Genomic DNA, 55,136 nt, shown 5'->3' with positions numbered 1-55,136 from the left:
AGGCGACACCCGGGACCGAATTGCGCACCGTGTCGTTCGATTCGCTCGGCGCGCTGCGCGTGACGGTCGGGTTGCAGAACGAAGGCCAGATCCTCGACTTGCGCCGCCGGATCGACGCCGCCGGATTCGAGGCGACGACGCCGGGGCAACTGGTGTCGACCGGCGGGCGGTTGACGGGGGAACTGATGGTGAAGCCGCGATGACCGACCGCCTGCTCCTGTGGTATCGCGCTCGCACGCAACGCGAACAGCGGCTCGTGCTTGGCGGCGCCGTCATCGCGATCCTCGCGGTCGCGTATCTGCTGATCGTTCCGCTCAACGATATCCTCGAATCCGAACGGGGCCGCCACGCGACTGACGTGATCGCGCTCGGCGAGACGCAAGTCCGGGTCGACGCGGTCAAGGCCGCGCAGGCCGACCGGATCGCACCGCTTCAGGAGCCAATCGAGTCGGTGATCCGCGCGCGCGCGAACGACGCCGGGTTCGCGCTGGCGACGGTGACGCCGCAGGGCAGCGACCGAGTCGCGATCGCGATCGCCTCCGCGCGACCGGGGGCGCTGACCGGCTGGGTCGCGGATCTGGAGGCATCCGGCATCCTCGTCGAGCAACTGACCACGACCGATAATGGCGACCGCACCGTCGCCGCGCAGCTCACGCTCCGGGCCCGCGGACAATGAGCCGGTTCCGCCTCCGCACCCCGCCGGTCGCGCTGTTCGGCGCGGTGTTCGTCCTGGCGCTGCTCGTGCTGCTGCCATTGCGGCTGGTGCTCGGCTGGTTCGATCTCGATCAGTCGCATTTCGCCGCGCGCGAGGCGACCGGGAGCGTGTGGTTCGGCGGTCTGCGCGAGGCACGAGTCGGGCCGATCGCGCTGGGCGATCTCAGCGCGCGCGTGTCGCCCTGGCCGCTGGCGGTCGGGCGCGCGCGAATCGACGTCGCTGGGCAATCCACGACCGATTCGTCCACCGCGGCGCGGGCGATTCGCGGGGCGATCAGCGTGTCGCGCCATGCCGTCGGGATCGACGACATGACCGCGGGCCTTCCCGCCGGAAACGTGTTCGCGCCGTTGCCGGTAACCGGGATCGACCTGGACGACGTCAGCGTTCGCTACCGCGACGGGAATTGCGAGACCGCGGAGGGCCGGGTGAAGGCCGTCCTGAGCGGCGATATTGCGGGAATCGCCTTGGGGCAGGGGCTTTCGGGCACCGCACGGTGCGACGCCGGAGCCGTGCTGCTCCCGCTCGTCAGCCAGGCGGGAACCGAGCGGATCGACCTTCGGCTGTGGCAGAACGGGCGGTTCTCCGCGCAGCTTACCGTTCGCCCGACCGACCCGACGGTCGCGCAGAACCTCGAGCTGGGCGGCTTCCGCCCGACCGCGAAGGGGCATTTGCTCACGATTGACGGGAATTTGTGAACGAGCATTCTTGACGCTGGGCCCCCAGTCCCGCTAGGGGCGCTCACTCTGCGGCGATCGTAGTTCAATTGGTTAGAGCGTCGGCTTGTGATGCCGGATGTTGCGGGTTCAAGTCCCGTCGGTCGCCCCATTCTTTCTAGCAGCCAGGAATTCGCTTTGACCACCGGCTGGGGCTTCCCCGATTTCGACGACCATGAAGGCGTCCATCTCTTCACCGATCCGGCCAGCGGCCTTCGGGCGGTCATCGCGGTCCACTCCACTGCTCTCGGGCCAGCCGCCGGCGGCGTCCGGTTCTGGCATTACGCCGATCATGAGCGCGCCATTACCGATGCGTTGCGCCTGTCGCGCGGGATGAGCTTCAAGAACGCCATGGCCGATCTCCCGATGGGCGGCGGCAAGGGCGTCGTCCTCGCGGCGAACCCGGGCGACACGATCACCCAGGCGCAGCTCGAGGCGTTCGGTCGCGCGGTCGAATCGCTCGGCGGTCGCTATGTGACGGCGGAAGACGTCGGCATGTCCGAAGCAAGCATGAAGACGATCGCAACGATGACCAAGCACGTCTCGGGGCTTCCCGTGGCGGCGGGCAGCGCAGGCGGCGATCCCGGGCCGTATACGGCGATGGGCGTGTACCTTGGCGTCAAGGCAGCGGCGAAGCGCGGCCTCGGTGCGGACGACATGCGCGGCGTCCACGTGGCGATCCAGGGTGTCGGCAGCGTCGGCGGCGGTCTCGCGCGGTTGCTGGCCAAGGACGGTGCGCGGTTGACCTTGTCGGACGTCAATGCCGGGCGCGCGCAGGCGCTCGCCGAGGAACTCGGTAGCACCACCGTCCCGGCAAACGCGATCCTGTCGACCGAAGCCGATATCGTCAGCCCGAACGCGCTCGGCGCGATCCTGACGCCCGAGTCGATCGACGCGCTCAAGACCAAGATCATCGCAGGCGGCGCGAACAACCAGCTCGCGACGCAGGCCGAAGGCACGACGTTGCAGGAGCGCGGGATCCTCTACGCCCCGGATTACGTCATCAACGCGGGCGGGATCATCAACGTCGGGCTCGAATATCTCGGGCACGGCGATCAGGCCGAGGTCGAATCGCGCATCACGCGCATTCCGGACCGGCTCGTCGCGATCTGGGACGAGAGCGAGCGGTCGGGCGCACCGGCATCCGACGTCGCCGATGCGATGGCCCGCAAGCTGATCGGGCGCGCGTAAAGGTTTGGTTCGCTCCCCGGTGAACGCCGGGGAAGCGGACCGTTCAATAGCTTCTACTTCAGGCAGGCGATGATCGCGCGCACGGCCGTCATCGTGTCTTCCACGTCCCGCACCGCGATCGTGTCCATCCCCGCCGCGCGCACCGCATCGTCATTGCCGCCGGGGTAGATCGCGTCGCCGAGAAACAGCATGTCTTCGGTGGCAATCCCGGACTCTTCGGCCAGACGGCGCATCGCATAGGCCTTGTCGATGTCCTTGTGCGTGATGTCGAGCGAGGTCGATCCGCCAATGTTCACCGACAGGTCCGGCAAGGCCTTGCGCAGGGTGACTTGCATCGCCTTGCGCTTGGCGAAATCGGGATCCCACGCCTTCTTCGCATCGAGCGGCGCCTGCTGGCCGAGCCCGGAAAAGGTGATCTGGCTCCCGCGATCCTCGACTCGCTCGCCCCAGGTCCGCTCATCGGCTGAGCCCGCGTCGCGCACGGCCGTGTCGAGCGCTTCCAGGATATGGTCACGCTCCTCGGGCGCGAAGACGTCGGCATAGACCTTGGTCCACGTGTCCTGGTCGAAGCGGTACAGCTTGGTCCCGGTCGTCGGCATGATGAACAGGTGTTCGCGGCGTGTCCCCGCCGGAAGCGCGTCCACCACCTGCGTTTCGAATTGCGGCCAATCGCCCCCGGAGATGACCGCCACCCGCGCGACCGCGAGCAGATCCTTCAGCAGCGCCGCCATCGGCGCACCAATCCGCTGCTTGCTTTCGGCGAGGGTGCCATCGAGGTCGAACGCAATGAGTTTCTTCATGAAAATATCCTGAGAGGAGAGCGAAGCGGCAACGCGCAGCGGGCGCTTGCGGTTGCCCATAGCATGGATCGCGCGCATGGTCGGGGGATGGGTACAGGTTCGGAAGCACGCGCGTGAGCGGTTGGGTCATGTTGGTGCTGTGCGGGGTCGCGATCTTCGGCGCGCTGTGGGTCGCGGGCGTCGCGCGGACGTTGTGGACCACGGTCGGCGCGGCGTTGATGCTGGGCGCGACGGGCTATGCGCTGCAGGAGCATGCCGGCTTGTCCGGGCATCCGGTGGAGCGCGACGTCGAGCCGGTCGTGGTCTATCCGCAAGTCACTGAGTTGCGCGACCAGATGCTCGGGCGGTTCAGCGGAGACGGCGCGTATCTCATCGCATCGGACGCGCTGATGCGCGGCGGCAGCCGGGATAGTGGCGCGCGCGTGGTGTTGATGGGGGCGAACGCCTATCCGCGCAGCCTGACGCTGTGGACCGGGCTCGGCACGGCGATCGCGCAGCATGACGGGGGCGCGGTGTCGCCAGCGGCGAAACTCGCGTTCGACCAGGCGACGCGGCTTGCGCCCGAGCATCCGGCGCCGCCCTTCTTCGAAGGGCTGGCGTATGTGCAGTCGGGCGATTTCCGCCAGGGTCGCCGCTATTGGGCGCGGGCGCTTGCGCTGACCCCAGCGGAAGCACCGTATCGTGCAGGGATCGCGCTGCGGCTCGCTGCGCTCGACGCGATGATCGCGCGCATTCCAGCAGGATAGGTTTAGACGGGCACTGCGCCCCGCCGCCAATCATGCTGCAGTGCGAACACGAAAAAGGGCGCCACCGCGATGCGGTAGCGCCCTTCTCGAAGCGTCCGAGCAACGGCCCGGCGCCAACGTTCTTACTGAACGTTGTCGGCCTTGGCGTCGCCCTCGGCGCGGATGTTGTCCGCCTGGTCCTTCATCGCATCGGCCTTGTTGTCCAAGACTGCCGAAGCCGTAGCGTTCGACGTGTTGGCAGCCATGTCGTCGATCATCGCTGCGTTGTTGTCGACTGCGTCGGCAACCATGTCAGCATTGTTCTCGATCGCAGCAGCTTCTGGGTTCTTGTTGCAGGCGGCGAGCGAAACCAGGCCGGCGGCGACGAGAACAAGGGCGGTCTTCTTCATGCAATTGCTCCCAAGCAAATAAGGCATTTCACGGTGACAGGTGCCGCCGCGAAGACCCGTGGCATAACGGGTCGCTGCGGTGCGTCAATCCGCAATCCCGCGTTTTGATACGAAGCTGCCACGTTTCAGCCATATTTGCGACGAGTGGAGATCACTTCGTCGCACCGACCGGTCCGATCGTCTCTGGCGCATTGGCGACGACCGCCAGCATCGTCGCCCAGGCCGCGACGTTCTGCCGCAACTGCGCTGGGTCGATCAGGTCGAGCGTGTCTTCGGGCGTATGGTGGTAATCGAAATACCGCAGCCCCGACTGGTTGAGGTCGATCCCGCCGCCGCCGAGCGCCAGCGTCGCCTCCACATCGGTCCCGCCGTGCGCCGTGTCCGCGCCGCGCACCACGCCGATTGGTGCAAGCGCTACTGCGAGGCGGTCGGCCACCGGCTTGGCGCTGGCGGGCAGGTTGGTTTCGAAACGCCAGACGCGATCCGCGCCGAAATCGGATTCGGCGGCGATCGTATGCTGCTCGGTCGCATGCGCCTTGGCATAAGCGGCGCCGCCGAAGCCGCCGGTTTCCTCGTCGCCGAACCAGACGACGCGGATCGTGCGACGCGGCGTGCCTGCCGTCATGAGGTGCTTCGCGGCGGCGGCTGTGATCGCGACGCCTGCGCCATCATCGATCGCGCCGGTGCCCAGATCCCAACTGTCGAGATGCCCGCCGATCAGGACGATCCCCGCAGATGGATCGGAGCCGGGGACTTCGGCGATGACGTTACCCGAGGTCCGGCTGGGCACGACGGTCGGCGTCAGCGTGAGGTGCAGCGACACCGGCTTGCCAGTCTTGAACATGCGTTCGAGATTTTCCGCATCCGCGACCGACAACGCGGCAGCGGGGATCGGGGTGACGCCGGGTGCGAAGTTGGTCGTCCCCGCATGCGGCCCGCGGCCATGATCGGTCCCGATCGAGCGGATCACGATCGCGGCGGCACCCTTGGTCGCGGCGACATTCGGCCCGAGGAAGCGTGCGCCGCCCTGGCTGCCGTAGCTTGAGCCGTCCTGCGTCGGCTGCATGCTGTTCGATACGAACGCGATCTTGCCCTTCAGGCTACCCGCGGGCGCGAGGAGCAGATCGTTAAAGCTGGGGAAATAGACCACCGGCAGCGTCAGTCCCTTGGCCGGAGTCGCGCCCGAGTTGCCAAGCGCGGTCAGCCGCAGTGGCTGCGGGAAGGGGGCGACGACTTCGGCGGTCTCGATGCCGCGAATCCACACGTTCTTCAGTTCATAGGGTTCGATCCGCACGTTCTGAAAGCCGAGCGCCCTCAACTTGACCACCGCCCATTGCCGCGCGCGTTCCTCGGCGGGGGAGCCATCCGGACGCGGGCCGATCTCGGTCGTCAGCCCGCAGACGATGTCATAGGCGACGTCGTCCTGCAGCGCCTTGTCGCGGATCGAAGCAACGGCGGCATCGGGCGCGACCGCCGTGGGCATGGCGCGCTGCGCGATCGCGGGAGAGGAAAGGGTGGCCAGCAACGTCGACGCGAGAAACAGCGAACGGATGGTCATGCAGAGACACTCCTTGGAAGGCTGGCCTTGGAAGGCTGGGATTGGCCGGGCCGACAGCGCCGGCGGCTAGGGTGCGTGCAGGAGACAGGACGCGCGCGGATCTTCCGTCCGGTTCGTGACGCCCCCCGCGTCGTGACGCCACCGTATCCACGGGCGGCCACGTTGCCAATCCGCCGCATGCTCGCTACATGCAATCCATCAATTTCAGCCTCATGTGAACGGAGCATCATCGGCTATGGCCGTGCAGTACAGCTATGTGATGAAGGGCCTGACCAAGACCTTCCCCGGTGCCCCAAAGCCCGTGCTCAACAACATCCACCTGCAGTTCCTGCCCGACGCGAAGATCGCGATCATCGGGCCGAACGGTTCGGGCAAGTCCACGCTGATGAAGATCATGGGCGGGATCGACCCGGACTTCACCGGCGAGGCGTGGGCCGCGGACGGGATCAAGGTCGGTTATCTGCCGCAGGAGCCGCAGCTCGACCCGACCAAGACCGTCATGGAAAACGTCAAGTTGGGCGCAGGTCCCGTCGCGCAGATGGTCGAGCGCTTCAACGCGATTTCGGCCGAAATGGGTGATCCGCAGGACGACACCGATTTCGACGCGCTGATGGAGGAAATGGGCGATCTCCAGACCAAGATCGACGCCGCCGACGGCTGGGCGCTCGACAGCCAGCTCGAGCAGGCGATGGAAGCGCTCCGCTGCCCGCCGGGCGACAGCGCGGTCACCAACCTGTCGGGTGGTGAGAAGCGTCGCGTCGCGTTGTGCAAGCTGCTGCTGGAGAAGCCAGGCATCCTGCTTCTCGACGAGCCGACCAACCATCTCGACGCCGAGAGCGTCGCGTGGCTAGAAAATTACCTCAAGGAATATACCGGCAACGTCATTCTCGTGACGCACGACCGCTACTTCCTCGACAACGTCGTCAACTGGGTGCTCGAGCTCGATCGCGGGCGTTACTACACCTACGAATCCAACTATTCCGGCTATCTGGAAAAGAAGGTCAAGCGGCTCGAGCAGGAAGAGCGCGAGGAGCAGGGCAAGGCCAAGGCGATCTCGGACGAGCTGGCGTGGATGCGGCAGACCCCCAAGGCGCGCCAGACCAAGTCCAAGGCGCGTATCCGTGCATTCGACGAGCTGATGGAGAAGCAGGAGAACCGTTCGATCGGCAAGGCGCAGATCCTGATCCAGCTGCCCGAGCGTCTCGGCGGCAAGGTGATCGAGGCGAAGGGCCTGACCAAGTCTTACGGCGACAAGCTGCTGTTCGAGAACCTCGACTTCGTGCTGCCGCCGGGCGGGATCGTCGGCGTGATCGGGCCGAACGGCGCGGGCAAGTCGACGCTGTTCAAGCTGATCACGGGCCAGGAAACCCCGGACGTCGGCTCGATCGAAGTCGGCCAGACGGTCAAGCTCGGCTATGTCGACCAGTCGCGCGACGACCTCGATCCTAACAACAACGTCTGGGAAGAAATCTCGGACAAGCTCGAGATCTTCCGGTTCGGCAAGCAGGAGCTGGGCACGCGGGCGTATGTCGGCGCGTTCAACTTCAAGGGCCAGGACCAGCAGAAGAAGGTCGGCCAGCTGTCGGGTGGTGAGCGCAACCGCGTCCACCTCGCCAAGATGCTCAAGGAGGGTGGCAACGTCCTCCTGCTCGACGAGCCGACCAACGATCTCGACGTCGAGACGCTGCGCGCTTTGGAAGAGGCTTTGGAGTCGTTCGCAGGCTGTGCGGTGGTGATCAGCCACGATCGCTTCTTCCTCGATCGTCTGGCGACTCACATCCTCGCGTTCGAGGGCGACAGCCATGTCGAGTGGTTCGAGGGGAACTTCGAATCGTACGAGGAGGACAAGCGGCGTCGCCTGGGCGATGCGGCGGATCGTCCGACTCGCCTCGCGTACAAAAAGCTGACCCGCTGATCGGCCAAGAGAGCGCGGCATCGTGCCGCGCTCTCCTGCGCACAGCCTTACGCCGTAAAGCGCTTGGTAAAGCCCTTGGGCGGCCGTTCGTCCGCCACTTCGACCGCGACATGATCGACGCGCGCGGTCGGCGGGCCTTCATGGCACAGCGCCACCAGTTGCGCCGCGGTCGCGTCGTCCCCGACGACCAGGATCTCGACCCGGCCATCGGTGCGATTGCGAACCCAACCGGTCAGGTCGAGCTCACTCGCCCGACGCACGGTCCAGTCGCGGAACCCCACGTTCTGGACCCTGCCGCTCACGAATACGCGTTGCATCGCCATCATTACTCACTCGATTCGAACACGTCACTCGGGATCGAAATCGTTAACCGCTGCGGGTAAGCGGCGCATCTCGTACTTTGGCACGACATCGCGCCACTACCCAACCCTTATCCGTCGGCGACGGAAGGCGCGCGGGCGGCGGGGTAGGCGATCGTCATGACCTCATACTCTCGCTCCCCGGCGGGCAAGGCCACGCGCCGGACGTCGCCGACCGCCGCCCCGCGCAAGGCGCGCGCGATCGGCGCGTTCCAGCCGATCCGGCCCGCCGTGGCGTCGGTTTCGTCGTCGCCGACCAGCGTCAGCACGCGGTGTTCGTCCTCCTCGTCGGCGATCGTCACGGTCGCGCCAAACCACACGCGCGTCCGGTCGGGCTGCGCGGCCGGATCGACCACCTTGGCCGCCTTCATCCGCCGCGCGAGGAAGCCGAGCCGCCGGTCGATCTCGCGTAAGCGCTTGCGCCCGTAGATATAGTCGCCGTTCTCAGAGCGATCGCCATTCCCCGCCGCCCAGGAAATGACGTCGACGAGCTTGGGCCGCTCCTCGCCGAGCAACTGCCGATATTCCGCGCTAAGCACGGCATAGCCCGCCGGGGTGATGTAATTGGGACGATCCATCGCGTGTCAGCCCGGCGTGCGTTTGCCCAGATACCAGCTGATCCGGTTCGGACCGGACGAGCGCGCGCGCGAGGGATTCATCAGGTCATAGACCACCGCATTCTCGAGCACGCGCTGAACGTAATTCTTGGTCTCGTAGATCGGGATCGCCTCGATCCAGTCGATCATGTCGGGGCCACCCGCCATCCGCGGATCCCCATTCGCGCGGAGCCATTTGTTCACGTTGCCCGGCCCGGCGTTATAGGCGGCAACCGCGAGCGGATAACTGCCGAACAGGCCAAAGATCTTCCGGAAATAGCTCGACCCGACCATGATGTTGTAATCGGTGTCGGTGGTCAGTGCGGACGGATCGTAGGACAGGCCGATCTTGCCCGCGGTTTCGCGCGCGGTGCCGGGCATCAACTGCATCAGCCCGCGCGCACCCGCGTGGCTGACCGCGGCGCGATCGAACTGGCTTTCCTGCCGCGCGATCGCGTGGATCATCGTCCAGTCGTCCTGGCTCGACACGGGCACCTTGACGCTCGGGAAGCCGACGGTCGAATATTCGCTGAGACCGTTCTGCAACGCACTCCGCCCGACCATCACGCCCAGGTCCGGACGGCCGAGCGTGCGCGAGATTTCGGACGCGAGGACATGGTCGCTGTCGGTCGTGGCATCGGCGGCGATCTGGCGAATGAACGCGGTCTGGTCCGCCCAGGCGCCGGTCGTGCCGAGATATTGCGCGGCCCGCACCGTTTCGCGGGCATAGAATTTCGCGCGGGTCGCGGCATCGACCGGGCGCAGCGTCGCGGTGCCGGGCGCGGTCAGCGTCTGGCCGAGCCGTTCGATCGCAAGCTGGCCGTAGAACAAGTCGCGAAACCCGGCGGCGCGCGTGTAATATCCATTGGCTTCGGCGCGGCGTCCCGCGGCTTCGGCCGCGCGGCCTGCCCAATAGAAGCCCTTGGACTGCGTCGTCGAGGTGCGCGACGCGTTGGCATAGCGCAGGAACAGCCCGGTCGCATCGGCCGGGCGGTTCATCTGCTTCATCACCGCCTGTCCGGCGAGCCAGACGAGACTGGTATAGTCGTCGCGCTCGCCATAGGGGCGCGTGCTGACGTCGGTTCCCGCAGGATACGCATCGTCGACCCGACGCGCGATGTCATAGGCGACCGCGATCTGTCCGTCGTTGGCGGCAGCGCGGGCGTTGGTCAGCAGCGTCTCGAACCATTGTTCGGGGCTCGCCGGAACGGTCGCCAGCGGCAGGCGCTGCGCCAGTGTGGCCCGCGCACTGTTCGAGGCGCCGCTGAAGCGGAACCAGCTCGCGCGATCCGCGATCCAGCCGGGGTCCGCGCCGCCGATCGCCTGCGTCGCGGCGGCCCGATCGGACGCATCGGGCGCGTTGGTACGGAAGGCGAGCCGGGCCTCGAAGATCGGGCGACGCGCCGGGCTGGTGAGGCCGATCTGGCGCTGCGCGGCGAGCGTCGAGTTGAGCCACAGCAGCATGTCCATCCGGGCGTCCTGATCCGCCTGGCTCAGCGCCCCGGGATAGAACGCCTGGATCCGCGCCTCGTCGACCGGCGAGATCGTTCCGGAAATCCAGGCTGCGCGCGCGGCGGCATTGGCTTCGGCGCGCGCGCCGGTGGCGGCCAGCGCATCGGCATAGCGCGTGCGGCTCGTCCCGCTGAGCGGCGGGAAGCGGCGGAAGAAGGCGACGGCGTTCGCCGGGGACCAGCCCGGAGTCTCGAGTGCGCGCTCCGCCAGGCGGCGCAACGCCATTTCGTTGGGCCAGCCGGGATGCGCCACGAGGAAGGTCGCGTAGCGATCGAAGCCGTATCCCGGGCTTTGCAACGCCTTCCACTCCGCGATCGATGTCGCGATCGCGACATTCGACGCATTGGTGCCGGTCAGGATTTGCGTCGCGCGCCCCCAGCCGAGCTGTTCCTGCACCGCATCCGCGGGCACCGCCAGACTGGATACGCTGGCCAACAAGAACGCCGATTTGAACACCGTTGTAATCATGTGGACAGACTATGCTTCCTGTCCGTATTTGTCCCGGGGAAAAACACCTAAAGCCGACGGATCATCCCGCGCGCAGGAGCACAACACTATGTTTTCGGGATCAATCCCGGCGCTTGTCACGCCGTTTGCTGCGGACGGCGCTTTCGATGAGCCGGCGTATCGTGATTTCATCGAGTGGCAGATTACCGAAGGTTCCGCCGGGCTCGTCCCGTGCGGGACGACCGGCGAAGCGGCGACGCTGACCGCCGACGAGCATTTTCACATCGTCGCGGTCTGCGTCGATCAGGTGCGGGGGCGCGTTCCCGTCCTGGCGGGCGCCGGGTCGAACGATACGCGGGTCGCGATCCACAACATTGCTGCGGCGAAGGCTGCTGGTGCAGATGCCGCGCTGATGGTGCCACCCTATTACAATCGCCCCAATCAGGAAGGGATCTTCCGGCATTTCGAGGCGGTTGCGAACAGCAGCAGCTTGCCGATCGTGCTGTACAACGTGCCCGGCCGGACCGTGACCGACATCGCGGTCGAGACTGTCGGTCGGATCGCGCACGCGCTGCCGAGCGTGATCGGAATCAAGGATGCGACCGGCGTGATCCAGCGTGTCTCGGCGCAGCGGGCGGTGTGCCCGGAGGGGTTCGTCCAGCTGTCCGGAAACGACGACATGGCGCTCGCGTTCAACGCGACGGGCGGGGTGGGGTGCATTTCAGTGACTGCAAACGTCGCGCCCCGTTTGTGCGCCGATTTCCAGGCGGCATGCGCTGCGGGCGACTATGCCGCCGCTTTGGCTCTGCACGATCGGTTGTTCGCGCTTCACGGGTCACTTTTCACGGATGCGTCGCCGGGGCCGGTTAAATATGCCGTGAACCGCGTGCGCTCGACCTTTCCCAAGGCCCTCCGCTTGCCGATGACCTGGCCAAGCGAGGCAAGTCAGCGCGCCGTCGACGCCGGGCTGGCGGCGGCGGGACTGGTTTGAACGGGGCTAACCGCTGACGCCCGGATCGACCGGGCGCTGCGGCGCCCGGATCAATCCTTGGCGAAGAACCGGTCGATCACGCTTTGCCCGAGTCGGGCAGGGCGCTTGGTTTCGATGTCGAGGCAGCACCAGCTCGATTTCACCTCGGCCAGAACCTCCTCGCCCCGCTTGATGATCGTTTCGTAGAACGCGCGCGCGCCCTGTACCTTCTCGAGCAAGACCGTTGCGATCACCTCGTCGTCGAGGAACGTCGGCTTGCGATAGGTGATCTCGTGCTTGAGCGCGACCCACGCGTGCGTCGCCAGCGCGTCGGCAGGGGCGAAGCGTTGCCAGTGGCTGATCACCGCCGCCTGTACCCACTTGAGATACGACGCGTTATTGACGTGACCCATGAAATCGATGTCCGCCGCGTCGATATCGATCGGGAATTGGTGCGTTGCGAACTGGACCATATTCTATCCTACCCCAGATGCGGCTGCGTTGCGAGAGCCTAGCGCCCAGGTCTTTACAAATCTGTCAGTACCGATGGCCTTACGACTGTAACGATGGACCGGTCGGTTCGATCCCCGTTATCCCCGGTTTCGGCGCCGCCATCCATCGCCGGGCTGTGTCCCGTCATTGCAGGGCTTTCGTTCGGGGGTGGGACGTCCTACATCGCCCAGCCTATGGCGCGTCCCAAACCTGTAACCTTCGAGAAAACCAAGATCGTCGCGGAAAACCGACGCGCGCGGTATGACTATTCCATCGAGACCGTGTTCGAGGCTGGCATCGCGCTGACCGGGACCGAAGTGAAATCGCTGCGCAGCGGGCAGGGGTCGATCGTCGAAAGCTATGCTGAGGCCAAGGACGGCGCGGTGTGGCTGGTCAATTCGAACATCCCCGAATTCAGCCACGGCAACCGCTTCAATCACGAACCGAAGCGCCCGCGAAAGCTGCTGCTGCATGCGCGGGAAATCAACAAGATGCACGGCGCGGTCAATCGCGACGGGATGACGCTCATCCCGCTGATGATCTATTTCAACTCGACCGGCCGGGCGAAGGTCGAGCTGGCGCTCGCGAAGGGCAAGAAGGCGCACGACAAGCGCGATTCGATCAAGGAGCGCGACTGGAAGCGCGAGCAGGGTCGATTGATGCGCGACCGTGGGTGACACATCCCGCGCGCGGGGGATGGGGTCGCGGATCTGGAACTTCGCCCTCGGGCATATCCCCACGCGCGACAAGATCGAGCGCAACCGTTTCCTACGCCCGGTGGCGCATCGCATCTTGCACCCTGCTTTGTGGCGTTTCACCCGCCGCTCGGTCCCGCGCGGCGTCGCGCTGGGGGTGGTGAGCGGCATCCTGTTCCCGTTCGTCCATGCGCCCGTTGCGGCATTGGCGGCCTTGCCGGTGCGGGCAAACGTGCCGGTCGCGGTGGCGACGACGTTGCTGCACAACCCGCTGACCAGCGTGCCGATCTATTTCTCGGCCTATCATATCGGCCTGTGGGTCCTGCGGCTGGATCGCACGGTGCCGGGTCGCCCGATCGCGAGCAACGTCGCGGCGCATGTCGACTGGCTCCATACGCTGGTCGCGCAAGTCGGCCCGGCGACGATCGTCGGGCTGGCGGTTCTGTCCGCGGTGCTCGCCATCATCGGCTATGTCGTCGCGGGTTTGGTGTGGCGGGTCCGGATCGGGCGCAAATGGCGGAAACGTTCGATCGAACGGAATTTCGCGATCGCGTTTGACTAGGCGTGTCGGCTGGATAGAACACGCGGGCTTTCGTTATGATTTGAAGGGCTTTAAATGCGTGGTTCGCATCTTCTCCTATCGTTGACCGCCTCCGTCGCGCTTGCCGGGGCGACCTATGCGCAGACCGGCGCGACACCGCCCAAGCCGAGCGTTCCGACCGCGGCGCTTCCCGACAAACCAACCTATGGCGCATTCGGCCTCGATCTCGCGGGCATGGACAAGACCGTGAAGCCGGGCGACAATTTCGCGGAATATGCCGGCGGAACGTGGGCGCGCAACATCGCGATCCCGGATGACCGGGCCGCATTCGGCATGTTCAACGTGTTGCAGGATTTGTCGACCGAGCGGACTCGCGGCATTCTTGAAACCGCGATGAAGACGCCGGGCAACAAGAGCGGCGACATGTACGCCAGCTACATGGACGAAGCCGCGATCGAAGCGAAGGGCGCCAAGCCGATCCAGCCGTGGATCGCCGCGATCAAGGGTGCAAAGGACAAGACCGCGCTCGCGGTGGAAATGGCCAAGCTCCAGCGGCTCGGCGTGGGCGGCCTGTTCGGGGTCGGCGTGAGCGTCGATGCGAAAACGCCGACCAGCTACATCGTCAGCACCGGCCAGTCGGGCCTCGGGCTGCCCGACCGCGATTATTACCTCAAGACCGATCCCAAGCTGGTCGAAACCAAGGCCGCCTATCAGGCGTATCTCGCCAAGATGCTCGGCCTGATCGGCGAACCCGATGCCGAAGCGCGCGCCGCCGCGATCGTCGCGTTCGAGACACGGATCGCGACCGGACACTGGACGCGGATCGAATCGCGCGATGCCGACAAGCGCTACAACAAGTGGACCGCCGCCGATTTCGCCGCGAAGGCGCCGGGCTTCCCCTGGAGCGACTATCAGTCCGCCCTCGGCGTCGCGCAGCAGCCCGCCTATATCGTCGGCCAGCCGAGCGCGGTCGCGGCCGAGGCGCAGTTGTTCCAGCAGACGCCTTTGCCGGTGCTGAAGGATTATCTGACGCTCAAGGTGTTGCGCAGCTACGCGCCGTATCTGTCGAAGGCGTTCGACCAGGCGAATTTCGCCTTTTACGGCACGGTCTTGTCGGGTGCGCCGCAACAACAGCCACGCTGGAAGCGCGGGGTCGCGGTCGTCGGCGGGGCGCTGGGCGAGGACGTCGGCCAGCAATATGTCGCGCAATATTTCCCGCCGGAATCGAAGAGCGCGGCGGATCAGCTCGTCAAGAACGTGATCGCGGCAATGGGGCAGCGGCTCGACAAGCTCGAATGGATGGCGCCCGAGACCAAGGTCAAGGCGCACCAGAAGCTCGCGTCCTTCACCCCCAAGATCGGCTATCCGTCCAAGTGGCGCGACTATAGCGCGCTCACCGTCTCCCGCGGCGATCTCGTCGCCAACGTCGCGGCGGCCAATGCGTTCGAATATCAGCGCGATCTCAACAAGCTCGGCGGGCCGATCGACCGGACCGAATGGGGCATGACGCCCATGACGATCAACGCCTATGCCAACCCGACGATGAACGAGATCGTCTTCCCCGCCGCGATCCTCCAGCCGCCGTTCTTCGATGCGAAGGCGGATCCGGCGGTCAATTACGGCGGGATCGGCGTGGTGATCGGGCATGAGCTCAGCCACCATTTCGACGATCAGGGCCGCAAGTTCGATGCGACCGGCAAGCTGACCGAATGGTGGACCCCCGAGGACGTCAAGCGCTTCACCGCGCTCACCGACAGACTGGTCAAGCAGTATGACGCCTATGAGCCGATCCCCGGGCAGCATATCCAGGGTGGCCTGACGCTCGGTGAGAACATGGCCGATCTGGCGGGGCTCGCGGTGGCGTATGATGCGTATCACCGCTCGCTGAACGGCAAGCCTGCGCCCGTGCTCGGGGGCCTGACCGGCGACCAGCGTTTCTATCTCGGCTATGCGCAGGTGTGGCGGATCAAGTTCCGCGAGCCTGCGCTGCGGTCGCAATTGTTGAGCGACCCGCATTCGCCGGGTCCCTTCCGGACCGCGGAAGTGCGCAACGTCGATGCGTGGTACAAGGCGTTCGGCGCGAAGCCCGGCGACACGATGTACCTGGCGCCCGCCGACCGTGTTCGCGTGTGGTAACAAATCCAGAATTGGGGAAGCATGATGAAACATATCTATAGTCTTGCGCTGGCCTCGGTCGGCGCGCTGGCGGTGGCCGTCGCCACCGGCGGCATCGCCCAGACCGCGCCCGCACCCGCACCCGCCAAGGCGGACCCGGCATCGGCCGCCGCGGCCAAGGGCAAGCCGCAATTCGGCAGCTTCGGGTTCGACGAACCCGGGATGGACCGCTCGGTCGCGCCGGGTGACAATTTCTACGCTTATGCCAACGGCACCTGGGCGCGGACGACGCAGATCCCGGCGGACAAGTCGAACTACGGCGCGTTCAACCTGCTCGCCGATCTCTCGGAAGCCCGCACACGCACGATCCTCGATGGCGTCGCGCGGGACCGGAACTCGAAGATCGGCACGGCCTATGCGACCTTCCTCGATCGCCCCGCGATCGACGCGAAAGGCCTTGCCCCGATCCAGCCATGGCTCGGCAAGATCAAGGCGATGAAGACCAACGCGGCCTATCCCGCATTGCTCGCGGAAGCGACCAAGGCTGGGATCGCCGGGCCGTTCGGTTCCTATGTCGGTCAGGACGACAAGCGGCCCGAAATCTATGCCTTGTCGGTCGCACAGTCGGGCCTCGGCATGCCCGACCGGGATTATTACCTCGAACAGAGTTTCTCGGACAAGAAGGCGGCCTATCAGGCGCATGTCGCCAAGATGCTGACGCTGGCGGGCGAGCCCAATGCCGCAGCGCGCGCGGCGGCGCTTGTCGCATTCGAGACCGAGATCGCCAAGGTCCACTGGACCCGGATCGACAGTCGCGATGCGACCAAGACCTACAACAAGATGACCGTCGCGGACCTTACCAAGGCAGCGCCGGGGTTTGCGTTCCCGACATACTTCCAGGGCATCGGCGCCAACGTCTCGAGCGTGATCGTCGCGCAGCCGACCGCGGTCGCGGGGATCGCCAAGCTCGTCGCGGCGGCGCCGGTCGGCGTTTTGCAGGATCAGTTGATCCTGCGCTCGCTCGACAGCTACGCCGATGTGCTCCCGAAGACGTTCGACGACGAGCATTTCGCGTTCTTCGGCACGCAATTGTCAGGCACGCCCGAGCAGGAAGCGCGGTGGAAGCGCGCGGTCCAGTTCACCACGGGCGCACTCGATGACGAAGTCAGCAAGCTCTACGTCGCCAAATATTTCCCGCCCGAAACCAAGGCGGCGGCGGACACGCTCGTCAAGAACGTGATCGCGGCGATGGACCGGCGGATCGACAAGCTCGACTGGATGGCTCCGGAAACCAAGGTCAAGGCGCACGCCAAGCTCGCGGCGTTCACCCCCAAGATCGGCTATCCGTCGCAGTGGAAGGATTATGCCGGCCTGAAGATCGCGGCGGGCGATGCCTATGGAAACAGCTGGCGCGCGAACCAGTGGCAGCAGGCGTACAACGTCTCGCATCTCGGCAAGCCGCTCCAGCGCTGGGAATGGGGCATGACCCCGATGGAAGTGAACGCCTATGCCAATTTCGGCATGGTCGAGATCGTCTTCCCGGCGGCGATCCTGCAACCGCCGTTCTTCGATCCCAACGCCGACCCCGCGGTCAATTACGGCGGGATCGGTGCGGTGATCGGGCACGAGCTCAGCCACCATTTCGACGACCAGGGTGCCAAGTACAACGCCAAGGGCGAACTCACCGATTGGTGGACGCCTGCCGACGTCGCCGCGTTCAAGGGCCGCACCGATGCGCTGGTCAAGGAATATGACGCGTATGAACCGCTCCCCGGCGTCCATGTGAAGGGCGCGCTGACGCTCGGCGAGAACGTCGCCGATCTCGCGGGGCTGACGGTGGCGTATGACGCTTATCATCATGCGCTGGGCAACCGCCCCGCACCGACGCTGGACGGGTTTACCGGCGATCAGCGGTTCTATCTCGGCTGGGCGCAGGTGTGGCGGCGCAACTACCGCGAGGCGAACCTCAAGCAGCGGCTCGTCACCGATCCGCACAGCCCGTCCGAGCAGCGCGCGTGGGTCGTCCGCAATCTCGATCCGTGGTACGCCGCCTTCGATCCGAAAGCAGGACAAAAACTGTACCTGACGCCGGAACAGCGCGTGCGTATCTGGTAAAGACGGTGTTACCCTCGTCCCTCCGACACGCGTGCGGATGGACGAGGGGGCAGCGCCGGTTGAACGACCGGTGGTGCGTCCTGCTCCAGTCCTGACGCTTCGACACGAGGTCCCATGGCACGCGTACCCAGATCGACCACCGATATGCCCGCCCGTTCCGCGCTGCTGATCGCGGGCGGGTTCGGTCTGGCCGCGGCGTTGGTCATTCTGGGCGTCGTCGGCAGCATCCCGCTCGCCGGGACGTTCCTTGCGACCACGCTCGTCCTCGGGGGGGCGCTGGTGGTGTACCGGCAGCTGTTCCGGTCACCGACCGTCGTCGCAAGCGAACCCGACTGGAGCATTGCCCGCGCGCTGGCTGAGAGCAGTTCCGACGCGATTGCGGTGACCGACCGGGCAGGCCGACTGGTCTGCGCGAACGATCGCTATGAAGCGATCTTCCTGGGGTTTCCAACCCCGCCCGGCTTGCCGTTCGATGCGAGCGGGGTCGAACGGCTGAGCGCTGCCGGCCGCGCCGCATGGCGCGACGGGTCGGCGGGGACCGACCGCCTCGTCGTCCACGGCACGGTCCTGACCGCGGACGTGGCGCGCGCGGGGGAGGACGGCAATCTGCTGGTCTGGCGGTTCCGCGGAAACGAGGGGCTGGACCTCGCGCGGACGATGGAGACGCTGCTGTCGGGACCGACTGGCGACCGGCTCGGCAGCGCGGGGATCATGGCGGCGTTGATCAACCCGGACGGTCGCATCCGCTCCGCCAACCGCGTGCTGCGCGTGCGGGCGATGGGCGAGGGTGAGGGCGACATTCTGGGGCGGGACTTCGCGCGCTTCCTGATTACCGACGCGCACGGCATGGCGCGGTTCGAACGCGAGGGGATGACGAGCAATCCGCTGCGCGTGCTGCAGATTCCGTTCCTGGACGGGGAGGACGCCCCGATGCTCGTCGCCTTGATCGACGAGGAGGACGGCAGCCATCCCGCGATCGGCGAAAGCGCCGGCGCGCACATCAAGAGCCTGGTCGCGCTGATGCCGTTCGGCGTGGCGCTGATCGGCGCGGACGGGCGTTTCCTCCAGATGAACGATGCGTTTGCGCGTGCCGCCGCCGTCGATTCGCTCAGCCCGCCGTTATATCCGGGGGACTTGTTGGTCCGCGAGGACAAGGGTGTCGTCGCGGATGCGATCCGCCGCTTCGCCGGGGGTGCGACGCACTCGACCGATCTTGCGGTCCGCTTGAAGGATCATCCCGACGAGCCGGTCGCGCTGTCGATCGCAGGGGCGCGCGGACTGGGCGATGCCGCGGTGTTGCTGAGCCTGAAGGACAATAGCGAGGAAACCCGGTTGAAGCGCGAGGTCGCGCAAGCGACCAAGATGCAGGCCGTGGGGCAGCTCGCCGGCGGCGTCGCGCACGACTTCAACAATATCCTGACCGCGATCATCGGGCATTGTGACCTGATGCTGATGCGCCATTCGCCGGGCGACAGTGATTATGACGACATCCAGCAGATCCGCGCCAACTCGAACCGCGCGGCCAGCTTGACGCGCCAGTTGCTCGCCTTCTCGCGCCAGCAGACGCTGCGCCCGCAGGTGCTGCAATTGCCCGACGTCATTTCCGAAGTGTCGAACCTGCTCAAGCGCCTGTTGGGCGAAACGGTGACGCTGACGGTCAAGCACGGGCGCAATCTGAGCCCGGTTCGCGCCGATCCCGGCCAGCTCGAACAGGTGGTGGTGAACCTCGCGGTCAACGCACGTGATGCTATGATGACGCACGATCCACGCGGCGCGGGCACCTTGTCGATCCAGACCTATGCGGTGACCGCGGCGGACGTGCGCAAGCTCGGGTCGGACATTCTGCCGCCCGCCGACTATTCGGTGCTGGAAATCGGCGATACCGGCGGGGGGATCCCGCCCGAAATCCTGCCCAAGATCTTCGAGCCGTTCTTCACCACCAAGGAAGTCGGCAAGGGCACCGGGCTCGGGCTGTCGACGGTGTACGGCATCGTCAAGCAGTCGGGCGGTTATATCTTCGCGGACAATCGCAAGGATGCCGGTCCGATGACTCCCGGCCGGGCCGCGCATGGGGCGATCTTCACGATCTATTTGCCGGTCTATACCGAAGGCGCGCTGAACGAGCCGGTCCCGCAACGCGTCCTCCCGCGCGAGAAGCCGGTCGACCTGTGGGGAACGGGCACGATCCTGCTGGTCGAGGACGAGGACATGGTCCGCGCGGTCGCTGAACGCGCGCTCAGCCGACAGGGCTATACCGTGCTGACCGCAGAGAATGGCGAAGCCGCGCTCGAGCTGCTTGCGGACAATCCGCGGCCCGATCTGTTGATCTCGGATGTGATGATGCCGCTGATGGACGGCCCGACGATGGTCCGGCATGCCCGCGCGCAATATCCCGACCTGCCGATTCTCTTCATGTCGGGCTACGCCGAGGAGACGCTGCGCAAGTCGATTAATTTGGATAACGTTTCGTTTCTCGCAAAACCCTTTTCCGTACAGGAGCTTGCGGAGGCGACGCGCGCGGTGTTAGGAACAAAATGAGATAGCGCGGCTCCTCGCGCTGCACTAGAGGCGATGGGATGAGTTCTCCACAGTCCATTCTCGTCGTCGAGGACGAGCCCCTGATCGCCATGATGATCGAGGATTTCCTCGACGTTCTGGGCAAATCGCTCGCCGGCAGCGCAGACAGCGTCGGATCGGCACTGCAGCTGGTCGACGCGGGCGGGATCGATGCTGCGATCCTCGATGTCAATCTACGGGGCGGCGAGAAGAGCTTCCCGATCGCTGAAGCGCTGGCGGCGCGCAACATTCCGTTCGTCTTCGCGACCGGCGGATCGCACGACAGCGTCGGCGACGCCTGGGCGGACCGTCCGACACTCTCGAAGCCGTTCACGATGGACGGAGTCGCCAAGGCGCTCGACGCGCTCGCCTGACACCTTCTTAAAACGCGACGTTTGCCGACGGACCTTCGAGCGGTCCGGGCAGCGGCGTATTTTCAGCGTGAAAGCGACAACCAGTCCGCCATAACCGTCGGTGATCGAGCGTCCTTGTGCGCAATGTCAGACCATAACCAGCGCCGATCTGCGTCAATTGGTGTTCGCCCCTTGTTCTATGTGAACAAACATAGTACATAGCCACCATGCATTGAACGCGATGGGCGTTCGGTCTAGCGGGAGGCTCCAATGGCGGTTTCGTTGAAAGTGATCGACAGCAAAATGGCGGCATCCACGGATAAGGCGAGCGCAGAGCGCGCCAAGGCACTCGAAGCTGCGCTGGCGCAGATCGATCGCGCGTTCGGCAAGGGCTCGGCGATGAAGCTCGGGTCGAAGCAGACGATGCAGGTCGAGGTCATCTCGACTGGCTCGCTCGGTCTCGACATCGCGCTCGGCGTGGGCGGATTGCCGCGCGGCCGCGTGATCGAGATCTACGGCCCGGAAAGCTCGGGCAAAACCACGCTCGCGCTCCATGTCATCGCAGAAGCGCAGAAGACGGGCGGCACCGCCGCATTCGTCGATGCCGAGCACGCACTCGATCCCGTCTATGCCAAGAAGCTGGGCGTCAACATCGACGAGCTGATCGTGTCGCAGCCCGATACGGGTGAGCAGGCGCTCGAGATCGTCGACACGCTGGTGCGGTCGAACGCGATCGACGTACTCGTCGTCGACTCGGTTGCGGCCCTTGTGCCGCGCGCCGAGATCGAGGGCGAGATGGGCGACAGCCACGTTGGCTTGCAGGCGCGTCTGATGTCGCAGTCGCTGCGCAAGCTGACCGGTTCGATCAGCCGGTCGCGCTGCATGGTGATCTTCATCAACCAGCTCCGCATGAAGATCGGCGTCATGTACGGCAACCCCGAGACGACGACGGGCGGCAACGCGCTGAAATTCTACGCCTCGGTCCGCCTCGACATCCGTCGCACCGGGCAGATCAAGGATCGCGAGGAGATCATCGGCAACGCCACGCGCGTCAAGGTCGTCAAGAACAAGGTCGCGCCACCGTTCAAGCAGGTCGAATTCGACATCATGTACGGTCAGGGCGTTTCCAAGATCGGGGAAATTCTCGACCTTGGCGTCAAGGCTGGGCTGGTCGAAAAATCAGGTGCGTGGTTCTCCTACGACAGCGTCAGGATCGGCCAGGGACGTGAGAACGCCAAGACCTTCCTGAAGAACAATGTCGAGATGAGCGATCGCCTCGAAAAGGCGATCCGATCGCGGACCGACAAGGTTGCCGAGGAAATGATGGCGGGCCCCGAACCCGAGGACATGGACGGCGACGAAGAGATGTGAGGGTATTCCCCGGCCGTGCGGTGATGGCCGGGGGCTGGAGCGCGACGTGCGCGTCGCGCTCCCTTTTACGGGACGGCTGATCTTGCCGTCGAACACCTTGGGAAGGCCCGCCTGTAAGGGCGGGCTTTTCATGGTTTTGGGATCAATGGTCCGGCGCGTCCGGTCCCGACCGCAGCGCTCGCCACCAGAATCGCCGACCGACCTGAAATTGCGTAAGATCGCGGGACCCTTGTAGTTGTCCGGGGCATTTCACTCGTATCGTGCCGGTTGAAGGCCGACAGGAGAAGCCAATGTCGCTCATCGTCCATCATCTCGAGAATTCCCGTTCGCAGCGCATCCTTTGGCTGCTCGAGGAACTCGGCTTGCCGTATGACATCGTTCGCTACGAGCGGGACAAGACCACGATGCTTGCCCCGCCGGAACTCAAGAAGATCCATCCGCTCGGCAAGTCCCCCGTACTGCAGGATACCGCCGCTGGTCAGGTGGTGATCGAGACGGGGGCAATCGTCGATTATATCGTCGAGCTGGCGGACGGAAGAATGGGGCCGCCCGCGCACCGCGACGCGACGCTGCGGTATCGGCAATATCTACACTATGCCGAAGGATCGATGATGCCGCCGCTGCTGCTGTTGCTGGTGATGAACCGGATCCCGGTGGTTGGAAAAACGGCGGCAAAGCGCGTCCAGCCGATGATCGACGTTCACCTCGATTATGTCGAGAGCGAGCTTGCCAGCCGCCCGTGGTTCACGGGGGACACGTTCACCGCGGCTGACGTCATGATGAGCTTCCCGCTCGAGGCGGCGCGCAGCCGCGCGGGGCTGGACGAGTCGCGCCCGGCGACGATCGCCTGGCTCGACCGCATTCATGCGCGACCGGCCTATCAGGCGGCGCTCGCCAAGGGCGGGCCATACGCTTACGCCTGATACCACTCGCCTTCCCCGCGCGATCGCGGGGAAGGCGGAAGACGTCAGCGGATCGGCGAGTTCGGGTCGAGCCGCATGTCGAGATACTTGTCCACCGACCCCATCAGCTGCGGCATTTCGTGTTCGAAGAAATGGTTGGCCTTGGGAATCGTGTCGTGGTGGATCGTGATGTGCTTCTGCGTCCGCAGCTTGTCGACCAGCTTCTGGGTCGCCGCCGGAGTCGCCACTTCATCCGCTTCGCCCTGGATGATGATTCCGCTCGCCGGGCAGGGGGCCAGGAAGGTGAAATCATACATGTTCGCGGGCGGCGCAACCGAGATGAAACCGCGGATTTCAGGACGGCGCATCAGCAGCTGCATTCCGATCCAGGCGCCGAAGCTGACCCCGGCGATCCAGGTCGTTTGCGCCTCGGGGTGAAAGCTCTGGACCCAGTCGAGCGCGCTCGCCGCGTCGGACAATTCGCCGACGCCGTTGTCGAAAGTGCCCTGGCTCTTGCCGACGCCGCGGAAATTGAAGCGCAGGGTCGCGAAGCCGCGGCGCTGGAAGGTCTTGTAGAGCTCCATCACGATGTGGTTGTTCATCGTGCCACCCGCCTGCGGATGGGGGTGAAGGATCATCGCAACGGGCGCGCGGGGGCGCGATGCGGGAGCGAAACGGCCTTCGAGACGACCGTCTGGGCCGGGAAAAATGACTTCTGGCATCGGACCTGCTGACAAGGAAGAGCGGGGAAGCGCGCCCCGATGGGCCGCGCGAAGAGTTGTGCGCTATACAATGATGGCGCACGTCTGCGCAATGATTGCAGCGAGTCCCGAATCCCGATGCCAATGACGCCCGATCGCCTCTATCTCGACCATGCCGCGACGACCCCGATTCTCGCGGTGGCGCGCGACGCGATGGCGCACGCGATGGAGGCCTGGGCCAACCCGTCGTCGCCACATGCCGAGGGCCGCGCGGCGCGCGCCATGCTCGAACAGGCCCGCCGCGACGTCGCGAAAGCCTATCGCTGGGACGGCGAGCTGCTGTTCACCAGCGGCGCGAGCGAAGCCTTGGCAATCGCGCTCCACCGCGCGACGGTGCCGCGACGGCTGATGTCTTCGGTCGAGCATGACGCCGTGATTCGTGCGGCACCGGGTGCAAAGGTCGTCGCGGTCGACTCGCTGGGACGGATCGATCTGGCGGCGCTTGCGGCGGCGCTGGATGGCGACCCCGCACTGGTCTGTGTTCAATACGCCAATAGCGAGACCGGCGTCCGACAGCCGCTCGGCGCGATCGCGGAGATCGTCCGGCGGGCAGGGGGCCTGCTGCTGGTCGATGCCGCGCAAATGCCGCCCGGGGCGGATCCGGACGGGATCGCGCAGGCGAATTTCGTCGCGCTGTCCGCGCATAAGCGCGGTAGTCCGCCGGGGATCGGAGCGTTGCTCGTGCGCGATCTCGCAAGCCTTGCGCCGACCGGCGGACAGGAACGCGGGTATCGCGGCGGGACCGAGAACGTACCCGCGGCCGTCGGCTATGCCGCCGCGCTGGCGGAACCTGAAGACCTTGCGGCGATGGCGGCGTTGCGGGTCCGGCTCGACGATGCGATCACACGATCGGGTGGCGAGGTCGTCGCGATCGGCGCTGACCGGCATCCCGCGATCGGATCGTACCGGATGCCGGGGCTGGCCGCCGCGACGCAGTTGATCCGGTTCGACATGGCGGGCATCGCGGTGTCCGCCGGAAGCGCGTGTTCGTCGGGGAGCATGAAACCGAGCCACGTGCTCGGCGCGATGGGGTGGGACGCAGAAGCCGCGCGCGAAGTCGTTCGCGTCAGTTTCGGGCGCACCACCACTGCGTCCGACATCGACCGCTTCGTGCGTGAATGGCGTACAATCATGCGGTCGATTCGTGGCAACGACCTGTTGGGGGCGGCATGACCTATCTCGATTATCAGGCGACGACGCCGCTCGCGCCGGAAGCATTTGACGCGATGCTGCCTTGGCTGCGCGACCATCACGCCAATCCGCATTCGCCGCACGTAGCGGGCCGCAAGGCCAAAGCAGCCGTCGAGGTCGCGCGGGATCACGTGGCTTCCCTGTTCGGTACGGGTGGACACGTCGCCTTCACCAGCGGTGCGACCGAGGCGCTCAACTGGGCGATCCAGCGAACCGATGGGCCGATCGTGACGCTCGCGACCGAACATGCTGCGGTGCTCGATACCTGCGCCGCGATGGCAGCGCAGGGGCGGAGCGTGACGGTCTTGCCGGTCGGACCGGACGGGCTGATGGATCTGGAGACCGCGCGCGCAGCGATCGAGCCGGGAACCGGGCTGGTTGCGGCGATGCTGGTCAACAACGAGATCGGCGTGATCCAGCCGATCGCCGCACTTGCCGAAATTGCAAAAGCAGCTGGGGCGCTTTTCCTGTGCGATGCGGTCCAGGGGTACGGTCGTGTGCAGATCCCGCCGCACTGCGATCTGATCGCGGTCTCGGCACACAAGATCCACGGGCCGAAGGGGATCGGTGCGTTATGGGTCCGCGATGGCGTCTATCTCGCGCCGCTGCTCTACGGCGGGGGGCAGGAAACGCTTGGCCGATCGGGGACTTTGTCGCCGGCGCTCTGCGCTGGTTTCGGCACGGCGGCACGGCTGATGGCGGAACGGCGCGTCGCCGATGCGGCCCACGTCGCCGACCTGTCGCGGCGCGCGCTTGATCGCCTGGAAGGATGGATCGTGAACGGTGCCCAGGAACCACGCTACCACGGCAATCTCAACGTCCGCCGGGACGGACTGGACGTTGCGCGGCTGATGTCGTCGCTCCGCGATGTCGCGTTCTCCGCGGGGTCGGCTTGCGCCAGCGGATCGGGCCGGTCGAGCCATGTGCTCCGTGCGATCGGGTTGCGCGATGCCCAGGCGCGGTCGAGCATCCGGATCGGATTCGGTCGCTACACCCAGGCCGACGAACTGTGTGCAGCGATCGACCGGATCGCCGCAATGGCCGAATCGCAAAGGATCGCGGCATGATCCGAGTACGGTTCGTCGAGCGCGACGGTAAGGTCTGCGAAGTCGCGGGAGCGGCAGGCGACCGCCTGCTCGAAGTCGCGCAAGCGGCAGGGCAACCGCTCGAGGGGACGTGCGAAGGGCAGATGGCGTGCTCGACCTGCCACGTCATCGTCGCGGCCGCCGACTTCGCGCGTCTGCCGCCTGCCAGCGCGGAAGAGGAAGACATGCTCGATCTTGCGACGGGCGCGACACGGACCAGCCGGCTGGCCTGCCAGATCGTGCTGGACGCCGACATGGCCGCTCTCACCGTCGCAATCCCGCCCGAGTCACGGAACATGCAGCGGCGCTGATCATTTCGCTTCCGTGCCATTCAGGCTGCACGAAGGAGATACCCCATGAAATTCATCGCTTTGCTGTCGGCTGGCCTCATCGCCGCAAGCGCGCTCGCGCCGACCGCCGCGGGTGCCCAGATGCGCCAGGACCGGCACGATCGGCATGACCGGGTCGTGACCCGGACCGTCCATACCGAGCGCCATCGTCCGGCCTATCGCACGCGCCGGGTGTGCCGCATGGAATATCGCAACCATCGCCGTGTTCGCATTTGCCGGACGGTTCGCCGCTAAGCACTCTTGATCCCGCCGCCCGACCCCGCCATATGCACCGCGGGAGTCGGGCGGACGTGGTCGTCGCCAACTTGGTCAGGGCCGGAAGGCAGCAGCCACAACGATTTCGCCGCGGGTCGTTCCGGCTCCCACCGCGCCAGCGCGATCGCAGCGCGCCAGACCTTCAGAGCATCCGCTGCCGCTGCCCCCAAAGCTGGCTCTTACATCGCGCGCGATGCCGCTCTAGATAGACGGCAATGTCCGACTCCATCGATCTTCCTGGCTTCGACCTGGGTGCGCCGCCCCAAGCAGCGTCCAAGGACGCGTATCGGGTGCTTGCCCGCAAATACCGTCCGCAAACCTTCGGCGAACTGATCGGTCAGGACGCGATGGTGACCACGCTCGGCAATGCGATCCGTCGGCAGCGTCTCGCGCATGCGTTTCTCCTCACCGGGGTCCGCGGCGTCGGCAAGACGTCGACCGCACGCTTGCTGGCGAAGGCGCTTAACTGCATCGGGCCGGACGGGAAGGGTGGCCCGACGATCGACCCGTGCGGGGTCTGCGAACCGTGCGTCGGGATTGCCGAGGGGCGTCACATCGACGTGATCGAGATGGACGCCGCGAGCCATACCGGCGTGGACGACATGCGCGCGGTGATCGACGCGTCGCGGATGACCGCGTTCGTCGCGCGCTACAAGATCTACATCATCGACGAAGTCCACATGCTCTCGAAGAACGCGTTCAACGCGTTGCTCAAGACGCTGGAGGAGCCCGCCGAGGGCGTGAAGTTCGTGCTCGCGACCACCGAGGTCAACAAGGTCCCGGTCACGGTGCTGTCGCGCTGCCAACGGTTTGACCTGCGCCGGATCCCCGCCGAAAAGCTTGCCGACCATTTTGCGCGCGTCGTCGAGGCGGAGGGCGTTTCGGCGGAACCCGAGGCGCTCGGGCTGATCGCGCGGGCTGCCGAAGGGTCGGCGCGCGACGGACTGTCGATCCTAGACCAGGCGATCGCCCACGCCGACATGGAGGGGGGGCAGGTCAACGCCGCGGCGGTGCGCGACATGCTCGGCCTGTCGGACCGCGGCGCGATCCGCGACATGATGGCGTTGCTGCTCGCGGGCGATGCGCTTGGCGCGCTGGCGGCGCTGCGGCGGCAATATGACCTCGGCGTCGATCCGCTGGGCGTGCTGCGCGGATTGCTCGAGACCGTCCATGCGACGACGCTGGTGAAGCTGGGTGCCGCCGTGGAACCGGGGCAGGCGACGGAAGAACGCGGGGCGTTAGAGACATGGGCCGCAAGCCTGTCATTCGCCGCTTTGCATCGCTTGTGGCAGTTGCTGCTCAAGGGGCATGAGGAAGTCGGTCGCGCTGCGCTTCCGATCGAGGCGTGCGAGATGGCGTTGCTGCGGCTCGTCCATGCCTCGACGCTGCCTGATCCCGGCGAGCTTGCGCGGATGATCCAGAACGGCGCGCCGCCGGTCGCCGTGGCGCCTGTGGCACCTCCGCCCGCGGCGAGCGAACCTGTGGCGGCGGCGATCCCGCAGTCGATCGCCGCGATCGTCACCGTGCTGGAAAATGCCGGCGAGCTCGCGTTGGCGTCGCGCGTCGTGCATCACGTCAGCCTGATCAGCATCGTCGACGTCGAAATGGTAGTGAGTTCCTCGCGGCCGTTGCCAAGCGACCTGCTCGCCGAGCTCGGGGCCACGCTCAAGCAGATCACCGGGCGCATGTGGCGGATCTCGTCAGCACCGACCGTAGGTGCGCCGACGCTGCGTGAAGCCGAAGCCGCACGCCGCGAGGCGTTCAAGGCCGAAATTCTGGCGACCCCGGTGATCGTTGCGGCACTTGAAGCGTTCCCCGACGCAAGCCTTCCCGAAAGCGAAATCGACCGCCTGCTGGCGGCCCAACGGAGCAAGAGTGCATGAACAGTATCGAAGACATCATGGCGATGGCGCAGAACGTCCAGAACGAACTGGCGAAGGCGCAGGACGGGCTCGACAAGATCGAGGTCGAGGGCGCTGCCGGCGGCGGTCTGGTCAAGGTCCAGGCATCGGCCAAGGGTCGGATCATCGGGATCACGATCGATGAGTCGCTGTTGCAGCCAAGCGAGAAGCAGATGCTCGAGGATCTGGTGGTTGCCGCGTTCAACGACGCCAAGGCGAAGGCCGACGCGGCATCGGGCGCCGAGATGGCGAAAATGACCAGCGGCATTCCGCTTCCCCCGGGCTTCAAGCTGCCGTTCTGATTGGATCCGGGCGGGCTTGAACCCGCCCGGTTTACGCCGCGCTACCGCAGGCAGGAATCCAGTCCGTCGTTGCGGACCACGCCCACCCGGCGCGTGATCGCATTTCCATGGCGCCGGGTGAAACCGCTCGGTGCGATCGCTGCGCGTTTCTTGGGCTGCGGGAACACCGCCGCCATCCGACCGGCCTCGCCGGGCGTCAAATGCGATGCGTCATGCCCAAAATAGCGTTGCGCGCCAGCGTTGACGCCGTAAGTGCCGATCCCCGTCTCGGCGACGTTGAGATAGACTTCCATGATCCGGCGCTTGCCCCAGATCGTCTCGATCAGCAGCGTGAAATATGCTTCGAGCGCCTTGCGCGCATAGCCACCGCCCTGGATCAGAAACACGTTCTTCGCGGTCTGCTGGCTGATCGTCGACCCGCCGCGGATCCGCCCGCCCCGCGCATTGCGGGCGTAGGCTGTTTCGATCGCGCGCATGTCGAAGCCATTGTGCGAACAGAAGCGCGAATCTTCACCGGCAATTGCGGCGCGCGCCATGTTGGGGTCGATCCGCGACAGCGGCATCCAGGATTTGTCGATCCCATGCCCGGCCAGCGCATCACCGACCATCGTCAGCGTGATCGGCGGAGGGACGAACCGGTACAGGCCAACCACGACGAGCGAAAGCACGACGAAGGCGAGGACGCCCTTGATCACCCAGCCGAAAATGCGGCGGATCGCGCCACCGCCGGAGCCGTGCGACCGCCGTGCGGGCGCGCGACGGCTGCCGCCGCGTGTGTTGGAAGAAGTCGTCGTCTTTCGGCGGGCCATACCACCGCTCTAGGAGGATCGGATCGGCGCTGTCCAGCGCGCCGATCCGATCCCGCAATTACGCCGCGACGAGCATCCGCTTGTCGCCCGCAATCCGCATCATTGCCTTTTGCAGTTTTTCGAACGCGCGAACCTCAATCTGGCGGACGCGTTCGCGCGACACGCCATAAACCTGGCTGAGTTCTTCGAGCGTCTTGGGCTCGTCGGTCAGGCGGCGTTCGGTCAGGATGAACTTCTCGCGTTCGTTCAAGTCATCCATCGCGGCGGTCAGCATGTCGTGGCGGACGTCGGCTTCCTGTGCCTCTGCCACGACCGTGTCCTGCAAGGGGGAATCGTCCTGCAGCCAGTCCTGCCACTGGCCTTCGCCGTCTTCGCGCATCGGCACGTTGAGCGACGTGTCGCCGCCCATCGCCATGCGACGGTTCATGCTGGTGACTTCGGCCTCGGTGACGCCCAAGTCCTTGGCGATCTTGGCGAGATGCTCCGGCGAAAGATCGCCATCCTCGAACGCGTCGAGCTTGGACTTCATCCGCCGCAGGTTGAAGAACAGCTTCTTCTGCGCCGCCGTGGTGCCCATCTTGACGAGGCTCCACGAGCGCAAGATGAATTCCTGGATCGATGCGCGGATCCACCACATCGCATAGGTCGCGAGACGGAAGCCACGATCGGCCTCAAACTTCTTCACGCCCTGCATCAGGCCGATATTGCCCTCCGAGATCAGCTCGCTGACCGGCAGGCCATAACCGCGATAGCCCATCGCGATCTTCGCCACGAGGCGGAGATGCGAGGTCACCAGCTGCGCGGCGGCATCGGTGTCGCCATGTTCCTCGAACCGTTTGGCGAGCATATATTCCTGCTCGGGCGCGAGGATCGGGAATTTCTTGATCTCGGACAGGTAGCGGTTCAGGCTCGCCTCTCCGCCAAGGGCGGGGATCGTCGCGGGGACGTTGCTGCGGGCTGCCATGGTCGTATCTCCCTTGTCACAGGCCGGTTGCGCGCACGGCGCGGCGGCCTACACCTATACTAGCAATGTATCGAACAGTTCCTGCATGTCGGCAGGCATTTCGCTATCAAACGCCAAAGCGATACATTTGATCGGATGAATGAACCCCAAACGGGCGGCGTGCAACGCCTGTCGGCGGAAACCCAAGGTTTCCAGATCCCGCTTGTGAGCTTGCTTTGTTCTACCGTAAACCGGGTCGCCTAGCAAGGGATGCCCCAGCGACGCCATATGAACGCGCACCTGGTGCGTTCGGCCTGTCTCCAGCCGGCACTCGACCAGCGCCGCTTCGCGCAAGCGTTCGAGCGTGCTGTAATGCGTCACGGCGCGCTTGCCGCCTTGGACGATCGCAATCTTCTTGCGGTTCTGCGGCGACCGCGCGAGCGGCGCATCGACTGATCCGGCGGGCGGGGCGGGGCGCCCCGAGACGATCGCCTTGTAGCGACGATCGATCGAATGCGCCGCAAACTGCTTGGCGAGGCCGACGTGCGCGCGATCCGTCTTCGCCGCGACAATCAGCCCGGACGTGTCCTTGTCGATCCTGTGCACGATCCCCGGCCGCGCGACCCCGCCGATCCCGGAAAGGCTCCCACCGCAATGATGAAGCAACGCGTTGACCAGCGTCCCGTCAAGATTGCCCGCAGCGGGATGCACGACCAGTCCGGCTTGCTTGTCGATGACGATCAGATGTTCGTCCTCGTACACTACCGTCAGCGCGATATCCTGCGCTTCGTTGTGCGCGGGCGTGGGGTCGGGAACGAGGATCCGGTACAGTCCGCCCGGCATCGCCTTGCTGGCGGGGTCGCGGCGCAGCGTGCCGGCTTCGTCGGTTACCTGACCAGTGGAGATCAACGCCTTGAGCCGTTCGCGCGAGATCGTCGGCAGCGCGTCCGCAAGCGCACGGTCGAGCCGAAGGCCAGCTTCGTCCGCGATCCGCGCTTCAATGGTGGAAACCCCCCGGTCCATGTCGTAGAATCTGGGAATGACGGTGGAAATTTCAAGCGCACTGCGGGACAGATTGTGCGTCGCGGCAAAAGCGACCCCCGATATCGAGGTGTGCGGGCTGGTTTTCGGGACGTCGGAGCGGGTCGAGGACATAGCGTTCTGCGCGAACGTCGCTCCCGAGCCGCGGCGGACGTTCGAAATCGATCCCGTGGCGCTGTTCGCGGCATTGCGCGCGGAGCGCAACGGTGGACCCGCGGTGATCGGCTATTGGCATTCGCATCCGAGCGGCGACGTCAGACCGTCGGCAACCGACGCAGCACGTGCGGCGGCCGACGGGAAGATCTGGCTGATCGTCGCTGGCGATATCCTTGGCGGCTGGCGCGCGCTGCCAGGGAAGGGCGGCGCTACGGCGTTCGACGCGGTGACGCTGAACGTCGTCTGACCCGCCCAAACCCGACGGAGGATGACGATCGACCGCGGTGGCACCTCATGCGGCATTGATCGAGACAGCATCGGATGGGGGCGACATTCGTGCACAATCTGGTTAAGGCGCCGCCGATGTGCTGCTTGCAGCCGCGCGCGTGCTGCGCCAAACACTGCGTAAAGTTGGAGCCCAAGCGTTGACCATTAGCCCGACCGATTTCGCCAGCCTGCTCTGTTCGCGGCTGTGCCACGATCTGCTCAGCCCCGTGGGCGCGCTCAACAACGGGCTGGAGCTGCTCGCCGACGAACATGACCCGGAAATGCGCGCACGCTGCCTGGAGTTGCTAGCGGACAGCGCGAAGGCATCCGCGAACAAGCTGAAGTTCTTCCGGCTCGCGTTCGGCGCGGCGGGCGGCTTCGGCGAATCGGTCGATTCGCGCGAAGCCCGCGCGGCGATCGAGGGGCTGTTCGGCGAAGGGCATAAGGTAAAGCTCGGCTGGCTGGTCGAGGACGCGACCCTCCCCAAGCCCGCGATCAAGGTGCTGCTTAACCTCGCGCTGATCGCCGGCGATGCGCTGGTGCGCGGCGGGCAGCTCGACGTCGGGGCGGAAAGCACCGACGGTCAGGTCGAGATCGTCGTGCGCGCGGCGGGCCAGCGGATCGTGCTGGATGCCGAAATGCGCGCTGCGTTGACGGGGACGAGCGGCGACGCGACGCTTACCCCGCGCGCTGCCGCAGCGCATCTCGTTCATGCGCTCGTCGCCGAGGGCGGGGGCATCGTGCAGATCTCGCCGCCGGACGACGCCATCCTCGTCTTCGGCGTCGCTTTCAAGGCTGCTTAAACCGTGCCTTAACCAATGGGACGCCATGCAGGCCCGTGCCGTAACGGTGGGGACCCATGGACGATCTGTTACAGGAATTCATTGCCGAGACCCGCGAGACGCTCGAAGCGCTGTCGGGGGAGATCGTGGCGTGGGAATCCGCCCCTGCCGACCGTGAGCGGCTCGATGCGATCTTCCGCTTCGTCCATACGGTAAAGGGGAGCTGCGGCTTCCTAGACCTGCCGCGCCTTGCGCGGTTGAGCCATGCTGCAGAAGACGTGCTGGCGGCGGTCCGGTCGGGCGAACGCACGCCGGATACGCGGCTGGTCAACGCCGTCCTTGCGATCGTCGACCGCGTCGGCGAGATCGTCGAGGCGATCGATGCGGGCCACGCGCTCGACGACACGGGCGAGGACCTGTTGATCTCGGCGCTCGACGCCGGGTCGGAAGCGATCGTCACCAGCGTCGCCCCCGTCATGCGCGCGCCGACGCGCAGCGTCCGGCTGAACGTCGACCTGCTCGATCGGATGATGAGCGGCATGTCGGACATGGTGCTCGCGCGCAACGAACTGGCGCGACGGTTGCGCGATGAAGGCGTCGACCCGACGATCGAGGCTGCGCTGGAGCGACTGTCGCTGACCGTCGCCGAAATGCGCGACACCGTTACGCGGACGCGCATGCAGAAGATCGAGGCACTCTTCTCGGCGCTGCCGCGGATGGTGCGCGATACGGCGGCGGAGCTGGGCAAGTCGGTGACGCTGCACATCGAGGGCAGCGACGTCGAGCTCGATCGCGAGATGATCGAGATGATGCGCGATCCCTTGGTGCACCTCATCCGCAATTCGATCGATCACGGTCTCGAAGGCCCCGCCGGGCGGCGCAGTGCGGGCAAGCGCGACTCCGGTTGGCTGAGCGTCTCGGCGCGCCAGTCCGGGAACCAGATCGTGATCGAGATCGCCGATGACGGGCGCGGGATCGATACCGGTCGCCTGCGCGAAAAGGTCCTTGCCGTGGGCTTGCGCAGCGAAAGCGCTTTGCGCGCGATGAGCGAGCAAGCGCTGCTCAACATGGTGTTCGAGCCCGGACTGTCGACCAAGGAAGTCGTCACCGGAATTTCCGGGCGCGGAGTCGGCATGGACGTCGTGCGGGCCAACGTCGAACAGATCGGCGGCCGGATCGAACTGGCCAACACCCCCGGCAAGGGGCTGCGCATTTCAATCCACGTGCCGCTCACGTTGTCGATCATGGCGACGATCGGCGTCGGAGTGCGCGATCAGCGCTTCGCGATTTCGCGGCAGACGATCGAGGAAATCGTCCGGGTCGGCGCAGGCTCGATCCGGATCGATCAGCTTGGCGATACGCTGATGGCGACCGTGCGGGATCGCCGGATGCCGCTGGTGGATCTCGGGGATCTGCTCGGCTTCGGGCGGCGCGAACCGGCGATGCTGGTGATCGTCGGCGCATCGGGCGGATCGTATGCGCTCGCGGTCGATACCGTGCTGGATCACGAGGAACTGGTCATCAAGCCAGCGGCCCCATTGGTGATGGCGACCAACATCTATGCCGGCCAGACGCTGCCCGACAGCGGCCTGCCGATGCTGATGCTCGATTGCGCGGGGATCGCCCAGCTTGCCGGGCTGGTGTTCACGCGCGAAATCGTCCCGGAGGACGACGCCGAGCCATCCGCGCCCGGCGTGCAGGCGTTGCTGTTCGACGATCTCGACGGCGTGCGCAGGATCGTCCCGCTGTCGGTGATCGACCGGGTCGAACCCGTGCCCGTCGGCGCGATCCGGCATGCCGCGGGACGATTGCGCCTTTCGGTCGATGGCGCGATCATTCCGCTGGTGGCCCTCGGCATGTGGGAGGGCAAAGCGAGCGTGTCGGTGCTGCGGCTCCGCGACGGTTCGGTCGAGTTGGGATATGCGATCGGCGAGGCCCTCGACATCGTGGAGTTGCCCGACACGCTGGTCCCCGCGCACGACAGCGGCCCGATCGCAGGCGTCGTGTCGATCGATGGCGAGCAGATCGAGGTCATCGACCTGCACTGGCTGTTCTCCACCCATGCCGATCCCAACGCGGCAGCGGATGCCCCGCTGTGCCTGCTCGAAGGCGCGGATACCGCGTGGCTGACGACGTTCCTCCGCCCCGTGCTGGAAGCCGCCGGCTACCGCGTGACGACGGCGCTTCGACCCGGCGAAGTGGCGGGCGTGATCGTCACGATGGATGGCGACGCCGCGTCGCCCGCGCACGCCGCCCCGGTGGTTCGCCTGCGCCGCGATGCGGAAGGCAGTGCCGTCGACGGCAGTATTTTCCGGTACGATCGCCCTGGCTTGCTGGCCGCGCTCGCCAAATCGGCAGGAGGGCGCTGATGCCTTTGTTCCTCATCGCACAGATCGCCGGCCGGACGGTCGCGATCGAATCCTCGCACGTCGAGTCGGTCGTCGACATCGGGGCAATCGTTCCGGTCCCGCGCAGCGAACGCCACGTTCGTGGCCTCGCCGCGTTGCGTAGCCGGGTCGTCACCGTGATCGAAACCAAGACCGCACTGGGATTGCCCGAGGGCGACGGTACCGCGATGCGCGCGGTGATCACCATCGTCGACGGGCATCATTACGCCATGCTGGTCGACGCGCTCGAGGATGTCGCCGCGTTCGACCTGTCCCCGCTGTCCGCCGGGATCATGCTCGACAACGGATGGCATCGCGTCGGGCGCGGGATCATCGAGCGGGACGGTGAACCGATCCTCGTCATCGAACTTGGCGCGCTGATCCCCGCGGTCGCCGCTGCCGCGTAAGATCGCTTTCGAAAGCCAGTATTAACGAGACGCTTACGCATATCGGGCAAGATCCGATCAAGCATTCCAATGGGAAGACTTCATGAAGACCTGCCTCGTCGTTGATGATTCGAAAGTGATCCGGAAGGTCGCACGCCATATCTTGGAGACCCTGAACTTTCAGGTAAGCGAGGCGGGGGACGGACGTGAAGCGCTGACGGCGTGTCTTGCCTCCGCCCCGGACGTGATCCTGCTCGACTGGAACATGCCGGTGATGAGCGGGATGGATTTCCTGCGGGCACTGCGCGACAGCAGCATTCCGTCGCGCCCCAAGGTCGTGTTCTGCACGACCGAGAATGGGATGGCGCATATCCGCGCCGCGATCGAGGCTGGTGCCGACGAATATGTCATGAAGCCGTTCGACCGCGAAACGCTGGAAAGCAAATTGCAGATCGTCGGCATGGCGTGATCCCCACCGATGCAGCGAGTCCCGCCTAGCGTATTCCGGGCAGGCCCGATGCATCTCCCGCCAGTAGACGTCCGCCCAACTGGCGGCGCCTCGTTTCCTTGCGCCCTTGCGAGTTTCAGCATGTCCGAAGGCGACCCTTCCGCGACCGTCCTGATCGTCGATGACTCGGTCGTCGCACGCGCCATGATCTCGCGTGCGATCGAGGCGAGCGGGCGGTTTGCGGTCGCGGGTGCCGTGCCGAATGCACCAGCGGCGTTGCGTTTCCTGCGGGAGTCGCGAGTCGACGTCATCGTCCTCGACATCGAGATGCCCGGCGTCACCGGTCTGGTCGCGCTTCCCGATCTGATCGTCGCTGGGCGGGGGGCGAAAGTGCTGATCGTCTCGTCGGTCGCAAGCGATGGCGCGGCCGCGACGATCGAGGCGCTCGCGCAAGGGGCTGCGGACACGCTGGTCAAACCCGACATCGGGGACTTCGCCGGAAAGTTCTCGGTCGCACTGGTCGACAAGCTCGATCGCCTGATCGCGCGCGACGAGCAGGTCGCGGAGGAGGTGCGCGTTCCCGTCCCGCCGCCGGAACCGCCCGTGGCGGCCGCTAGAGACGTCGGCAAAGGGTTCGAAATCGTCGCAATCGGCGCGTCGACCGGTGGCATTCATGCGCTCAATCAGGTGCTGACCGGTTTGCCGTCGAGCTTTTCGGTGCCGATCCTGGTGACGCAGCATCTCCCCGCATCGTTCATGCCCTATTTCGCTGCGCAACTCGCGACGATGGCGGGGCGTCCGTGCGACGTTGCGACCGGCCACATGCGGATCCGGCCGGGGCGGATCATCGTCGCGCCGGGCGATGCGCATATGCGGGTGGTGCGGACCTCCGACGGTGCCGCGATCCGGTTGAATGGTGATCCCGTACGGAGCGGCTGCATGCCCTCGGTCGACCCGATGTTCGCCAGCATCGCCGAGGTGTTTGGTGCCCGCGCGCTGGGCATCGTGCTCAGCGGCATGGGGCGCGACGGATCCGACGGCGCCCGCACGATCGTCGCGCGCGGCGGCAGCATCGTCGTGCAGGATCGGGAGAGCTCGGTCGTCTGGGGGATGCCCGGGTCGATCGCCAAGTCGGGCGATGCCAGCGCGGTGATGACGCCCGCCGAAATCGGCCAGTTGATCGCCAATCGTCGTCATATCGCGTGATGTTTGCGCGTGCCAGAAAGTACCCAGACCCGAATGCCTTTCGTGCAATCCCATAGTATCGGCGTGATGGCAGCGCTCAACACGCTGCTCGAACTACGTACTGGTCAGCAGTTGGCCGCCTCGCGCGAATGGCGGATCGAGACCGCGCTGACGCCGCTGCTGCGCGACTTGAAGCTGGCGACACTCGATGACCTGGTCAATGCGGTCCAGCGATCGCCCGAGATCGCCGATCAGGCCGTCGATGCGCTGCTCAATCAGGAAAGTTCGTTCTTCCGCGATGCGGCCGTGATCGAACTGGTCGCCGAGGCGGTGGGCGTGCTTCGGGCCGAAGAGGGCCAGCGGCGCGTCCGGATCTGGTCGGCGGGCTGTTCCGTCGGGCAGGAGCCGCTGTCGCTCGCAATGCTGTTCGCGGAGCAGGAAGTGCCGGGCGAGACGGTGCCCCCCGACATCCTCGCCACCGATGTGTCCGAAGCCGCGCTGAACCGCGCGCGCGCGGGGCGCTACTCGCATTTCGAGATCCAGCGCGGCTTGCCGATCCGGCGGATGATGCGCTGGTTCGATCAACAGGGCGAAGACTGGGTCGCCAAGCCCGAGCTGGTACGGCGCATCGCGTTCCGGCGAATCAACCTTGTCGGCGATCCGTTGCCGGCCGGAAAGTTCGACGTGATCCTGTGCCGCAACGTGTTGCTGTACCTTTCCCCGGAACGCCGCCGCTATGTGCTGGACCAATTCGCGACGGTGGTCCGGCCCGGCGGGCTGCTGGTGTTGGGTGCAGGCGAAACGGTGATCGGCCAAACCGAGGCGTTTCGGCCAAGTCCCCGGTATCGTGGGCTGTATGAAGCGGTCCGTCCCGGCACCTGACGGGGTTTCGCCGCGCCGCTTCCCGTGCTTAAGCTGAAATTGGGCTCGGAGGGGACAGGCGCCATGAACATCATCGAGACACCATCGCCGAACTTCGACATGCGCTCATTGCCCGTGTCGTTGATCGTGCTTCATTACACCGGGATGCAGACCGCGCAGGAAGCGATCGACCGGCTGCGCGATCCCGAAGCCAAGGTGTCGGCGCATTATCTCGTCGCCGAGGACGGTCAGGTCCTGCGGATGGTCGCCGAGGACATGCGGGCGTGGCACGCCGGAAAGTCGCGCTGGCGCGGGATCGAGGACGTCAACAGCGCCAGCATCGGGATCGAGATCGTCAATCCGGGCCATTCCTTCGGCTATCGTCCGTTCATGGAGGAGCAGATCGATGCGGTGGTCGAGCTGGTCGGCGACATCACCGCGCGGCACGGCATTACCCGCGGCAACGTCGTCGGCCATTCGGACATCGCGCCCGCGCGCAAGCAGGATCCGGGCGAGCTGTTCCCATGGAGCAGGCTGGCCAAGCTGCGGCTCGCGCTGCCGCGCCCGACCAAGGGGTTGATGGACCCGATGTGGACCGACGCGGGGTTCCTCGTCGCGCTCGAACGCTTTGGCTACGATGTCGGTGACAAGCTTGCCGCAGTCGTCGCCTTCCAGCGCCGGTTCCGTCCGGAACTGATCGACGGCGAGATCGACGGCGAATGTCGCAGCATCCTGCTCGCGCTGCTGTTGCCAAAACCCACCGGGGATGCCTAAGACGCGCGGGCCAGAGGGTCGGGCGGCCGCGGGTACTTTCGAGTACGCGAGGAAAGTCCGGGCTCCGCGAAACGACGGTGCCGGGTAACGCCCGGCGGGGGTGACCCCAGGGAAAGTGCCACAGAGAGCAGACCGCCGATGTCCTCCCCGATGCAAATCGGACGGGGAACAGGCAAGGGTGAAAGGGTGCGGCAAGAGCGCACCGCGCGCCTGGTAACAGGGGCGGCATGGCAAACCCCACCGGGAGCAAGATCGAATAGGGGCGGCACATGGGCTTCGTTTCAGCTCGTCGCCCGGGTTGATTGCTTGAGGCGGCGCGCAAGCGTCGTCCTAGAGGAATGGTCGCCTAACCTTGCCATATGCGGCGGGGAGGACAGAACCCGGCTTATAGACCCTCTGGCGCATTTCCCGCACTGATCGCTTTAATTGACGGTGCTTTTCACAAAAGCGTCATGGCGTTGCGGTCCATTGATGCCTAAATGGCGGGCTATGGCGCGTACCTCCTCCCGATCAGCCGACTGGGGCTTTCCCCGCTGGCGCGCTTATGGCGAAGCCAGCACCGAAGCCGCGACGATCCGCTTGTGCGACCGCCACGGTTGCACGCAAAAAGGCGATTGCCCCGCACCCAAATCGCCCAACAGCCCGGAACGCTGGTATTTTTGCCAGGAGCATGCCGGCGAATACAATCGCGGCTGGAATTATTTCGAAGGCCTGAGCGCTGAAGAAGCCGCCGAACGCGAGCGCGCCGAAACGCAGACCGCCGAAGGCTACACCGAATCGCGCCACCACCAATGGGCAGGGCCAGGCGACGGCAGCCGATCGCGCGACGAGATCCGCGCGCTCGAAGTTCTCGACCTCGAGATCGACGCCGATTTCGAGACGGTCCGCGTCGCCTGGCGGCGGATGGCCAAGGCGAATCATCCGGACGTTCGTCCGGGGGACAAGGAGGCCGCCGCGCGCTTCATGGCGATTCAGGCCGCCTATGACGTGCTCAAGGCCGCCGAAGATCAACGGACGTGGAAGCCGGGCGCTTGAAGACGGTCCACGCGGCGTGGACCGACACCGTGCTGGTCTGCAAGAAATGCTCGAAGAAGCTCGACGGTGGCTTTGGTCCCAAGGGAAAGACCCCTTTGGCAAAGGCGTTGCGCCAAGAACTGGCGGTCCGGAAGGGCCGCAAGGGTGAGCTTGGCATCATCGAGGTGAAGTGCCTCGGGATCTGTCCGCGCAACGCCGTGACGGTGGTGACCGGCAAGGCACCGGGCGACTGGGCGTTGGTGGCGAACGGTGCCCCGATCTCCGACGTGGTCCGTGACCTTGGATTGCGCAGCACGACCCCATCGGCAGGGTCGGAGGGCGAAGCATAGGTCAGGCGGATCGCCTTCCATGCCGCCCCCCGCCGGATCAGCTCGTCGCGAAGAACTTGGTCCCCACAACGCCGACGATGATCAGCGCGATGAACCCCATCTGGATTCCGTTGAGCTTCTCGCCGAACAGGATCACGCCGAAGATCGTCACACCGACTGCGCCGAGCCCGGTCCAGACGGCATAAGCGGTTCCTGCCGGAAGCCCGCGCATAGCGAGCGCGAGCAGCCCCATGTTGACGAAACTGAGCGTGATCGGAACGCTGGAGGCAAGCCAGCTGCCCTGCGTTGCCGCCCATTTCAGGCTGAGCGCCCAGATGATTTCAGTTACCACGGCAACGCCGAGGATGAGCCACGCCATGGTGGATCTCCTTTTACTACGGGCTCGTCAACAAAAGCGGCTGCCGGAAACCCGAAAGAGGCACGCGCGAAGCGGGGTCCGATACGAGGTCTGCGTCCTATTGTCTACCGCACCTGCGAAAGGATGCTTCTGCGCGGCGTTGGGCGCCAACGGCCGGGTTGGCGAATATCCCGCAAGGGTGTAGCGCGCATAGCGCAACCGTCACGGAGCGGATGCGTGTTTCCGCAAGTCGCAGGGGCCCATGAAGATACCGCAAGATTGGCAGTGCCTCGACGGTGGCCTGCGCGTAATGCTGCGCGGCAAGCTGCCGGTCACGCAAATCCAGATTTTCGGGCAACGCTGCAGCGGGACCAACGTGGTCGCGCAGACGATTGCGACCAATTGCCCCGCCGCGCCTGTGACCGACGCGCTTGGACACAAGCACTGGTTCGTGCCCCACCAGACCGTGTTTCCCGAGGAGAGCCTGACGATCGTCGTCGCGCGGGACGCATTCGACTGGGCGCGCAGCCTGCACCGCCAGCCATGGCACGCGCATCCCGAGCTGAAGGCGCAACCGTTCCCGACGTTCCTGCGCAGCGAGTGGTATAGTTGCTGGGACGAGCACGTGCACCATATCGAGCCCGGGCACCCGTTGCTCGGCACCGAAATGCTGCACGAACGCGACCCGGAGACGGGCGAACGGTTCCGCAACTGCATCGCCAAGCGGACCGCCAAACTGCGGCACTGGGCGGCGCTCCCGGCACGCGCGCATAACGTCGCGCTCGTCGCCTACGATTCTTTCGTCCGCTCGCCCCAGCGGTTCATCGACTCGCTGTCTTCCGCGACCGGGCTCGAACGCGCGCCGATCTTCGAATCCGTCTCGAGCTACAAGGGGCAGGGCCATGCGCCCTATACGCCACAGCGCTACGAGGCGCTGTCCGACGCGGATGCGGACTTTATCGAATCCTGGCTCGACCCGGTGGTCGAAGACCAGTTCGGTCTCTCGGCGCGTCATGCCCGTTCGACGATCGCGGAGCGCGCCGCGGCCTGATCCGATCGGCGCTCCCTCTAGCGCGCGATCGCAAACTGCGCATAGACGCGTCCCGTCGTCTCGATCGACCGTGGCGAGACGGCGATCTCGACCGATACGCGCGGCGCTGCCGGCATCATGCCGTAATCGGCACGTTGCGAAGCGCCCGTCACCATCATGTCGTTCGCCGCGTTCTGGTCGTTCAGCGACAGCAGCGATCCCAATCGGACCCCCGCTCCGCTGGCCAGGCTCTCCGCCTTGACGCGCGCGTTGGCGATTGCGGCCGCCGTGGCGCGCCGTTGCGCATCGGCGGGATCGGCAAGCCCGAACGACTGCACCCGCGAATCGCGTGCACCGAGCCGTGCCGCCAGTCCCGCCGCGGTCCCCGCCTTGCCGACCGCCGACGTCAGGCCTCGCCGCGCAGGCTGGCGATATAGCCGGTGACCGCGCACGTCCCTTCGCTCAAGCGCGGACGGTTGTTGTAATTGCCGGGGCCGTCGCACTCGGGCGCGCGGGTCTCGATCACGCTGATCTCGCCCGAAGACACTTGGGTTTCCCGTCCGAGCAATCCCGTCAGCCCGGCCACGATCGCTTTCTGCTTGGTCGCAAGCTCGCTGCTCGCCGCGTCGGACGTCTTGCCCTCGCCGGTGATCCAATAGACCAGGGTCGCGATGTCCGGCTTGGTCGATACGGTCGCCGTTCCCACGACCTGGATCGACGGTTCCCGATCCTTGACCTGTTGAGCGACCGCCGGAGCGCCGACCATTGCAAGCAGCAAGACGATCATCGGGCGCATCCTATGTCTCCAAGTCGAGGCGAGTAGAGCGACAGCCTATTCCGCTTCCCGCGCATTGTCTTGCGGTATCGAGTCCTTGCGCTGTCCTGTCAGCCCGCGACGTAGCGCGCGGCGGTTTCGCGGATCAGCGCGATCATGTTGGGAATGCCCTGCGTGCGGTTGGAACTGAGCTGCTTGCTCAGGTCGAACGGCGCGAGTTCCTTTGGCACGTCGGTGGCGAGGATCGTCGCGGGTTGCCGATCCTGCACCGCGAGCAGCACCAGCGCGATGATCCCCTTGGTGATCGCGGCATTGCTGTCGGCGAGAAAGTGCAGCGTGCCGTCGTCGCGCACCATCGGATAGACCCACACCGATGCCGAGCACCCGCGCACGAGCGTCGCATCAGTCTTGAGCGGATCGGGCATCGGTTCCAGCTCTCGCCCGAGGTCGATCAGGAGGCGGTACCGATCGTCCGCCTCGAGGAAGCTGTATTCGGATTCGATGTCGGCGAGCGTTTGCATGGCCGCGCTATAGGCGGGGCGGGCGGGGTTCGTCACGCACGAGTTGACGTGCCGTGGTCCATCGCGCCCCCGCCGCCCCCCGGCGCTGTCTCAGGCCGTTTCCAGCGACTCACTCACCTCGAACCAGACCGCTTCCGCCGCGCCGAGCTTCTTGCTGATCTGCGCGTGCTGCTTTTGCAGTTCCGCCGCGTTCATCCGCGACAACCACGCTTCCGCCGCCGAAGGGTCGGCGATCGCACGGTCGACCGCGTTGAGCTGCTTGGTCAGCTTGGCGACCAGCGCCTCCGCTTCGTGCGCCTTCTTCTGCAACGCGACCGCGGCTGCGGAGACCTGCGGCTTGTCGTCCTTCTTGACCGCCTTGGACTTGGCGCCTTCACCGCCACCGTCGCCCGCGAGCACGAAGGCGATATAATCCTCCATGCTCCCCGCATATTCCTTTGCGGTGCCGCCATCGACCAGCACCAGCCGGTCGGCGGTCAGCTCGACCATGTGGCGATCGTGGCTGACGAGGATGACTGCACCGTCATAGGCGTTGAGCGCCTGCACCAGCGCCTCGCGCGCATCGACGTCGAGATGGTTCGTCGGTTCGTCGAGGATCAGCATGTGCGGTGCATCGCGCGTGATCAGCGCGAGCGCCAGACGCGCGCGCTCGCCGCCCGAGAGCTTGCCGACCTTCTGCGTCGCTTTGACCCCCGAGAAGCCGAACCGCCCGAGTTGCGCGCGGACTGCGCCGGGCGTCTTGCCCGACATCATCCGCGTCATATGTTCGAGCGGGGTGTCGTCGCCGTCGAGTTCCTCGACCTGATATTGGGTGAAATAGCCGACGCGCATCTTGCCGCTGGCGTTCATCTCGCCGTCCATCGTCGGCAATTGCGCGGCGAGCAGGCGGGCGAGGGTGGTCTTGCCGTTGCCGTTGCGGCCGAGCAGCGCGACGCGGTCATCCGGATCGAGCCGCAGGTTGAGCCGCTGGAGGATCGGCTTTTCCGCATAGCCGACGGCGGCCATGTCGAGCGTGATCAGCGGCGGGCGCAATTCCTCGGGGCTCGGGAATTCGAACGACAGCGTCGGATCCTCCGCCATCGACGCGATCGGCTGCATCTTGGCAAGCATCTTCTGACGGCTCTGCGCCTGTTTCGCGGTCGAGGCGCGCGCGCTGTTCTTGGCGATATATTCGCTGAGCTTCGCCCGCTGCGTATCCTGCGCGGCCTTGGCGGCGGCGAGCTGGGCGACGCGTTCGGCACGCTGACGCTCGAAGCTATCGTAGCCGCCGGTGTAGAGGTGGACCTTGCCGCCCTCGAGATGGAGGATCGTGTCGACCACGTTGTTGAGCAGATCGCGCTCGTGGCTGATGACGACCATCATCGCGGGGTAGCTCTTGAGGAAATTCTCGAGCCACAGCGTCGCTTCGAGATCGAGATGGTTCGAGGGCTCGTCGAGCAGCAGCAGATCGGGTTCGGAGAACAGCAGCGAGGCGAGCGCGACGCGCATCTTCCAGCCGCCCGAATAGCTGTCGAGCGGACGGCCCTGCATTTCCTCGTCGAAACCGAGGCCGACGAGAATGCGTGCGGCGCGGGCCGGGGCGGTATAGGCGTCGATCGCGATCAGCCGCTCGTGGATTTCGCCGACGCGGTTGGGGTCCTGGCTCGTCTCGGCCTCGACCAGCAACTCTGCGCGTTCGGTATCGGCGGCGAGCACCTGCTCGATCGGGGTGGTCGTGCCCGAGGGCGCTTCCTGCGCGATATAACCGATGCGGGTGCCGCGCGGCATCTCGATCTCGCCGAGGTCGGGTTCGAGCTGGCCAATCATGACCTTCATCAGCGTGGACTTGCCCGCGCCGTTGCGTCCGATCAGACCGACGCGACTCTTCGGCGGCAAGGCCGCGCTCGCGCCGTCGAGAATGGCGCGCCCGCCGAGGCGCACCGTGATACCGTTGATGTTCAGCATGCGCGACCGCGTAGCAGAATGTTGCGTCGCACCCAAGGGGCTGATCTTGCCGTCGGTGCGTTGCTGGACATTCCCGGTCGTTGGCCGGATGATACAGCCATGAGGACGACCCGATGAGCGTAGCGTTTCGCCGTGAAAGCGACGAGGAACATCTCGAACCCAAGTTCGAACGACCGATCGCGCCGGGGCCGAATCTCGTCACGGCGCGCGGACTGGCGCTGATCGACGCGGAGGTCGCGCGTCTGGAAGCGGCGCTGGAGCAAGCCTCCGACGAGGACCGTCCCGCCTTGCTGCGCGAGCAACGCTATTGGCATACGCGGCAGACCACCGCCGAAGTGGTCGCGGCCCCCGCGGCGGGGGAGATCGGGATTGGCAGCCGCGTGACCTTCACGATGGGCGGCGAGCAACGCGTGGTCGAGATCGTCGGCGGGGACGAGGCGGATCCGACGGAAGGGCGGATCGGCTATCAGGCGCCACTCGCCCGCGCGTTGATGGACGCCGAGGTCGGCGAGACGGTCGCCTTCGCCGGACGCCCCGACGCAATCGAAGTCCTGAGCGTCGCTGATATCGGTTGAGCGCCGGGTCGGGCGACCCGGACGCGCTCATTGCGCGCCCAGCACCCCCCACATCAGGTCGTAACCAATGTAGCCGGAAGCCGGGGCGTTGGGACCGATCGTTGTGTTGACGCGTCCGGGTTTGCCACTGGCGTTGAACGATGCGCCCGCGTGGCACGATATGCATGATGATTTCGTCAGGGCGACGTTGGCATTGAGCGTCTCGATCACCGGGCTGCCGAGCAGAGTCGGAAGGCCGTTTGCGGTGAACGCGGTTTGCGATCCGGTCATGCAATAATTGGCGAACACAGGCGCCACGCTCGCATTGGTCATCATCGCCGAAACGGCTGCGGTCTTCGGGCATGCGCCGTACTGACCCCAGGCGGTCGGGTTCGGCGGCACATACGTTTTCGTTGCGCCGTAGCTGTCGGTGCAACCGGTCACGTCGCACCGCCCCGGCACGAACGCGTTCTCGAAGTTGGCCCACACCCAGTTCGGGAAACCGGGCGACTTCACCATCAAATGCATGCTCGTCATGGCGAAAGGCTTCGTTTCACCGGTTTCGAGCTTTACCGAGGATGTGTAGAAATTGGTCGTGACGAAAGACTCGGACTGGCCCAGCCATGTTGCAAGCGTTTTGACCGGGATCCAGTCCGCCTTCACTTCCAGTGTGTTCCATGGAAGGGATACGGGCTGATTGGTCGCATAATATTGCACCAGGCCGGCCGTCGACCATAAGCCATTGGTGACGAGATAGTCGAAGCTTGGACGATCGCGCCGAACTTCCTCACCGATGCAGCCGTCCTTGGGGAACTTCGAGCCCTTGGCGGCCTGGTCGATCCCGGAGGGCTTTCCACAGCCTTGCTTCGGGCCGATCACTTCGATCTTGAACCTGCTCGGTTCTCCCGTCGCGGGATGGGCGTTGGTCCGTCCAAGCAAGCTTCGCTGCAGCGTCTTGGTCGCGTTCGTAGCGCTGGGCCAGGTCGGCGAATTGCACACCGAGGCCGATGAGGGCTTCGGGCTCGGGCAGGGGTTGGACACATAGATGTCCTGGTCCGAAGCGAAGGTTTCGTACGTGACCTTGCCAACGGTCCCCGAGGGCGACACCGCCAGGACGAATTGCTGCCAAGACGCCACGTCCGGCACGACGGGCGGGACGAGCTGCGCCTTGGCGCCCGTGTCAGTCCCGCTGAGTGAAAGCCCGACAATCGTCGTCGCGAAGATCGCCGCCGTCGCGGTGAAACGGTACCGCTTGGCCGAGAATGCAGACATGCCCGATGCTCCTGAAAGGGTGCTACTGGGTACGCGTCACACGACAGCAATGTCCGGATGGCAGGAGGATGCGCCGCGCTCTTGCCAGGGGCAAGTCGCCGACTTCATTATGGGGCGGGTTCTGTTTGAGGTACGCTTTCGGGACAAGTGCCGATATTGATTTCAGATCGAAATCATCTTCCGCAAATCACCCCCGATGCGGATCTTGTTCCTGGTGTCTCTCGCTCGGACCGAAGCTCGTATCGATGCCGCCGTATTTCATTTCCAGATACCGGCCCTGCACCGCGACCGCATCGAGCGCACCGTGCGCGAGGTGGTCGGTCATCCGGCTGATTTCGGCATCGATGAGCCGCAAGCCATCGGTCAGCTGTGCGTTCGGCGTCCGTCCGTCCGACTGTGCAATCGTCCGGCGGGACAGCGGGACGGCGCGCCAGTGATCAATCAGATCCGGCAGCTCGGTCGCGATCAGTTTGCGAACCGAATCGGCGGCGGGGCTCCGCGGGTCGAGCCGCGCGGTCTGCGGCGCGAGGTCGGCAAGCCGCTGCGCCAGCGTATCGGTCAGCGATGCGGCAGGGGGAGGCAAGCCGCGCCGTTGCGCCGCGAGCCATATCGTCATCTCGGTGGTGAGGTCGGGGAGGGCGGCTGCGGTCAGCGCCTGGCGTCCCTGCGGGCCGGGCTTGGTACGCTTGGCGATCATCATGACGAGCACGATCATCACCGCAACCGCGATGACGTTCGCCGCCATCGCGGGGAGGAACGCGCCCAAGCCCACCCACACCAGCAGACACGCCGCGACCGCAAGTCCGAGCAGCATGAGGACACGCTGTTCGCGGCGTCGACGCGCTTGCTTCTCCCGCCGGGCCTGGGCGCGGCCTTCGGGCGATAGCCGCCGCAACAATTCCTCGGCCTGGGTCAGACCGACGTCGGCAAATCCGGCGGCGACGGTGCGCGCACGCCGGGCGATCTCCTTGCCCTCTCCTGGCGTTTCGTCGGGCATGTCCTATTCCTCAGCGCGGGGGCCGCATGCTCTTTACCGCGGCAACGTGATCCGCGCCACCAGTCCACCGCCCACACGGTTCTCGAGCGAGATATCGCCGCCTGCGTCGCGCACGATCGAGCGCGCCAGCGCGAGGCCCAGTCCGATCCCCCCGGTCCCGCGATTGCGCGAGGTTTCCAGCCGGGTGAACGCGTCGAACACGTCTTCGAACCGCTCGGCGGGAATGCCCGGGCCACGGTCGCACACAACAATTTCGACGGCGCGCGGCGACGCCTTCACCATCACCTCGGCGGACCCCGCGTATTTGAGCGCATTCTCGATCAGGTTGCGCACCGCGCGTCGCATCAACCCGGGACGAAGCCGCATCCGTAGCCGTTCGGCTTCCTCGAACACCACGTCGCTGCCGAGATCGCGGAAATCCTCGACCACCGCATCGACCAGCGCGGCAAGATCGACTTCGGTCGGTGGTTCGCTCGGGCGACCGAGCCGCGCGAGCGACAGGATATCGTCGAGCGTGCTGTTCATCTCGGCGATCGTCTCGGCCATCTTTTCGCGGTCGGTGTCATCTTCGACCGACTCGATCCGCACCCGCAACGCCGCCAACGGCGTACGCAGGTCGTGCCCGATCGCGCCGAGCATCCGGTCCTTTTCGTCGAGCATCGCGGTGACGCGCAACCGCAGCGCGTTGAACGCGATGATCGTGTCGCGCACGTCCTGCGGTCCACCTTCCGCCACCGGAATGTCGACCTCGCCCGGCACGAAGCTGCGCGCGGCGTGGGCCAGGCTTTGCAGCGGGCGCGAAATGCGGCGCCCGGCCCACAACAACGGGATCAGGACGACGGCGTAGAGGACGAGCGTTTGCGCGACGAGCCGCCACAGCAACCAGCTGTCATTCCGCGACCATGGCAGGTTGAGCGCAAGCCAGCGATGATCCGGACGCTCGACTGCGATGACCAATTCTCCCCCGTCGCGCAGCATCCGTTCGGCACGCTCCGGCCGGATGAAGCGCAAGCGGGGATTGTCGCGCGTGAGCGGGATGACCTGCGTCTCGATCCGACCCGCCTTCATCCCGACATCGTGGAGCGCGCCGCGCAGCGCCTGTTCGATTTCCGGCCGTCGCGTGTCGTCGATCCGGATCGGGGACGTCGCCACCAGCCGCAACCGGCGATTCTGCGTGCCGAGCCGTCGCCCTGCCGTCAGCCGCTCTTCCGCATCGACGATCCGCGCGACCGCGGGGCCGGTCGCCTGTTCGATCCGCGCCTGGCGACGGTCGTGCAGGAACAGCGTGAAATTGATCGCCTGGGCGAAGAACAGCGCGACCGCGATCAGCAGCGCCATCTGGCTGCCGAGGCTGCGGGGCAGCAGTTTCACAGTCGAGTCACTTCGGCCGCGAGCGTGTAGCCGCCGCCCCATACCGTCTTGATCAGGTCGGGCGTCTTGGGGTCGGTTTCGATCTTGCGGCGCAGGCGGCTGACCTGATTGTCGATCGCGCGGTCGAACGCGGCGGCCTCGCGTCCTTGCGTCAGGTCGAGCAACTGATCGCGCGTCAGCACCTGGCGCGGGCGCGTGACCAGCGCGTGGAGCAGATTATACTCGCCGGTCGACAGCGGAACCGACACGCCGTCGCGGTCGACCAGCGTGCGCTCGCCCGATTTGAGGACCCAGCCGGCGAAGGCGAAAGACCCCGTTTCCGGCGCATGGTGTCGCACGCCCCCGGCCGCCGCGCGCCGCAGGATCACCTTGACCCGCGCGGCGAGTTCGCGCGGCGAGAAGGGTTTCACGACATAATCGTCCGCGCCCATTTCGAGCCCGACGATCCGGTCGGTTTCCTCGGTGCGGGCGGTCAGCAGGATCACCGGGATCTCGCCGGTCTCGCGGATATGGCGGGTGAGGCTCAGCCCGTCCTCGCCCGGCATCATGATGTCGAGGATGACGAGATCGATCGCATAGGCGTTCATCCGCGCGCGCGCGGCCTCGGCATCGCCTGCCTGAGTCACGCGGAAACCCTGCCGTGTCAGATACTGCGCGAGCGGCTCGCGGATCGAGCGTTCGTCGTCGACGAGGAGCAGGTGCGGTGAGTCGCGTGGAGGATCGGGGTTCGGCATGCTGTCGTGCTCGAGAAGAGGGATGACGGCGCCGCTATTGCGCGGGCGGAGGCGACGGCGTCGTGGAGGCGTCCGCTGCGTCGCCGCGCCCGCTGGCCTGGCGGGCGCGGGCGGCGTCGGCCCAGCTCTTCATCTCGGCGGCGCTGATCTGCCCGTCACGGTCGGCGTCGATCCGGTCGAAGCGATTGCCCGCCTGGACCAGATATTCGGAGCGGGACAGTTTGCCGTCATGATCCGCATCCGCGCGCGTCATCATCCGCGCGCCGGGGCCGGCCATTTCATCGGGGGTGAGAAATCCGTCATGGTTGAGATCGAGCCGGTCGAACCGCTGGCTCGCCTGCGCGTCCGCCTCGGCGCGGGAGATCTTGCCGTCCATATTGGCATCCGCGCGCGCCATACCCGCCATCGGGCCCGTCATCCGGCCCGCCATCCGATCGCCGCCACGTGGCTGCGGCGTCGCGGACGGCTGTTGCGCGCTGACGCCGAAGGGCACCGCCAGGATCATCGCGCTCGCCACGAACAGATGCTTGTGCATTACCAGTTCCTTCCCGGGGGGCGGGTCCAGAGGCCGTACGCCCGCGTGCCGATGCTTGCGCTTTTGGAGCGTAGCCGTCGCCGGTTTATGTCGGCAATCCGCGAAACTGTATCAAAATGTCGCGAAAGGCCGCCGGATCGGGCGCGTCAGCCGAAGATCGCGACGCTTTGCATGGCCTGCGCGACCGGCTCGCCGTCCGCGTTCCACACCATCATCGTCTGGCTCGATCCGCCCGCGACCGCATGCTCCGACCGCGCCGACAGCAGCCACCAGCCGTCGGTCGTGCGCGGGGTCGGGGTGAGCAGGTTGACGATCCAGGTGAGCGAACTGAGCGGCACGAATTCCTTGCCGAACAGCTTGAACGCGGCCGGGGGCAGCGCATCGCCGATCGCCATCAGCTCGACCATCGGGTCGATCCCACTGTGGTCGCGCAGCCGCGCCCAGCGCAACCACTCCGCCGCGCCGAGGCAGCGGTCACCGTCCTGCTTGAGATCGAGGAAGTTGAAATTACCGGTGAAGAACTCGTCCGGGCCGGTGTAGAGCGTGGCGTCCGCCGCCGGGGGCGGCAGCGGTTTGCGCAAGCCTCCCTGCAGGTCGACGCGCGACGGATGCCCGTCCATGAACACGAACGTCGCACGATAGCCCAGCCCCGCGTCCGAATGGATGTCCGCCTGAATGAACGCAGCGGTCCGCCCGCGCCGCAGCTTGGTCGCGGTCACCGTGATTTCGCCCGCCAGCGGCCCGATGAACGCCACTTGCGCCGAGCGCAGCGGCGGCAGATCGGGCTCGACGCCTTGCGCCGCGTGCAGCGCAAGCGCGCTCGACAGGCCGCCATAGGCCGTTCGGCCTTGCAGCCAGTCGGACGGCACCGTCGCGCGAAACCCGCTATCGACCGGGGTTGCGGCGGCGAGAATGTCGGCGATCGGCGTCATGCCGACAACCGGTCGCGCAGCTCGCGCTTGAGAACCTTGCCGATCGCGCTGCGCGGAAGTTCGTCGATCGCGTGGAGCGCGGACAGGCGCTGCGTCTTGCCGAGCCGCGCGTTGGTCCAGTCGAGGATCTCGTCGATGCTCGCATCCACCCCGGTATGCGGCACGTAGAAGCCGACCGGCGTCTCGCCCCAGGCCTCGGACGGAACGCCGATCACGCTGCAATCGGCAACCGCGGGATGCTGCGCGAGAACCGCCTCGAGATCGGTCGGATAGACGTTGAACCCGCCCGAGATGATCAGGTCCTTCTTGCGGTCGAGCAACGTCAGGAACCCGTCCGCGTCGAACCGCCCGACGTCTCCGTGGCGGATGAAGCGGTTGCCCGCGGCATCGAACCATTCCGCCGCCGATGTTGCTTCGGCGCGCCCGTGATAGGCGGTCATCATCGCGGGCGATCGGCCGACGACTTCGCCCATTTCGCCCTGCGCGACTTCGCGACCGTCGTCGTCGATCAGGCGGATGTCATGCCCCTCGACCGGGCGACCCACCGTGTGGAGCTTGTCCGGATGCGCGTTCGCGACGAGCAGGCACGTGCCGCCGCCCTCGGTCATCCCGTAATATTCGACCAGCAGTCCCGGCCAGCGCGCGACGACATCGGCCTTGAGCGCGGCGGGGAAGGGCGCGCTGGTGCAGGTCTTGAACGCAAAACGCGACAGGTCGAACCGGTCGAAATCGGCGAGCCCCATGATCCGGCTGTACTGGACGGGGACGAGCATCGTGTGCGTCGCGCGGTGGCGTTCGGCGAGCTGGCAAAAGCCGCGCGCGTCGAACTTCTTCATCAGCACGACCGTCCCGCCCCAGCCGAGCGTCGGCAGGAAGCTGACCAGCGTGGTGTTCGAATAGAGCGGGGTCGCGATGATCGTCACCGCATTTGCGAACCCGGCGGCTTCGTTGCGGCTGATGTGCGCCCAGCGCATCGCGTGACTCTGAACGATCCCCTTGGGCGTGCCGGTGGTGCCCGAGGAATAGATGATGTTGAACGGGTCTTCCAGCGCGATCGTCACCGGCTGCGGGCGGGCGCCGTCGGGCGCGATCCAGTGGCCGAGCGACTTGAGATGAACGAGCTTGCCGGGAATACGCTGTCCCCCCATCGCGGCGGCGGCGTCCGCATCGATGAAGGTGATCGGCGCGGCGCAATCCGCGATCATCGCGACGATCGCCTCGGGTGTGGCGGAGGGGGCGATCGGGGTGGCGACGCACCCGGCGCGAAGCGCGCCGAGGAAGACCGCGGCATAATCGATACTCGCCGCCCCGACGATCGCGACCGCATCGCCCTGCCGGACGCCGTCGCGTTGCAGCGCGGCGGCAATCCGGTCCATCAACGCGTCGAGCGCGGCATAATCGATCTCGCCACCCGCCTCGGCAAGCGCGACCTTGTCGCCGCGCTCCTGTGCGTGTGCGCGGATCAGGTCGGGCAGGGTGGCGAAGTCGCTGGCGAGGAGGGCGGCGGCGGTCATGAAGCCTCGTTTCGGAATCCGGACATTCGAGTCTGCTAGGGCAGATGAGGGTAGAACGCCATACGGGGCGTTCGAACGGCAAGTGCCGGCACCCGATACGGGTCGAACGCCCCATCGCCGTTCGGGGTGAGCGAAGTCGAAGCTGAAGCGCCGCGTCGGCCCTTTGACTTCGCTCAGGGCGAACGGGGGGGTGGGTGACTAACGCGCCGCCGCAGTCTGCCCGAACAGGATCTTCTTCGCTTCTTCGGTCATCGGTTTCTGCTCGCTGACCGCGGCCCCCTTGGCGTAGGCCGTGACGGTCGCGGGCCGCGCGGCGATCGCCTCGAACCAGCGTTTCACATTTGGGAAATCCTCTAGCGTCTGGCCTTGCCGCGCATACGGCACGATCCACGGATAGGCCGCCATGTCGGCGATCGAATAACTGCCGGTGATGAAGTCGCGTCCCTCCAGCCGCCGGTCGAGCACGCCGTACAACCGATTGGTTTCCTTGACGTAGCGGTCGATCGCATACGGAATCTTCTCGGGCGCATAGCCGCTGAAATGATGGTTCTGCCCAAGCATCGGCCCAAGCCCGCCCATTTGCCACATCAGCCACTGGACCGTCTCGGTCCGCCCACGCACGTCAGTGGGAATGAACTTCGCGTATTTGTCCGCGAGGTACAGCAGGATCGCGCCGGATTCGAAGATCGCGATCGGCTCGCCGCCATCGGCCGGATCGTGATCGACGATCGCGGGCATGCGGTTGTTGGGCGCGATCTTGAGGAAATCGGGCTCGAATTGCGCGCCGGTCCCGATGTTGACCGGCACGATCCGATACGCGACCCCGGCTTCCTCGAGGAACAGCGTGATCTTGTGGCCATTCGGCGTTGGCCAGTAATGCAGGTCGATCATGCGCGCAGGCTCCTGTTGTGTCGGGCGGAAGATGGGGAGACCGTTACGCCTGCGCAATCGCGTCCGGCGCAGAGGCGACACGGTCCAGCACTTTCCACACCACGATGACGAGCGCCGCAAGCGCGAGACCGGCGGCGAGCAGGAACGCCGCACCGACGAAGCCGTGGTCGACTCCAGCGGCGAGGGCCTGCGTCATCAGCAACGGACTGAGGATCGAGGCGATACTGCCGAGGCTGCCCAGCCCACCCTGCAACGCGCCCTGCCGTTCCGGCCCGACCATCCGCGACAGCAGCCCGTTGACCGCAGGGCCGACGAACCCGGACAGCGCCGCGATTGGCATGATCGCATAGGCCTGCCACCCGGCAGTGACGAAGGCGAACGCGAGAAAGCCCGCCGCATCCGCCACCAGCCCGATCACCAGCGCCCGCCGATCGCCGATCCGCGCGATCACCGGGCCGATGACGAGGCCTTGCACCAGCGCCATGATCAGCCCGATGTACGCGAGGCTCCATCCGATTGCGCTCGGGCTCCAGTCGAAACGGATCGTCGCCCAGAATGCCCAGGTCGCCGGATAGACCATGTGCGAGAGCTGATAGACGAAGCAGGCCGCGAGCAACGGGACCGCGATGCGCACCGCGAACAAGGGTTTGAACGCGCCGACGATATGCGCGTCGCGCCAGTGGAACGCGCGGCGATGGTCGCGCGCCAGCGTCTCGGGCATCGCGATTGCCATCACCGCCGCGTTGCCGAGCGCGAGCACCGCTGCCGCAATGAACGGCGCGCGCGGCCCCATGCCCGCGAGCAGTCCGCCAATCGCGGGGCCGATCACGAAGCCGATCCCGAACGCCGCGCTGATATAGCCGAAGGCGGCGCTGCGGCGTTCGGGCGGGGTGACATCCGCGATCACCGAGCTCGCGGGACCATAGACCGCGCCCGCAATCCCCGCGACGGTCCGACCGAGGAACAGCCACGCCAGCGTCGGCGCAATCGCCATCAGCGCATAATCCACCCCGAACGCGAGCATCGACGCGATCAGCACCGGGCGCCGCCCGAAGCGATCGCTGAGGTTGCCGAGTACCGGCCCCGCGACGAATTGCGCGAGCGCGAAGGCGACGAGCATATAGCCCGCAACGCGCGTCGCCGTTTCCAGATCGATATGGCCGAGCTGCCGCAGCAGCGTCGGGAACACCGGCATGACGATCCCGAAGCCGATCGTATCGATCAGCACCGCGGCGAGCACGATCGGCATGGCACGCGTATTGGATGGCATTGGACGGTCCCCCCCCCCCCCGGGATGGGGAGTTTACGCAAAAACCGAAATAGCGCGACCCGTTTCCGCCGCGTGGGGCGGGACGTTGCAGCGCAACTTGGAAACCGCGCAACATTTCCGTTCGCCCTGAGCGAAGTCGAAGGGCTGCTCGTTCACTTAG

General features: G+C 65.9%; 58 protein-coding genes, 1 tRNA gene and 2 other RNA genes (1 of these 61 running past the window's edge). 36 read left to right on the top strand and 25 right to left on the bottom strand.

What is annotated here, in order from left to right:
* The 5 genes from gspL to QBJ92_RS14345 form a co-directional block, all read left to right on the top strand.
* Nucleotides 1–203, top strand: the end of a protein-coding gene (gene gspL / locus QBJ92_RS14365; RefSeq protein WP_277970381.1) for a type II secretion system protein GspL. The gene continues 895 nt to the left of window position 1, outside the view; only the last 203 of its 1,098 coding nucleotides appear in the window; the start codon falls outside the window, past its left edge; its stop codon occupies nt 201–203.
* Nucleotides 200–676 carry a type II secretion system protein GspM gene (gspM, locus tag QBJ92_RS14360; protein WP_277970380.1) on the top strand — a complete coding sequence of 159 codons (477 nt, stop codon included), beginning with the start codon at nt 200–202 and terminating at the stop codon, nt 674–676. The genes gspL and gspM overlap by 4 nt, the downstream gene beginning before the upstream one ends.
* Complete coding sequence (locus QBJ92_RS14355) at nt 673–1,410, top strand: type II secretion system protein N (RefSeq protein ID WP_277970379.1); 738 nt, start codon at nt 673–675, stop codon at nt 1,408–1,410. The genes gspM and QBJ92_RS14355 overlap by 4 nt, the downstream gene beginning before the upstream one ends.
* 53 nt (nt 1,411–1,463) lie before the next feature.
* Nucleotides 1,464–1,540: transfer RNA gene (locus tag QBJ92_RS14350), tRNA-His, on the top strand.
* A 26-nt stretch (nt 1,541–1,566) separates the two neighbouring features.
* Nucleotides 1,567–2,619 (top strand): Leu/Phe/Val dehydrogenase, encoded by a 1,053-nt coding sequence (locus QBJ92_RS14345; RefSeq protein WP_277970378.1) that lies wholly within the window; start codon nt 1,567–1,569, stop codon nt 2,617–2,619.
* 53 nt (nt 2,620–2,672) lie between these two features.
* Here QBJ92_RS14345 and QBJ92_RS14340 read toward each other — a convergent pair whose 3' ends face one another.
* A complete protein-coding gene (locus tag QBJ92_RS14340) occupies nt 2,673–3,419 on the bottom strand; it encodes an HAD-IIB family hydrolase (protein ID WP_277970377.1) in 747 nt (248 codons plus the stop codon).
* Between the two features lie 113 nt (nt 3,420–3,532).
* Between QBJ92_RS14340 and QBJ92_RS14335 the strand changes: the two genes are divergently transcribed.
* Nucleotides 3,533–4,165 carry a tetratricopeptide repeat protein gene (locus tag QBJ92_RS14335; RefSeq protein ID WP_277970376.1) on the top strand — a complete coding sequence of 211 codons (633 nt, stop codon included), beginning with the start codon at nt 3,533–3,535 and terminating at the stop codon, nt 4,163–4,165.
* Nucleotides 4,166–4,287: 122 nt separating this feature from the next.
* Here the strand turns inward: QBJ92_RS14335 and QBJ92_RS14330 are convergent, their stop codons facing one another.
* Together QBJ92_RS14330 and QBJ92_RS14325 are read right to left on the bottom strand one after the other, a co-directional pair.
* Complete coding sequence (locus tag QBJ92_RS14330) at nt 4,288–4,554, bottom strand: hypothetical protein (RefSeq protein WP_277970375.1); 267 nt, start codon at nt 4,552–4,554, stop codon at nt 4,288–4,290.
* A 151-nt stretch (nt 4,555–4,705) separates the two neighbouring features.
* Nucleotides 4,706–6,112, bottom strand: coding sequence for a M20/M25/M40 family metallo-hydrolase (locus QBJ92_RS14325; RefSeq protein WP_277970374.1), 1,407 nt, complete (start codon nt 6,110–6,112; stop codon nt 4,706–4,708).
* 235 nt (nt 6,113–6,347) lie between these two features.
* Between QBJ92_RS14325 and ettA the strand changes: the two genes are divergently transcribed.
* Nucleotides 6,348–8,027 (top strand): energy-dependent translational throttle protein EttA, encoded by a 1,680-nt coding sequence (ettA, locus tag QBJ92_RS14320; RefSeq protein WP_277970373.1) that lies wholly within the window; start codon nt 6,348–6,350, stop codon nt 8,025–8,027.
* A gap of 47 nt (nt 8,028–8,074) precedes the next feature.
* Here ettA and QBJ92_RS14315 read toward each other — a convergent pair whose 3' ends face one another.
* The 3 genes from QBJ92_RS14315 to QBJ92_RS14305 all read right to left on the bottom strand — a co-directional run bounded on the left by QBJ92_RS14315 (nt 8,075) and on the right by QBJ92_RS14305 (nt 10,962).
* Entirely contained in the window at nt 8,075–8,353 is a 279-nt protein-coding gene (locus QBJ92_RS14315; RefSeq protein ID WP_347342796.1) for an acylphosphatase, read from the bottom strand.
* 104 nt (nt 8,354–8,457) lie between these two features.
* Nucleotides 8,458–8,964, bottom strand: a complete 507-nt coding sequence (greB, locus tag QBJ92_RS14310) for a transcription elongation factor GreB (protein ID WP_277970372.1) — start codon at nt 8,962–8,964, stop codon at nt 8,458–8,460.
* Between the two features lie 6 nt (nt 8,965–8,970).
* Nucleotides 8,971–10,962: a lytic transglycosylase domain-containing protein gene (locus tag QBJ92_RS14305; RefSeq protein ID WP_277970371.1), complete on the bottom strand. Its 1,992-nt coding sequence runs from the start codon at nt 10,960–10,962 to the stop codon at nt 8,971–8,973.
* 88 nt (nt 10,963–11,050) lie between these two features.
* On the opposite strand from QBJ92_RS14305, the gene dapA reads away from it, so the two are divergent.
* Entirely contained in the window at nt 11,051–11,932 is an 882-nt protein-coding gene (dapA, locus tag QBJ92_RS14300) for a 4-hydroxy-tetrahydrodipicolinate synthase (protein WP_277970370.1), read from the top strand.
* 50 nt (nt 11,933–11,982) lie between these two features.
* Here the strand turns inward: dapA and QBJ92_RS14295 are convergent, their stop codons facing one another.
* A complete protein-coding gene (locus tag QBJ92_RS14295) occupies nt 11,983–12,384 on the bottom strand; it encodes an acyl-CoA thioesterase (protein ID WP_277970369.1) in 402 nt (133 codons plus the stop codon).
* 213 nt (nt 12,385–12,597) lie between these two features.
* Here QBJ92_RS14295 and smpB point away from each other — a divergent pair, with 213 nt between their 5' ends.
* The 8 genes from smpB to QBJ92_RS14255 all read left to right on the top strand — a co-directional run bounded on the left by smpB (nt 12,598) and on the right by QBJ92_RS14255 (nt 23,072).
* Entirely contained in the window at nt 12,598–13,080 is a 483-nt protein-coding gene (gene smpB / locus QBJ92_RS14290; protein WP_277970368.1) for an SsrA-binding protein SmpB, read from the top strand.
* A 19-nt stretch (nt 13,081–13,099) separates the two neighbouring features.
* Nucleotides 13,100–13,660 carry a DUF2062 domain-containing protein gene (locus QBJ92_RS14285; RefSeq protein ID WP_277970392.1) on the top strand — a complete coding sequence of 187 codons (561 nt, stop codon included), beginning with the start codon at nt 13,100–13,102 and terminating at the stop codon, nt 13,658–13,660.
* Nucleotides 13,661–13,714: 54 nt separating this feature from the next.
* Nucleotides 13,715–15,775 carry a M13 family metallopeptidase gene (locus QBJ92_RS14280; RefSeq protein WP_277970367.1) on the top strand — a complete coding sequence of 687 codons (2,061 nt, stop codon included), beginning with the start codon at nt 13,715–13,717 and terminating at the stop codon, nt 15,773–15,775.
* 24 nt (nt 15,776–15,799) lie between these two features.
* On the top strand, nt 15,800–17,869 hold the full coding sequence (locus QBJ92_RS14275) for a M13 family metallopeptidase (protein WP_277970366.1): 2,070 nt from the start codon (nt 15,800–15,802) through the stop codon (nt 17,867–17,869).
* A 114-nt stretch (nt 17,870–17,983) separates the two neighbouring features.
* Nucleotides 17,984–20,407, top strand: coding sequence for a response regulator (locus QBJ92_RS14270; protein ID WP_277970365.1), 2,424 nt, complete (start codon nt 17,984–17,986; stop codon nt 20,405–20,407).
* Between the two features lie 38 nt (nt 20,408–20,445).
* Nucleotides 20,446–20,799, top strand: coding sequence for a response regulator (locus tag QBJ92_RS14265; RefSeq protein WP_277970364.1), 354 nt, complete (start codon nt 20,446–20,448; stop codon nt 20,797–20,799).
* Between the two features lie 249 nt (nt 20,800–21,048).
* Nucleotides 21,049–22,149 (top strand): recombinase RecA, encoded by a 1,101-nt coding sequence (gene recA, locus QBJ92_RS14260; protein WP_277970363.1) that lies wholly within the window; start codon nt 21,049–21,051, stop codon nt 22,147–22,149.
* Nucleotides 22,150–22,439: 290 nt separating this feature from the next.
* Nucleotides 22,440–23,072: a glutathione S-transferase family protein gene (locus tag QBJ92_RS14255; protein WP_277970362.1), complete on the top strand. Its 633-nt coding sequence runs from the start codon at nt 22,440–22,442 to the stop codon at nt 23,070–23,072.
* Between the two features lie 44 nt (nt 23,073–23,116).
* Here QBJ92_RS14255 and QBJ92_RS14250 read toward each other — a convergent pair whose 3' ends face one another.
* The gene (locus QBJ92_RS14250) at nt 23,117–23,773 is read right to left on the bottom strand and encodes an alpha/beta hydrolase (RefSeq protein ID WP_131529191.1); all 657 of its coding nucleotides are present in this window, start codon (nt 23,771–23,773) and stop codon (nt 23,117–23,119) included.
* A 117-nt stretch (nt 23,774–23,890) separates the two neighbouring features.
* Here QBJ92_RS14250 and QBJ92_RS14245 point away from each other — a divergent pair, with 117 nt between their 5' ends.
* The 7 genes from QBJ92_RS14245 to QBJ92_RS14215 all read left to right on the top strand — a co-directional run bounded on the left by QBJ92_RS14245 (nt 23,891) and on the right by QBJ92_RS14215 (nt 28,896).
* Nucleotides 23,891–24,985, top strand: coding sequence for a cysteine desulfurase family protein (locus tag QBJ92_RS14245; RefSeq protein WP_431358410.1), 1,095 nt, complete (start codon nt 23,891–23,893; stop codon nt 24,983–24,985).
* Nucleotides 24,982–26,070 (top strand): cysteine desulfurase family protein, encoded by a 1,089-nt coding sequence (locus tag QBJ92_RS14240; RefSeq protein WP_277970361.1) that lies wholly within the window; start codon nt 24,982–24,984, stop codon nt 26,068–26,070. Before QBJ92_RS14245 ends, QBJ92_RS14240 begins: the two co-directional genes overlap by 4 nt.
* Entirely contained in the window at nt 26,067–26,399 is a 333-nt protein-coding gene (locus QBJ92_RS14235) for a 2Fe-2S iron-sulfur cluster-binding protein (RefSeq protein ID WP_277970360.1), read from the top strand. Before QBJ92_RS14240 ends, QBJ92_RS14235 begins: the two co-directional genes overlap by 4 nt.
* Before the next feature lie 45 nt (nt 26,400–26,444).
* Nucleotides 26,445–26,672 carry a hypothetical protein gene (locus QBJ92_RS14230; protein ID WP_277970359.1) on the top strand — a complete coding sequence of 76 codons (228 nt, stop codon included), beginning with the start codon at nt 26,445–26,447 and terminating at the stop codon, nt 26,670–26,672.
* 38 nt (nt 26,673–26,710) lie between these two features.
* Nucleotides 26,711–26,808, top strand: an RNA gene (gene ffs, locus QBJ92_RS14225) — signal recognition particle sRNA small type.
* Between the two features lie 100 nt (nt 26,809–26,908).
* Nucleotides 26,909–28,576: a DNA polymerase III subunit gamma/tau gene (locus tag QBJ92_RS14220; protein ID WP_277970358.1), complete on the top strand. Its 1,668-nt coding sequence runs from the start codon at nt 26,909–26,911 to the stop codon at nt 28,574–28,576.
* Nucleotides 28,573–28,896, top strand: a complete 324-nt coding sequence (locus QBJ92_RS14215) for a YbaB/EbfC family nucleoid-associated protein (RefSeq protein ID WP_131529179.1) — start codon at nt 28,573–28,575, stop codon at nt 28,894–28,896. The genes QBJ92_RS14220 and QBJ92_RS14215 overlap by 4 nt, the downstream gene beginning before the upstream one ends.
* Before the next feature lie 41 nt (nt 28,897–28,937).
* Here the strand turns inward: QBJ92_RS14215 and mtgA are convergent, their stop codons facing one another.
* The 3 genes from mtgA to QBJ92_RS14200 form a co-directional block, all read right to left on the bottom strand.
* Entirely contained in the window at nt 28,938–29,612 is a 675-nt protein-coding gene (mtgA, locus tag QBJ92_RS14210) for a monofunctional biosynthetic peptidoglycan transglycosylase (protein WP_277970390.1), read from the bottom strand.
* Nucleotides 29,613–29,763: 151 nt separating this feature from the next.
* The gene (gene rpoH / locus QBJ92_RS14205; protein ID WP_131529175.1) at nt 29,764–30,669 is read right to left on the bottom strand and encodes an RNA polymerase sigma factor RpoH; all 906 of its coding nucleotides are present in this window, start codon (nt 30,667–30,669) and stop codon (nt 29,764–29,766) included.
* Between the two features lie 54 nt (nt 30,670–30,723).
* Nucleotides 30,724–31,671, bottom strand: a complete 948-nt coding sequence (locus tag QBJ92_RS14200) for an RluA family pseudouridine synthase (RefSeq protein WP_277970357.1) — start codon at nt 31,669–31,671, stop codon at nt 30,724–30,726.
* Nucleotides 31,672–31,687: 16 nt separating this feature from the next.
* Between QBJ92_RS14200 and QBJ92_RS14195 the strand changes: the two genes are divergently transcribed.
* The 11 genes from QBJ92_RS14195 to QBJ92_RS14145 all read left to right on the top strand — a co-directional run bounded on the left by QBJ92_RS14195 (nt 31,688) and on the right by QBJ92_RS14145 (nt 40,299).
* On the top strand, nt 31,688–32,092 hold the full coding sequence (locus tag QBJ92_RS14195) for a M67 family metallopeptidase (protein ID WP_277970356.1): 405 nt from the start codon (nt 31,688–31,690) through the stop codon (nt 32,090–32,092).
* Between the two features lie 178 nt (nt 32,093–32,270).
* Nucleotides 32,271–32,915 carry a histidine phosphotransferase family protein gene (locus QBJ92_RS14190; protein WP_277970355.1) on the top strand — a complete coding sequence of 215 codons (645 nt, stop codon included), beginning with the start codon at nt 32,271–32,273 and terminating at the stop codon, nt 32,913–32,915.
* A gap of 56 nt (nt 32,916–32,971) precedes the next feature.
* Complete coding sequence (locus tag QBJ92_RS14185; protein WP_277970354.1) at nt 32,972–35,263, top strand: chemotaxis protein CheA; 2,292 nt, start codon at nt 32,972–32,974, stop codon at nt 35,261–35,263.
* Complete coding sequence (locus QBJ92_RS14180) at nt 35,263–35,688, top strand: chemotaxis protein CheW (protein WP_277970353.1); 426 nt, start codon at nt 35,263–35,265, stop codon at nt 35,686–35,688. Before QBJ92_RS14185 ends, QBJ92_RS14180 begins: the two co-directional genes overlap by 1 nt.
* An 82-nt stretch (nt 35,689–35,770) precedes the next feature.
* Nucleotides 35,771–36,136 (top strand): response regulator, encoded by a 366-nt coding sequence (locus QBJ92_RS14175; protein ID WP_277970352.1) that lies wholly within the window; start codon nt 35,771–35,773, stop codon nt 36,134–36,136.
* Between the two features lie 120 nt (nt 36,137–36,256).
* A complete protein-coding gene (cheB, locus tag QBJ92_RS14170; RefSeq protein ID WP_277970351.1) occupies nt 36,257–37,321 on the top strand; it encodes a chemotaxis-specific protein-glutamate methyltransferase CheB in 1,065 nt (354 codons plus the stop codon).
* Between the two features lie 66 nt (nt 37,322–37,387).
* The gene (locus QBJ92_RS14165; protein ID WP_277970389.1) at nt 37,388–38,182 is read left to right on the top strand and encodes a CheR family methyltransferase; all 795 of its coding nucleotides are present in this window, start codon (nt 37,388–37,390) and stop codon (nt 38,180–38,182) included.
* A 63-nt stretch (nt 38,183–38,245) separates the two neighbouring features.
* Nucleotides 38,246–38,935 carry an N-acetylmuramoyl-L-alanine amidase gene (locus tag QBJ92_RS14160; RefSeq protein ID WP_277970350.1) on the top strand — a complete coding sequence of 230 codons (690 nt, stop codon included), beginning with the start codon at nt 38,246–38,248 and terminating at the stop codon, nt 38,933–38,935.
* A gap of 10 nt (nt 38,936–38,945) precedes the next feature.
* An RNA gene (gene rnpB / locus QBJ92_RS14155) (RNase P RNA component class A) lies at nt 38,946–39,339 on the top strand.
* Nucleotides 39,340–39,424: 85 nt separating this feature from the next.
* Nucleotides 39,425–39,970: a J domain-containing protein gene (locus QBJ92_RS14150; RefSeq protein WP_277970349.1), complete on the top strand. Its 546-nt coding sequence runs from the start codon at nt 39,425–39,427 to the stop codon at nt 39,968–39,970.
* Nucleotides 39,967–40,299, top strand: a complete 333-nt coding sequence (locus QBJ92_RS14145; protein ID WP_277970348.1) for a hypothetical protein — start codon at nt 39,967–39,969, stop codon at nt 40,297–40,299. Before QBJ92_RS14150 ends, QBJ92_RS14145 begins: the two co-directional genes overlap by 4 nt.
* Nucleotides 40,300–40,336: 37 nt before the next feature.
* Here QBJ92_RS14145 and QBJ92_RS14140 read toward each other — a convergent pair whose 3' ends face one another.
* Complete coding sequence (locus QBJ92_RS14140; RefSeq protein WP_277970347.1) at nt 40,337–40,657, bottom strand: DMT family transporter; 321 nt, start codon at nt 40,655–40,657, stop codon at nt 40,337–40,339.
* 241 nt (nt 40,658–40,898) lie between these two features.
* Here QBJ92_RS14140 and QBJ92_RS14135 point away from each other — a divergent pair, with 241 nt between their 5' ends.
* A complete protein-coding gene (locus QBJ92_RS14135) occupies nt 40,899–41,687 on the top strand; it encodes a hypothetical protein (protein ID WP_277970346.1) in 789 nt (262 codons plus the stop codon).
* Between the two features lie 17 nt (nt 41,688–41,704).
* Here QBJ92_RS14135 and QBJ92_RS14130 read toward each other — a convergent pair whose 3' ends face one another.
* The 4 genes from QBJ92_RS14130 to QBJ92_RS14115 form a co-directional block, all read right to left on the bottom strand.
* Nucleotides 41,705–42,118: an SIMPL domain-containing protein gene (locus tag QBJ92_RS14130; protein WP_277970345.1), complete on the bottom strand. Its 414-nt coding sequence runs from the start codon at nt 42,116–42,118 to the stop codon at nt 41,705–41,707.
* Nucleotides 42,073–42,462: an SIMPL domain-containing protein gene (locus QBJ92_RS14125; protein WP_277970344.1), complete on the bottom strand. Its 390-nt coding sequence runs from the start codon at nt 42,460–42,462 to the stop codon at nt 42,073–42,075. Before QBJ92_RS14125 ends, QBJ92_RS14130 begins: the two co-directional genes overlap by 46 nt.
* 89 nt (nt 42,463–42,551) lie before the next feature.
* A complete protein-coding gene (locus tag QBJ92_RS14120) occupies nt 42,552–42,962 on the bottom strand; it encodes a SufE family protein (protein ID WP_277970343.1) in 411 nt (136 codons plus the stop codon).
* 90 nt (nt 42,963–43,052) lie between these two features.
* Nucleotides 43,053–44,906 (bottom strand): ABC-F family ATP-binding cassette domain-containing protein, encoded by a 1,854-nt coding sequence (locus QBJ92_RS14115; protein ID WP_277970342.1) that lies wholly within the window; start codon nt 44,904–44,906, stop codon nt 43,053–43,055.
* A 113-nt stretch (nt 44,907–45,019) separates the two neighbouring features.
* On the opposite strand from QBJ92_RS14115, the gene QBJ92_RS14110 reads away from it, so the two are divergent.
* Complete coding sequence (locus QBJ92_RS14110) at nt 45,020–45,481, top strand: GreA/GreB family elongation factor (protein WP_277970341.1); 462 nt, start codon at nt 45,020–45,022, stop codon at nt 45,479–45,481.
* 27 nt (nt 45,482–45,508) lie between these two features.
* Here the strand turns inward: QBJ92_RS14110 and QBJ92_RS14105 are convergent, their stop codons facing one another.
* From QBJ92_RS14105 to QBJ92_RS14065, 9 genes are all read right to left on the bottom strand, one after another.
* Nucleotides 45,509–46,732, bottom strand: a complete 1,224-nt coding sequence (locus tag QBJ92_RS14105) for a hypothetical protein (RefSeq protein ID WP_277970340.1) — start codon at nt 46,730–46,732, stop codon at nt 45,509–45,511.
* A gap of 187 nt (nt 46,733–46,919) precedes the next feature.
* Nucleotides 46,920–47,729, bottom strand: coding sequence for a hypothetical protein (locus tag QBJ92_RS14100; protein WP_277970339.1), 810 nt, complete (start codon nt 47,727–47,729; stop codon nt 46,920–46,922).
* A 33-nt stretch (nt 47,730–47,762) separates the two neighbouring features.
* Nucleotides 47,763–49,067 carry a sensor histidine kinase gene (locus tag QBJ92_RS14095; protein WP_277970388.1) on the bottom strand — a complete coding sequence of 435 codons (1,305 nt, stop codon included), beginning with the start codon at nt 49,065–49,067 and terminating at the stop codon, nt 47,763–47,765.
* 29 nt (nt 49,068–49,096) lie between these two features.
* On the bottom strand, nt 49,097–49,834 hold the full coding sequence (locus QBJ92_RS14090) for a response regulator (RefSeq protein WP_277970338.1): 738 nt from the start codon (nt 49,832–49,834) through the stop codon (nt 49,097–49,099).
* A gap of 34 nt (nt 49,835–49,868) precedes the next feature.
* Entirely contained in the window at nt 49,869–50,369 is a 501-nt protein-coding gene (locus QBJ92_RS14085) for an EF-hand domain-containing protein (RefSeq protein WP_277970337.1), read from the bottom strand.
* 146 nt (nt 50,370–50,515) lie between these two features.
* Nucleotides 50,516–51,301: a thioesterase family protein gene (locus QBJ92_RS14080; protein ID WP_277970336.1), complete on the bottom strand. Its 786-nt coding sequence runs from the start codon at nt 51,299–51,301 to the stop codon at nt 50,516–50,518.
* Nucleotides 51,298–52,815: a class I adenylate-forming enzyme family protein gene (locus tag QBJ92_RS14075; protein ID WP_277970335.1), complete on the bottom strand. Its 1,518-nt coding sequence runs from the start codon at nt 52,813–52,815 to the stop codon at nt 51,298–51,300. The genes QBJ92_RS14080 and QBJ92_RS14075 overlap by 4 nt, the downstream gene beginning before the upstream one ends.
* A 198-nt stretch (nt 52,816–53,013) precedes the next feature.
* Nucleotides 53,014–53,706 (bottom strand): glutathione binding-like protein, encoded by a 693-nt coding sequence (locus QBJ92_RS14070; RefSeq protein WP_277970334.1) that lies wholly within the window; start codon nt 53,704–53,706, stop codon nt 53,014–53,016.
* Between the two features lie 43 nt (nt 53,707–53,749).
* Nucleotides 53,750–54,976: a TCR/Tet family MFS transporter gene (locus QBJ92_RS14065; protein ID WP_277970333.1), complete on the bottom strand. Its 1,227-nt coding sequence runs from the start codon at nt 54,974–54,976 to the stop codon at nt 53,750–53,752.
* Nucleotides 54,977–55,136: the final 160 nt, after the last annotated feature.

This window comes from Sphingomonas echinoides, assembly GCF_029623395.1.
Classification (GTDB): Bacteria; Pseudomonadota; Alphaproteobacteria; order Sphingomonadales; family Sphingomonadaceae; genus Sphingomonas; species Sphingomonas echinoides_A.
The sequence above is the reverse complement of the archived record's forward strand: the minus strand, read 5'-3'. Positions and strand labels throughout refer to the sequence as shown.

Bases quoted from the DNA above. Each gene is read 5' to 3' on its own strand.
- QBJ92_RS14115 (WP_277970342.1), bottom strand. From the start codon at position 44,906: ATGCTGAACATCAACGGTATCACGGTGCGCCTCGGCGGGCGCGCCATT.
- QBJ92_RS14195 (WP_277970356.1), top strand. From the start codon at position 31,688: ATGACGGTGGAAATTTCAAGCGCACTGCGGGACAGATTGTGCGTCGCG.
- QBJ92_RS14125 (WP_277970344.1), bottom strand. From the start codon at position 42,462: ATGCGCCCGATGATCGTCTTGCTGCTTGCAATGGTCGGCGCTCCGGCG.
- QBJ92_RS14160 (WP_277970350.1), top strand. From the start codon at position 38,246: ATGAACATCATCGAGACACCATCGCCGAACTTCGACATGCGCTCATTG.
- cheB (WP_277970351.1), top strand. From the start codon at position 36,257: ATGTCCGAAGGCGACCCTTCCGCGACCGTCCTGATCGTCGATGACTCG.
- smpB (WP_277970368.1), top strand. From the start codon at position 12,598: ATGGCGCGTCCCAAACCTGTAACCTTCGAGAAAACCAAGATCGTCGCG.
- QBJ92_RS14295 (WP_277970369.1), bottom strand. From the start codon at position 12,384: ATGGTCCAGTTCGCAACGCACCAATTCCCGATCGATATCGACGCGGCG.
- QBJ92_RS14325 (WP_277970374.1), bottom strand. From the start codon at position 6,112: ATGACCATCCGTTCGCTGTTTCTCGCGTCGACGTTGCTGGCCACCCTT.
- QBJ92_RS14140 (WP_277970347.1), bottom strand. From the start codon at position 40,657: ATGGCGTGGCTCATCCTCGGCGTTGCCGTGGTAACTGAAATCATCTGG.
- QBJ92_RS14070 (WP_277970334.1), bottom strand. From the start codon at position 53,706: ATGATCGACCTGCATTACTGGCCAACGCCGAATGGCCACAAGATCACG.
- QBJ92_RS14220 (WP_277970358.1), top strand. From the start codon at position 26,909: ATGTCCGACTCCATCGATCTTCCTGGCTTCGACCTGGGTGCGCCGCCC.
- QBJ92_RS14105 (WP_277970340.1), bottom strand. From the start codon at position 46,732: ATGTCTGCATTCTCGGCCAAGCGGTACCGTTTCACCGCGACGGCGGCG.
- QBJ92_RS14250 (WP_131529191.1), bottom strand. From the start codon at position 23,773: ATGCCAGAAGTCATTTTTCCCGGCCCAGACGGTCGTCTCGAAGGCCGT.
- QBJ92_RS14280 (WP_277970367.1), top strand. From the start codon at position 13,715: ATGCGTGGTTCGCATCTTCTCCTATCGTTGACCGCCTCCGTCGCGCTT.
- QBJ92_RS14305 (WP_277970371.1), bottom strand. From the start codon at position 10,962: ATGATTACAACGGTGTTCAAATCGGCGTTCTTGTTGGCCAGCGTATCC.
- QBJ92_RS14245 (WP_431358410.1), top strand. From the start codon at position 23,891: ATGCCAATGACGCCCGATCGCCTCTATCTCGACCATGCCGCGACGACC.
- QBJ92_RS14340 (WP_277970377.1), bottom strand. From the start codon at position 3,419: ATGAAGAAACTCATTGCGTTCGACCTCGATGGCACCCTCGCCGAAAGC.
- QBJ92_RS14180 (WP_277970353.1), top strand. From the start codon at position 35,263: ATGCCTTTGTTCCTCATCGCACAGATCGCCGGCCGGACGGTCGCGATC.
- QBJ92_RS14240 (WP_277970361.1), top strand. From the start codon at position 24,982: ATGACCTATCTCGATTATCAGGCGACGACGCCGCTCGCGCCGGAAGCA.
- QBJ92_RS14255 (WP_277970362.1), top strand. From the start codon at position 22,440: ATGTCGCTCATCGTCCATCATCTCGAGAATTCCCGTTCGCAGCGCATC.
- QBJ92_RS14275 (WP_277970366.1), top strand. From the start codon at position 15,800: ATGAAACATATCTATAGTCTTGCGCTGGCCTCGGTCGGCGCGCTGGCG.
- QBJ92_RS14355 (WP_277970379.1), top strand. From the start codon at position 673: ATGAGCCGGTTCCGCCTCCGCACCCCGCCGGTCGCGCTGTTCGGCGCG.
- QBJ92_RS14230 (WP_277970359.1), top strand. From the start codon at position 26,445: ATGAAATTCATCGCTTTGCTGTCGGCTGGCCTCATCGCCGCAAGCGCG.
- QBJ92_RS14235 (WP_277970360.1), top strand. From the start codon at position 26,067: ATGATCCGAGTACGGTTCGTCGAGCGCGACGGTAAGGTCTGCGAAGTC.
- QBJ92_RS14135 (WP_277970346.1), top strand. From the start codon at position 40,899: ATGAAGATACCGCAAGATTGGCAGTGCCTCGACGGTGGCCTGCGCGTA.
- QBJ92_RS14075 (WP_277970335.1), bottom strand. From the start codon at position 52,815: ATGACCGCCGCCGCCCTCCTCGCCAGCGACTTCGCCACCCTGCCCGAC.
- QBJ92_RS14315 (WP_347342796.1), bottom strand. From the start codon at position 8,353: ATGATGGCGATGCAACGCGTATTCGTGAGCGGCAGGGTCCAGAACGTG.
- greB (WP_277970372.1), bottom strand. From the start codon at position 8,964: ATGGATCGTCCCAATTACATCACCCCGGCGGGCTATGCCGTGCTTAGC.
- QBJ92_RS14165 (WP_277970389.1), top strand. From the start codon at position 37,388: ATGGCAGCGCTCAACACGCTGCTCGAACTACGTACTGGTCAGCAGTTG.
- QBJ92_RS14080 (WP_277970336.1), bottom strand. From the start codon at position 51,301: ATGACGCCGATCGCCGACATTCTCGCCGCCGCAACCCCGGTCGATAGC.
- QBJ92_RS14270 (WP_277970365.1), top strand. From the start codon at position 17,984: ATGGCACGCGTACCCAGATCGACCACCGATATGCCCGCCCGTTCCGCG.
- QBJ92_RS14185 (WP_277970354.1), top strand. From the start codon at position 32,972: ATGGACGATCTGTTACAGGAATTCATTGCCGAGACCCGCGAGACGCTC.
- QBJ92_RS14090 (WP_277970338.1), bottom strand. From the start codon at position 49,834: ATGCCGAACCCCGATCCTCCACGCGACTCACCGCACCTGCTCCTCGTC.
- QBJ92_RS14330 (WP_277970375.1), bottom strand. From the start codon at position 4,554: ATGAAGAAGACCGCCCTTGTTCTCGTCGCCGCCGGCCTGGTTTCGCTC.
- QBJ92_RS14095 (WP_277970388.1), bottom strand. From the start codon at position 49,067: ATGGCGCTGCTGATCGCGGTCGCGCTGTTCTTCGCCCAGGCGATCAAT.
- QBJ92_RS14265 (WP_277970364.1), top strand. From the start codon at position 20,446: ATGAGTTCTCCACAGTCCATTCTCGTCGTCGAGGACGAGCCCCTGATC.
- QBJ92_RS14200 (WP_277970357.1), bottom strand. From the start codon at position 31,671: ATGGACCGGGGGGTTTCCACCATTGAAGCGCGGATCGCGGACGAAGCT.
- QBJ92_RS14065 (WP_277970333.1), bottom strand. From the start codon at position 54,976: ATGCCATCCAATACGCGTGCCATGCCGATCGTGCTCGCCGCGGTGCTG.
- QBJ92_RS14110 (WP_277970341.1), top strand. From the start codon at position 45,020: ATGAGCGTAGCGTTTCGCCGTGAAAGCGACGAGGAACATCTCGAACCC.
- QBJ92_RS14175 (WP_277970352.1), top strand. From the start codon at position 35,771: ATGAAGACCTGCCTCGTCGTTGATGATTCGAAAGTGATCCGGAAGGTC.
- QBJ92_RS14120 (WP_277970343.1), bottom strand. From the start codon at position 42,962: ATGCAAACGCTCGCCGACATCGAATCCGAATACAGCTTCCTCGAGGCG.
- QBJ92_RS14285 (WP_277970392.1), top strand. From the start codon at position 13,100: ATGGGGTCGCGGATCTGGAACTTCGCCCTCGGGCATATCCCCACGCGC.
- recA (WP_277970363.1), top strand. From the start codon at position 21,049: ATGGCGGTTTCGTTGAAAGTGATCGACAGCAAAATGGCGGCATCCACG.
- QBJ92_RS14150 (WP_277970349.1), top strand. From the start codon at position 39,425: ATGGCGCGTACCTCCTCCCGATCAGCCGACTGGGGCTTTCCCCGCTGG.
- ettA (WP_277970373.1), top strand. From the start codon at position 6,348: ATGGCCGTGCAGTACAGCTATGTGATGAAGGGCCTGACCAAGACCTTC.
- QBJ92_RS14100 (WP_277970339.1), bottom strand. From the start codon at position 47,729: ATGCCCGACGAAACGCCAGGAGAGGGCAAGGAGATCGCCCGGCGTGCG.
- QBJ92_RS14085 (WP_277970337.1), bottom strand. From the start codon at position 50,369: ATGCACAAGCATCTGTTCGTGGCGAGCGCGATGATCCTGGCGGTGCCC.
- gspM (WP_277970380.1), top strand. From the start codon at position 200: ATGACCGACCGCCTGCTCCTGTGGTATCGCGCTCGCACGCAACGCGAA.
- QBJ92_RS14215 (WP_131529179.1), top strand. From the start codon at position 28,573: ATGAACAGTATCGAAGACATCATGGCGATGGCGCAGAACGTCCAGAAC.
- dapA (WP_277970370.1), top strand. From the start codon at position 11,051: ATGTTTTCGGGATCAATCCCGGCGCTTGTCACGCCGTTTGCTGCGGAC.
- rpoH (WP_131529175.1), bottom strand. From the start codon at position 30,669: ATGGCAGCCCGCAGCAACGTCCCCGCGACGATCCCCGCCCTTGGCGGA.